Source organism: Pseudomonas sp. NPDC047961, assembly GCF_050272435.1.
GTDB lineage: Bacteria > Pseudomonadota > Gammaproteobacteria > Pseudomonadales > Pseudomonadaceae > Stutzerimonas.
Genome location: NZ_JBNNMD010000005.1, coordinates 114,773 through 170,687 on the forward strand (window position 1 = coordinate 114,773; position 55,915 = coordinate 170,687).

Sequence of the window (55,915 nt, forward strand, 5' to 3'; positions counted from 1 at the left end):
ACGCGCGCCCTTGGGCGAGACGGCGGCGATGTTGCCGCTGGACTCATGCTTGATCACGCTGTCGACCAGCGACTTGAAGCCGGCCTTGCCGCTTTCCCAAGCACTGTCCAGCGCATCGACGCCACGCTGCCAGGTGCCCCGCAGCGCATGCAAGCCGCCACCCTGCAAACCGCTGCCAGCGTGACCGGCCAGAGCTGTCGGCGCGGGCGCGCTGCCGGCTTCACCACTTAGCTGCTGCACCAGCATGTCGGCGATCCCAGTCTGACGCTTGCCGGCCAGGGTGTCGGCAAGCACTTCGTCATAGAAGTCGCGCATGGTATCCAGCTCGCGGCTGCGCATCGGGTTGCCGGCACCGAGCACGTCGCCGGCCTTGCGCATCTGCTTGAGGATCTGCTGCAGGAACATCGCCTCGAACTGTTCGGCGACGACTTCCAGCTGCTGGCGCCGGGCCGCGGTCGGGCCGTCCTGGCGGTTGCGCAGGGTGTTGAGGTGCTGGGGGAGGGATACGATGCTCATCCGACAAAAACCTATTCAATCTGCTGCGCGTCAGGCCTGCTTCATCAGAAGCAGGCGCTTGTTACATCACGATCAATTCAGCGTTCAGTGCGCCGGCACGTTCCAGCGACTGCAGGATGCTCATCACGTCGTCGGGTGTGGCGCCAAGACTGTTGATGGTGCTGATGATGCTTTCCAGGCTGGCGCCTTCGGGCCACTTGAACATGGCCTTGCGGTCCTGCTCGATGGCGACGTCCGACTGCGGCGTAACCACGGTTTCGCCGCCCGCGAATGCGTTTGGCTGGCTGACCTGGGGATTCTCGCTGATCGTCACGGTCAGGCTGCCGTGGGCCACCGCCGCGGCTTTGACCCGCACACCCTGACCGACCACGACAGTGCCGGTGCGGCTGTTGAAGACCACTTTCGGCCGGGTGCGGCCCTCTTCGACTTCCAGGCGTTCGAGCATGGCCATGAAGCTCATGCGCTGAGTGCTGGTAAGGGGCGCACGGATCGACACCTTGGTGGCGTTGAGCGCCGTGGCGGTGCCTTTGCCGAAATAGGCATCCACCGCGTCGACCACACGGGTGACGGTCTGGAAGCTCGGCTGGCGGACGTTAAGCATCACTTCCGGGCGTTCGGTGAAGTCGCTGGGAATCATTCGCTCGACCGTCGCACCGTTGGGGATCAGGCCGCTGTTGGAGGTGTTGATGGAAACCTTGGAGCCGTCTGCACCTTCAGCGTTGACGCCGCCAACGATCACCGCGCCCTGAGCCAGGGCATAGATCTCACCGTCGACGCCCTGCAGCGGGGTCATCAGCAGTTGGCCGCCGCGCAGGCTCTTGGCGTCGCCCAGCGAGGAGACGGTGACATCCACCGTCTGGCCGGCGCTGTAGGATGGCGGTACCGTCGCGGTGATGGTCACCGCGGCGACGTTCTTCAGCTTCGGGTCGACGTTCGGCGGCAGGTTCACGCCGAACTGCTTGATCATGTTCGTCACCGACTGGCTGGTGAATTTGACCTGATTCTTGTCGCCGGTACCGTCGAGGCCCACGACCAGGCCGTAGCCGATCAGCTGGTTGCCACGAATGCCCTCGACATCCACCAGGTCCATCAACGGCACAGCCTGAGCCGGCAGTTGCCACAGCGCGACGGCGGCGAGGAACAGCTTGAGTGGTCGCATGAGGCTAGTCATGTAAAGATCGGCTCGCTTAAAGGGGGAACAGCGGCGACGCGAAGAACCGCGTCAGCCAGCCGGCCGAATTGCTGTCATTGAGCACGCCGCGCCCGGCGTAGGAAATCTTGGCGTTGGCCACGCTTTGCGAGGACACCTGGTTGTAGCGGTTGATGTCGTCGATACGCACCAGACCAGTCAGGCGGATGTATTCGTCGCCCTGATTCAGCCGCAGGGCCTTTTCACCCTTGATCAGCAAGGTGCCGTTGGGCAGTACGCGGTGCACGCTGACGGCAATGGAGCCGCGCAGGGTGTTCTGCTGCGAGCTCTTGGCCGAGCCCTTGAACTCGCGTTCGCCGGAGGCTGAGGTTTCAACGTCCGGGTAGGTCTTGCCGAGAATGGTCGGCACGCCGATGCCTACGCTCGATTCCTTGCCGAAGCTGGTACCGGCGCTCTTGCTCGACTGGGTGGATTCGTCCAGCACCACGGTGAGGATGTCGCCGACCCGCACCGCGCGCCTGTCGCTGATCAGCGAACCGATGTAACCGGAGCGGAACAGGCCGCCACCGGTGGTCGGCGGCAGGCTGTAGTCCAGCTCCAGCGGTTCGTACTCGGTGGAGGGCTCTTCCGGCAGCATTTCGTTGAAGCTGGCGCAGCCGCCGAGCAAGGCCAGTGCGACGAGCAGAATGGGCGTACGCATCATGATTCTCAGACGGTCTGGTTGAGGAACTGCTGCATGCCGCTGGCGGCATCGAGGACCTTGGCGTTGGCCTCGTAGGCGCGCTGGATGGCGATCATCGCCACCATCGCCTCGACCACCTGCACGTTGGAGCCTTCCAGTACGCCCTGCTTGAGCTGGCCGAGGCCCTCTTCGCCCGGCACGCCTTCCACCGCTTCGCCGCTGGCGACGCTTTCGCGATAGAGGTTGCCGCCCAGCGCTTCCAGGCCACCCGGATTGGTGAAGTTGACCAGGGTGATCTGACCCAGCTCGGACGGCAGTGTGTCACCGGGCAGAACGGCCGTAACGATGCCATCGGCGCCCACGGTAAAGCCGGTGCTGCCCTGCGGCACTTCGATGGCAGGCGTCAGCGGCAAGCCTTGGGCATTGACCATCACGCCTTCGGCGTTGAGCTGGAACTGGCCGTTCTCGGTGTAGAGGATGTCGCCGTTGGGCGACTCGACCTGAAAGAACCCGCGGCCGACGATCGCCAGGTCCATCGGCTGGCCGGTGGTCTGGATGCTGCCCTCGGTGAAGACCTTCTGCGTGCCGGCGACGCGCACGCCGCTGCCCAGCTGGATGCCGGACGGCACGGTGTTGATCTCATCCGCCTGGGCGCCGGGCTGCTTCTCGATGCTGTAGAACAGATCCTCGAAGACCGCGCGGTCGGCCTTGAAGCCGTTGGTGTTGACGTTGGCCAGGTTGTTGGCGACGGTCGCCATGGCAGTGTCTTGTGCAGCCAGGCCGGTCTTGCTGACCCAAAGTGCGGAATTCATGCGTTATCTCCCGATCAGCTGCCGCGGATCATTCGGTTGCCGGCGTCGGAAAGGTCCTCGGCGGCTTTCATCATCTTTACCTGAGTCTCGAACAGGCGGTTGAGGCTCATGGTCGAGGCCAGCTCGTCGATCGCCGAGACGTTGCTCGACTCGAGGAAACCACTGGCCAGGCGCACGTCTTCGCTGGGCGCAGCGGGCTCGCCGTTGCGCGTGACCAGCAAGCCAGCTTCGTTCTTCATCAGGTCCGCAGCCGGTACGTCGACCAGGCGGATGCGGTCCACTTCGGCCATCATCCAGTCGCCCGGCGCCATGATCGACACGGTGCCGTCATTGCCAATCTCAACCCGCTCATGCTCGGGCAGCTCGATCGGCCCGCCCTCGCCCATGACCGCGCGGCCATTGAGAGTCAGGCGACCTTCGGCATCGATCTGCATGCTGCCCTGGCGCGTATAGGCCTCGCCTTCGCCTTCCTGCAGGACGATCAGGCCGGTGCCCTTGACGGCGAAATCCAACTCGCGGCCGGTGGCGACCATCGGGCCAGCAGCCAGGCTGACACCGTTGTTCTCGACCACCGCCATGTGCCGGCTGTCATAACCGTAGCCTTCCACGGCGACGGCCCGAGCGCGCTCGAGGTCGGCGCGAAAGCCCGGTGTGTTGACGTTGGCGAGATTGTTGGAGCGCACCTGCAGCGACATCATCGTGCGGCTCGCAGCGGTCATCGCCGTGTATCCCAAACGATCCATGGATCAGCCTCAGAGTGCGCTAAACAGAACCTGGGTCAGTTCCTTGTTGGTGGAAATGACCTGGGTATTGGCTTGGTAGTTACGCTGGCCTTCCATCAGGCCCACCAGCTGCTGGGTGAGGTCGACGTTGGAGCTTTCCAGCGCGCCGCTGGCCAGGTTGCCGTACTGGCCGACACCCGGCGCACCGAGCATGGCCGCGCCGGACGCCGCGGTTTCGGTCCAGGCGGTGCCGCTGATGTTCTTCAGGCCTTCAGCGTTGACGAAGTTGGCCAGCACGACCTGCCCCTGGAGTAAGCGCTCACCGTTGGAGTAGCTGGCGTAAACCTTGCCGTCCTTCTCGACGCTCATGCCGGTCTGTTCGCCCGCGGAATACCCGGTGGCGCGGTTGCTGGTGACGCTGAATTCGGAGCCGTACTGGCTGGTGCCGCTGTAGTCGAGCTGGATGTTCAGCGCATTTACGCCACCGGTCAGCGGGGCGTTTAGCGGCACCTTGTTAATAGGAGCTGCGAGGTTGCCCGCACCATCAAAAGTCAGGGCCTGCGGGCCGGCAACGGCTGCGCCGTCAACGTAGTAATGGGCGTTCCAGCTGTTGTCCGCCGTTTTGGCGAAGTACTGGGTCAGGGTGTGTTCCTTGCCCTGGGAGTCGTACAGCTTGGTGGTGTACGTGGAGTTGTAGCTGTCCGCCACCAGCGGATCGAACGCGACCGCCGGGACTTCCTGATTGGCGTCGAGGTTGGCGACGAAGCTCAGCGCGTCGGTGGCTTTAGCAGGCAGACCGCCGGCTTTCATTTGCAGATCACCGACCACGCCGGTCTGCAGATTGCCGGTGGCATCGGCCGGGTAGCCCTGCAGGCGCTGGCCGAGGCTGTTGGTCAGGTAGCTGTCCTTGTCTGTGCCGAACACGCCGGCGCGGGTGTAGGCCACGTCACCATTGCTGGCGCGAGTGACGAAGAAGCCGCCGCCAGATATCGCCAGGTCGAGGTTACGGTTGGTGGTGGTCAGGGCGCCGCCCTGGCTGATGCTCTGGCTGGTGCCGGTCACTTCAACGCCCATGGCCTGGCTTTCGGCATAGAGGCTGCCGAAGTTGGTCCGGGACGACTTGAAGCCGACGGTGCCGGAGTTGGCGATGTTGTTTCCGATGGTGTTGAGTTGTTCGTTGACGGCGGACAGGCCTGTCAGGGCGATGTTGAAGCTCATGGGCTGATCTCGATACTTAAAGGAAAAAGAAAACTGGCGAGCCCTGGGGCTCAGCCGCCGAGCAGCCCGGCATCGGCCTGGGCGAATTCGAGGATGTTGTAGAAAGGCACCGAACCGACGCCATTGACCTGAAGCACCGGACCTTCAGCGCTGACGCGCACGTTGGAGACCTGGCCGGCGACTTCCACCTGCGGGAATTCGCCGTTTTCCGATTCGATGCTGACGCTGTATTTGCCATCGCGAAGGCCGTGTTTGGCCGGATCGATGACGAAGGGCACCTTGCCAGCGGACTGCGCGCCCAGCTCGATGCGGGTCTGGGTGCCGTTGGAATCGGTCAGGAGGACTGCGGTGCGGGTCGAGGCATGGCTCAGATCGAAGCCACCGCTGATGGCCTGCCCACTGAGATCCAGCGACTCAACGGCGACGCTCACCTGCTGGCCGACCAGACCGGCAGCGGTGAGGGTCTGCAGGTTGTCGGTCAGCACCAGATTGTTCTGTGCGAGAGTCGCGAGGTTCTCCATGCTCTTGACCTGGGACATCGCCGAGAACTGATTGAGGAACTCGGTGCTGTCGACCGGCTTGGTCGGATCCTGGTACTTGATCTGCGCAACCATCAAGCTGATGAAGTTGTTCTCCATCTGCGTGGCATCGCTGATGTTCACCGCCTGCTTGGGCAGGTCGCTGGCAGCCGCGCCGGACAGGCCGCTGCCCTGCAGGTTATTGGTCACCGCCATCAGGATTCTCCCAGCCGCAGCAGGCTCTGCTGCATGCTTTTCACGCGGTTGAGCACCTCGACGCCGGTCTCGAAGCTGCGCGTGGCCGACATCATGTCGGTCATTTCTTCGATCTCGTTGATGTCCGGGTAATAGACGTAGCCATCGCCATCGGCCAGCGGATTGCCCGGCTCATAGCGACGCTTGGGCTCGGCGCCGGAGGTGACCACGTCGAGCACCTGCACATGAGCGCCACCAAGGCCGACGCCGCGGGTCAGCGAGTTGTTTTCGTACACGGCGGCGAACATCGGCTTGCGCGCCTGGTAGACGTCGGCGGCGTTGTTGGCCGCCGAGTCGGTGTTGGCCAGGTTGCTCGCTACGGTATTGAGCCGCACGGTTTGGGCGTTCATGGCCGAACCGGCGATGCGGTAGATGGAATCGAATGACATGGCTTAACGGCCCTCGATGGCTTGTTTCAAGCCACGAAATTTCATCGTGATGAAGGTCAGGCTGGTCTGGAAATCCATGGAGTTGCGCGAGAATTGCGCCTGCTCGGTCGACAGCTCGACGGTGTTGCCGTCCTGCGACGCCTGACTCGGCACGCGAAACAGCAGACGCGGATCGGTACCGGCCATGCTGGCGCGCGACGAAGTACTGCTGTCGAGCCGCTGCATTTCCTTGCTGAAATCGATGTCCCGCGCCTGGAAGCCCGGAGTGTCTTCGTTGGCCAGGTTTGCCGCGAGAATTTCGCTGCGCTGCATGCGCAGACCGAGGGCGCGCTCGTGAACGCCCAGCGCATCATCAATCCGTATACTCATTTGCCGATACCCTTTGCAGCCTGTGCAGGCTGAACCCAGCCCACCGCTTTGCTGTTGCTTTTTGCAGAAAGCGTGCCGAACCTACAAATACGGATAATCCATTGATTTTCATAGCAAAAAAAGAGAACAGAGCAGAGCGCAGCGAGCGTTTTTTTCCGCTTGGCGAGAAGCGGCCATGCGGAAGCGGAAAAGCGCCTTCCGCATGGTGGCTCGTCACCTTTCTCCTGATGGGTGTCATGCCCCAGGCGCAGGCGGACGCCACAACGCAGGTTCAGCAGGCCGTGGAAAATCACCTGCGGCTGATGCTCGAACAGCAGGCCACGCGTCAGGGCTGGCAAGGCATGCAACTGCGTTACGACATCAGCGTGCCGGCCAGCGCGGCCAATCTGCCGCGCTGCTCCGAAGCACTCCAGGTCCGAGCGACGGGCGAGGCGCCGTCGGCCATGGAGCGGCAGAACCTGCAGCTTCGCTGCGTTGACACCCCCGGCTGGTCGACGAACGCCACAGGCCAAGCCCACGTCTTCCTTCCGGCCGTCCACGCCGAAGGCATCATCGACCGCGGCCAGACCCTGACCGCCAACGACCTCAAGCTGCAACGCATCAACGTCGCCAAGGCCCGGCGCGGCTACTACAACCGCATCGAAGAGGTGGTCGGCCTGGCGGCCAAACGCCGCATCCGCGCCGGCCAGACCATCACCCCAGCACTGCTCGAACAAGCCATGGCGGTCAAACGCGGCCAGCCGGTGAAGATCGTCGCCAACAACGAGGGCATCGAAGCCTCCACCTCCGGCGAAGCCCTGGCCGACGGTCAGCCAGGCGACGTCATCCGCGTGCGCAACGTCGGTAGCGGCAAGGTCATCGACGCGAAGGTGCTGGAGGATGGGGTGGTGACGAGTACGTTTTGAGCGAAGCGATATCGCCTTCAATCAATAATTGGAATTCGCACCAGCCAGACCGTCTGGGCCCCCAGCTAGCACCTGCAGCAATGACAGGACCGTTACGAGCAATGACCGCCTTTAAGCCCCACCCTCAAGCGAAGTCATTGGCGGAGCCAGGCACAAACTGAGCTGCGTGCAGGTCCCCAATGGCACTATCGTATCCAAGGCGCATCATGATCGCCTCGGTCCGAGAGGCTCATAACTAGAGCGGATCATTCCCATATAGCCACTAGTCTATATGCGAGCGGAACTTGGCAAGCAACTCAGCAAGAACCTCAGTAGTTGGGCACCGGGAAAGTGCCGGAGCTATTAATCGAATTTTTTCAATTGGCAAGCCCCACCACTCAAGCCGTTGCAGCAACTCGATAATCTCCGGTGTGAATCTGAACTTCAGCTATCTGGCGGGGTTGCCACCAACAACCTCATATGGCCGAACATTTTTCGACATATGAGCATTTGCAGAAACGACCGCCCCATTGCCGATCTTGACTCCGGAAAGAATCGTTGAGCTGTGGCCAATCCACACATCATGGCCAATTTCGACATCACCGCGTGTCGCTGGATGCCGATTATGCCCTCGCCACCCAATACCTCAGTGAATATGTGACAAAATGGGTAAGTAGTAGCCCAATCCGCTCGATGGTTACCTCCCAAAAAAAGGTAGCTCCATGTGCGATTGAGCAAAAGATCCCTAAACGTAGTTTCGCCCTCCCCCCACTGCAAAATATTCGCACTGTCTATACCGTAAGTAAAACGACCAATTTCCACTTCGCTATTCCCAAGCGATCCGAAGGTTGTCTGGGTCAGATCTCTCAAGGAAAGTCTCTTCTGCAGGAGAGCTTTCATTAATCAATTATTATAAATAACAAACTAGGAATATGTACATGCTCCTAATCCGGTTAGCGGGGAACGGCTCTAACAACATATTGCAAAGCCATTGCATCAGTCATTGCGCTTTGAGGGTCGCAACCAGCCGCTTTTGCCATCTCACCGATAAGGGGGAGGAAGCTATCCCGGTGCGCCTCCTCAAAAGTTCTAGGCCAGCCGGCAATCACATCAAAGCCCGAGTGGGCAAAAAGCTCCATAATAGTCTGTCGAGTGAACCAACGAAGGTGCGTCTTATCCAGAAGTCCACTTTCCTCGTACCGAAAATCTCCAATAGCAAGCTTTGCTTGAATAGACCAATGCTGCGCGTTAGGAATGCAAGCCACGACGCAGCCATTTTCCGGAATGACACTGCGGATGTTACGCAGTACTTTCCAAGGATCTTTTAGATGCTCAAGCGTGTCTCCAAACACCCAACAATCACGCTCGCGATGCGTCTCATAGAACGCGCTATCCGCGTTGTCAATATCGATCGTTTCAGCAAAATCACAATAGCGTTTGGCCAGCTCTGTGTATTCAGGATCTATTTCTAGGCCAAAATACTTACAGAGCGGGTTGATTTTTTTAAATTCTCTTGCCATCGCACCAGAGCTACAGCCAACTTCAATTACCGAGCCGCACGTAGCTGGCATAACTGCAAGCAAGTCGGGGTTGTGATTCTCATGAACCGGAGTTTGTCGCATTAATCATCCTCAAGGTATTGAAACGTTAGGCTGTCGAACCGGGTCGAATTATCCCGGCAACCAAGCCTCACGCCACATCTGTAAATTGTTACCTTCCAGCATATACCCACTCAGGACTTTAGATCGGAGCTCGTCTGCGGTCTTAAACGTGCTATCGAGATCATTGATGTGCATACGAATGGCGTCGACCCAGTCCTTGTAACGATTCTTCACCTGGGTCACGGGGAGATCACCTTGATAACACCTCACGTCACTGCTTACTACCGCGAAACCGCAAGCACCATACTCAAGCAGACGCAAGTTACTCTTGCACTCGTTGAAGAGATTCTGCTCAACAGGCGCTAGCGCAAGATCCAGATTCATCTTCGCCAGGGCTGCCGGATATTGGTCGATGGAGACCCCGTGGTGAAATTCGTGCACATAGGGGCGTAGTTTCTCAGGGCACATACCAAAAAATACCCACTCCACTTCGTTCGCTAGCTCCCGCACCACATCACCGATCATCTCAAGATCGCCGGTATGGCTAGAACCACCCGCCCAACCGACTCTGGGCTTTGATGAACAGCGACGCTCGCTCTTCAGCCCATGCCACCAGGCAGGGTCGAGGCAGTTTTTCATGACACGTATATCCGGATGCAGATGCCCTAACGCTTCAGCCAACGGCTCGGTAGAGACGACGAATCGATCGACATAGGACAGACCACGACGCAGAAAGCGGTTCATCTCGTTCGGCGAGTAGTCTTTACGATGGATGCTTTTCAGCGGAACACCCGGTAGGTAGTCATCCAGTTCGTATACTTTGAACGCGCGCGAGAATTCCTTTATCCGCTGAATCGCTTCAATACGAGCCTCGCTCACCAGCCGCTGAACAAGTACAACGTCTGGCTGAAAGCGTTCCAGGCTGGGCGCGTCAAGCATTGCGAACGATAGTGCTCCGTCAACAATACCTTTTTCACGCAGCGCACCAAATGGCTGGATCATCCGGTAGTGGCCGCAGCCGAACGAATCTGCGGGGAAACCTAGCACCACAGGCAGGGGGCGCCAGCCTTCAAGAGGTCGCCAGCTTGTAACTGGCTCGGACAAATGGAACCCGTGGCCCCGGTCTAATGAAAAGCAAGGGTTATGCGCAGGGTCTCGAGCGAGCAACGGCAGCCAACGATGTAACATGGCGCTCTCTTCAGCACGGCTCGCGGGTTCAGGCATATCGGCGTCCATTAGCAACTGAACTCGAGGAGTCCATACGTTCAGGAAGCCTGCCTGCTGAAGCCGCAAGCAAAAATCGGTATCAGCCCAGCGGGCAATATTCGGCTCTTCATCGAAGCCACCCGTTTCCACGAACACAGCCCTGCGGACGAGCAGGCACTCTTCGCTGATAGCTGAGTGATTTTGATCAACTAACAGCCGGCTCATGTACCCAGCGGTATCTAGCGATTCTCCTTCCAAGGCATAACCTACCGCGCCACCCAAGCCGAGCAGGATGCCAGCGTTGCGCACTTTACCGTCAGCGCGTAGCAGTTTGCCCCCAACCACGCCGACCTCAGGTCGAAGACCGTGATTCAATAGTTGTTGCAACCAATCCCGATGCATCACACCCGCGCCTGCACCTAGAAAAAGCAGAAAGTCGCCTTGAGCCTGTTCAGCAGCTTGGTTTCGCATCTGTGCCTGCGAGGCTTCCGCGCCAAAACGCAGCACCCGAATGCGCGCTACGGCCATAGCTTCGACTCCGCGAAGCCAGTCGCTAAATTCTGCCAGCCCTGCTTCCTTAGCGACCAGCAAGACCTCATAGTGACGGTAGGAGGTCATTTCCAAAACCGTTTGCAGGCAGCGCTGAACGCGGGCCAGATGCTTGCCGGCCACGATAACGATACTTACCGTTGGCGTTTCATGGTGCCCGTAATCCACGTCATAGCGGCCTATAAAACGAGACGCTACCTGCGACCCGGGGTAACCGCGCGCCACCAGATGCCGCTTGATTACCTGCCGCTCCTGAGGGTTGTCTTGCAGCTGCGGATGATCGCAAATCAGAAGGGGCTCGCTGACATGTCCGACACAGCCCAAACCTTGCTGCGCTATCAACCGCAACTGAAAATCGAGCTCAAAAGCTTGTGGAAATAGCTCGTTGAATCCGCCAAACGCTTGCATTGCATCACGGCGGTACAACCAGTGGCGCGACATGCTGGCGGGGAAACTCAGCAGCAGGTCGAGGTTGAGATCCGGGCGCAACGCATGCCCCAATTCCTCATTGTCCAAGCGAATCATTTCATCGGCGTATATCGCCAGGCACGACTCTGGCGCGCCGAGCAGATCAAGCGCAACGATTAGTAGCCCGCTGACGGTGAATGTCGCACCGGCTTCGACGACCATAAACCAATCGGCTGAAGTATCACGAACCACCGCCTGTATATCGCCGACGGTATCCCAGCGGCTGGCTGTCGTATCGCCCCCTGGCCATGCGGGATTGCGCAATACCGTCACAACGAAATTACGGTACAGGCTATCCCGATCCAGGCTAGCCAGCGTTCGATCGACAGCGGTTTTGTCTGCGCCTCGGTCCAGCACTATTACTGCTATGGTTGAGCCGTTCCCGCTTTCAACTAATCGCTGTTCAATCAAGGCCTGCTGGGTAGCGGTTGGGCGCCGCGCTTCCAACCATAGACGGGGCGCACCACCGTTGAAGCTAGCGGCACTTTGCAGGGCAGCGATAAGGTTTATTGGCTTGTAGATACGAGCGTTGAGCCGCGTAATCGGGGCGACCTGAACCAACGCGTTATCACCAAAGGCGCGACACCATCCCAGCGTCTTGAGGACCTGCCCGAAGACTTGGTCGCTGACTCCCAGCGGGGTAGACCGACTGTGCTGACTCCTCATCGCAAGGTCCAGCGGCTCGCGATACCTCACCAGCGGCTTTGCCAGGAGCGCGAGATTCCCAGAGCGAAGCAGCTTTACATATAGAGCAAGATCGCCCCAGCCATGCATCTCCGCTCCATTCAAGACAGGCATTTCGTCGATGAGATCTAGCAGGTCTCGACGCCGGCACATGACTGCGCTCAGCTCACCGATGAAATTAATGGTGTATTCGGCGAGAAACGAAACCAGCTCCTTGCCATTGATGAGCACATCGTCGGAAAAAGGCGATACGGTTGCATAAGTATCGGGTAAGGGCGCCCCCTCTTGATCGATCCGTGTCCGCTTTGTGCTGGCAAGGACTATTTCTCCTGCATTCATCGCTGAGGCTAACGTTTCGATGCAGGCTGGCTCTAAAACATCATCGTCGTTGAGAAATTTAACGTATTCACCAGACGCCACGGCAACACAGCGTGCGAGCGCTTCGAATTCTCCAAGCTCCGTCTCGCTTGTTAGATGAGTGATTGGGAAATCCACTAAAGCTCGGAAAGCGGCAATAGCCTCCGAGACTGCACCCGTCTTATCGTCGTCTGCGACTATCAGTTCTAGAGGCCGGTAGCTTTGCATCGATAAGCTATTGAGCGTCTCTTCGAGGTGCTGGGCTTTCTGCGCGGGGATCACCACGCTGATAAGTGGGGCAAATGAGTTCAGATGCGTCACGGATACCTCTCAGGCATGTCTTCAAAGCGTCAATTCACTTTCTACACTCGAACTGACACCAGCATGCTTTTCGATAAGCAAGAAGTAGGCCATCGCCAAGAGAGGCCGGTAAGCGCCTGATTCTTAAGGCTCCTATGGGCTTAGCAGATCACCCCAAGGGAAAAGGGGGGCTGAGAAAAAACAGCACAGGGGAAATGCTTCTTCCGCGCCTCGTTAGATAACTAGGAGTACGCCCCTTTCGCTGAGGCGATGAACCTTCATGCGTTTTTTTTTAGATTCGTTTAATGCAATGCCACTAGCGGTCGCTTTATCCCTTCAGCAGGCAATCAAGCCAGCCTTTATGCCCACTTGCCCCGAAGGACTTCATCATGGCCTTGTCGATTCATACCAACTATTCCGCTCTGACCACCAATACCAGCCTAAACAAATTCAATAGCGCGCTTGCTACGAACCAGCAGCGTCTCGGAACGGGGCTGCGTATCAACTCCGCTGCTGATGACGCTGCGGGCTTGCAAATTGCCACTCGCATGAATGCTCAGTCGCGAGGCATGAGTGTGGCTATGCGCAACACCAGCGACGCTGTTTCTCTGTTGCAAACCGCCGAAGGCGCATTCAGCGAAATGACTGATATCGTTCAGCGCATGAAGGACCTAGCCACTCAGTCCGCGAACGATACCAACAGCACAGCTGACCGCACCGCCCTACAGGGCGAGTACGATGAGCTTGGCAAAGAGCTGAAGAACATAATGGCCAACACTACTTATGCTGGTGAAAAACTGTTCGACGCCGTAGCCACCGTTACGACCGGAAAATTCAGTAAGGATGTGCAGTTCCAGATTGGTGCGACCAGTGGCGAAACCATGGTATTGAGCGCGTCCGGCGCAGGCGCGGTTAGTGGCGTGGCGAATGCTCTAAGCGGTGCAGCCGCGACCTACTCAGGTGCCGTGTCGGGCGCTGAGATTTCCAGCACCAGCGGTGCGAATGCAATGATCAATACGCTGTCCACCGCGCTGGATACTATTGGAGGCGTACGTGCCAAATTCGGCGCCAACATCAACCGTCTGAGCCACGTCTCCAATAACTTGGCCAATATGAAGGACAACACCGACATGGCCAAAGGCCGGATCATGGACGCCGATTTCGCCGTCGAAAGCGCCAACATGAGCAAGAACTCCATGCTCATGCAGTCGGGCATCTCCATGCTCAAGCAAGCTGGCCAGATGCCAGGCATGGTCATGGGCCTGCTGGGCTAAGCCGCACGCAGTACCGCTGGTCGCTACGACCGGATCAAAAAAGCCCCGACTGGTTCGGGGCTTTTTGATTTTCCCAGCCCAGTGCCACGGAAGCTCCGACAAACGGCCGCTATTTTTAGCCAGACGTCCGCACACCAGATATGCCCGATTAATCCTAAATTTCAGCCGTAAAACGCTATATCTGCCCTTCCAACGGCACCTGTTCGGAGCGCTCGGCCCCTCGCCGCTCAGCGCTTTTAATGGTCTACCCGCTTGCCCTATCAAAAAAACGACGCCAATATGCCGGCGTCCCGTTTTGCCAAGGTCATCACACCGGTAAAACCATTAATCCGCAAAACCCGAACTCAGGCGCTCATGACCTCATCTCTGACCCCACCGGCCACCGATGCCCTCATCTGTCACCTGTTGAAAACCGGGCGCGACGGTTGCACGGCTCGCTTCGACCGCGCGCTCTTCCAGCTCGTGCTGACCCATGATGAACACGAAGAAACGCTCGATCTGGGTTTTTCCGGTAGCCGAGTGCTGGAGCGCCTGCTGCAGGTGCCAGGACAGGTGGTGTCCCGCGAGGAGCTGATGACCTATGCCTGGGAGGGTCGGGTAGTTGGCCAAGGCAGCCTCAATCAGCAGATCTACACGCTGCGCCAGGCCCTGTTCGATGCGGGCAACCAGATCATCCAGACGTTGCCGCGCCGCGGCTACCTGTTCAATCCGCAGTATTTGAAAGTCGACCAGGCGCAGCCCTCAATCAAAGCCGCGCCGTTGACGGTCATTGCTGAAAAGCATGGCGCGGTGGTGATGGACCTGCCGGCGCCGAGCGTTTTGCCAAAGACCGAGCAGCCTAAAGCCGCACGTCGTTACCGTTCGTGGCAAAGCATGGCACTCGCCGGCTCGGGAATGATGGTGCTGCTGGGCCTGGCGACCCTCGGCTTTCGCCTGGCCAGCAGCTCTGCGCCGTCGTTTACTCAAACGGTCGATGTCGGGGCGCTTGAGGTGCTGTATGTGGAGAAGAGCCAACACCTGCTCGATTCGCTGATTAAGGAAACAGGGCTGCTGGTCGATACGATGAGCAACATAAGTGCCGAGCCGGCGCGGTTGATCGTCAACATGTCCCCGGGCTTCTACGAGATCCGTTGCCTGCAAGGTGACGGCCGGGTCAATTGGCTCAAGGTACACAAGAGCCGCGTCCAGACCATTCCCAGCGACCATTTACAAGAGTGCCTGCAATGAATAGCCAGAACGAAACCGGCGCAGTCGGCAAACGCATGCTGCGGGTGATGGCACCTGCTGCGCTGCTGCTATGGGCGTTCGTGGCAATGGGCACCACTGGCACGGCTTCGTCGAGTCTCGACGGTCATTACAGTTCCAGCGGACATGTCTTGCTGAGCGACGGTACGACCCTCAAAGTCAGTCAGAGCCTGGTCTTCAACAAGGGCCGTTTCTACTCGATGACACGCAACGCGCCGGCCATCGTCGAGGCGTCCGGTCGCCTGGAAACAGATCTGCTCGGGCGGGCATCGCTGGTGGTGGAAGAAGGTCAGGTGCACGGCCTGGGGCCGAAAGACCAGATGGACGATGAGCTGGTATTCAACCTGTTCTACGGCTCCCACAAGGGCGCACGCATCACCCTCGAGCAGGTCGGCGCCTGCCTGTACGGCGTCGAAACCCGACAGGTCTATTGCGCAGACGACCACCCTAACCGCGGCTGAAATACATACCCGCCAGCGGCTGCGATGCGCCTGACAGAGCGTCTATCGGAATTGCGATAGGCGCTGCAATCCATCTCATGCAGTGAACACCAGCGCCTGAACCAGTAACGGCGCCCGCGTGATCCAGCACCGATACGGCCCATCGCCAGCAAGCTGGCTCCTACGAACGGCATATCTGCTAGATCCAAACCCGACATGTTGGTCCGAATGCCGGGCCTGCCGTCAGCCAATTCTGTAGGAGCGAGCTTGCTCGCGATCAAGGCACAGGGAGCTCCAAGGAGCCGGTCTCTGCAAAATGCCCAATCGTCAGCAAGCTGGCTTCTACAAACGGCCTATCTGCTAGATCCGCCCCGACATATTGTTCCGGATGTCGGGCCTGCCGTTGGCAGATTCTGTAGGAGCGAGCTCACTCGCGAGCAAGGCGCAGCGAACTCCAAGAGCCGGTTTCTGCAAATATCCCACCCCAGCAAGCTGGCTCCTACGAACGGCCTATCTGCTAGATCCAACCCGATATATTGTTCAGGATGTCGGCCCAGCCACCGGCCAATTCTGTAGGAGCGAGCTTGCTCGCGATCCAAGCTTTAGTGGCACGCTCCGTAGGCGCTCATTCGCGCCTACCGCCCCCGAGCTGGTTAATCCGCGGACGCTCCGCTATAGCTCGCCCCGCTTTCGGAAAAGCGCACCTTGCCGTAGCTGTCGCCGAACAATTCCTTGTACAGCGCCTCGGCCGAGGCGGTGAGCAACAGGATTTCTACCCGGCGGTTGGCGCCGCTCTGTGGGTCTTCGGGGTGCAGCGGCATGACGTCCGCCTGAGCCGTTACCTGCAGCACCGAGCCTTCGCCCAGGCCTGAGTCGACCAGTGCATTGCGGGCGCGCAAGGCGCGATCCCCGGAGAGGTTCCAGTTGTTGTAGCCATTCTTCTGCCGGTACGGCGTGGCGTCAGTGTGACCGCTGATGATCAGCTTGTTGTCGACCTTGGCCAGCACGCCGGCGAGCACGCCTAGCAGCTTCTGGAAATGCGGATTGAGCGTCGCGCTGCCACGCTGGAACATGAAGCGCTGCTGGTCGTCCTTGATCAGAATGCGCAGCCCCTGCGGGACTACGTCTACTTCCAGGTTGGCCAAAGCATCGACCTCGCTGGCAACCTCGCGCATCAGCTCGGCGAGTTTCTTCAGCTCTTCGGTCGAGCCGTAGTTATGGCTGCCGTCCTGATCGCCTTTCCCTTCCTTGCGGTCGGTGTCGTCAGCCTGCGGTGGGCGCACCGGCACGCCGTCGAGTTCCAGCGGCGAGGTGCTGGTGCCATCGAAGATTCCGGCTCCGCCATCAACTAGCGGGTTACTTTCCATCTCACCATAGGAGGGGTTGGTCTGATTCATCTGCGGCTGGATGATCCAGAGCACCATGAACAGCGCCATCATCGCCAGGGTGAAGTCGGCAAAGGCCACCTTCCAGGCACCACCATGTTCGTCGCCATGGCCCTTCTTGCTGCGGCGCTTGATGATGATCTCGTGCTCGCCGCCGCCCTTGCTCTTGTCCCGGCTCCTCATGCGGCGTCCCTTTCTTCCTCATACTGGGTCACCCATTTTTCCAGCTGACGGAAAGCGGGTTTCACGTCCTGCTCGATCAACTTGCGACCGGCGTCCACCGCCAGCAGCGTGGGCTTGCCGGCCACATGGGCGACCAGCGTGGTGCGCACGCATTCCAGCGCCGACAGCTCGGTCTTGATGCGCTGACTCATAGCGTTCGACAGTGGGTCCATCAGGCAGTAGCAGAAGAAGATGCCGAGGAAAGTACCCACCAGCGCTGCGGCCACGTGGGCACCGATTTCCGCGACGCTGCCGCCGATGCTGCCCATGGTGATGATGATGCCCATGATCGCCGCGAGAATGCCGAAGCCCGGCATGGCTTCGCCGATCTTGTGCAGCGAGCGCGCCGGCTGCAGGAGGGCGTGCTCCATGGCTTCGAGCTCTTGTTCGAGAAAGCCTTCCAGCTCGTGCGCGGTGATCTTGCCCATGGCCATCAGACGGAAATTGTCAGCGATGAAGGCCATCAGGTTCTTTTCTTGGAGGATCAGGGGATAGCGCACGAACAGGTCGCTCTGCTCCGGCTCTTCGATATGCGAGTCGAGAACCTTCAGACCACCCACGTCGACCATCTCCAGCAATTCATAGAGCAGCATCAGCAACTGACGCTGAAATTCCTCGCCACGGCGCTGGTAGGCAAAGACGCCCTTGATCTGATGCAGCATCTCGATCAGGACTTCCTTGGGGTTACCGACCACCAGACTGCCGAGCGCGGCGCCGAGGATGATGACCACCTCGGCTGGCTGCCAGAGCATGCGCATATCGCCATTGGCCATGGCGTAGCCGCCCAGCACGCAACCGATGATGATGAAGGCACCTAATACTTTCTGCATGACTACTGACTTCTCTCGGTTAAGGGGCTGCTGACGCTTCGGCGCGAGCCGCGTTGCTGCGCCAAATGACGCCAGGTAAGGCGCGGGACGCCGGTAATGGTTATTCCCTTGCCAAGTCCCGCAACGCCGCATGGCGTCATTTGCCGCGCAACCCGAAGGGCCGGGCCTGTTTTTGCGCGGTTCAGCGTTATTCGTCGTTCATTTGGAGTAACCAAACTTCTCTCCTCATGCCTTGCCGCGCGCAAAAACAGGCTCCCGCGCGGCCGCGATCGAAGCGTCAGAAGCCCCTAAAAACCGACAGGCCTTGCCGATCGCCTGCTTGCTTAGCTGACAAACCCGGGCATCGCTGACTTCCAGCACCAGGGCGATTTCCTTCAGGCTCAGTTCGTGCTGGTAATACAGTGTCAGCACCAGGCGTTCGCGCTCGTCCAGTCGCGCCAGCGCTTGCGCCAGCACGCGCTCCTTGATCAGGCGCTCCTCGAATAGCTCGGTGGTGTCAGGGAAGTGCTCGTGGCCGCTCTGCAACAGCTCATCGAGGCTTTCGATCGCTTCGGATGAGTCAGCACAGAGGAATTCCTGGTATTCCTTTTCATCGAGGCCGGTGTGGGCTTTGATCTCTTCATCGCTGGGTTCATGGCCCAGTTGACGTGACAGATCGCGGATCGCATCGCGGACTTTGTGGGCTTGCTGGCGGACCTGGCGCGGGCGCCAGTCCTGGCGGCGCAGCTCATCGAGAATGGCACCACGGATTCGCAGGGACGCGAACTTGCCGAAGCCTTCGTCCGGCTCGCCGTAGCGGCGTAGGCCTTCGAGCAGCCCCATCATGCCGATCTGTTCCATGTCCTCGCGGTCGAGCACCTGGTTGGCCTGCAGTGACAGCTGGCGAACGATGCGTTTGACCAGCGGCAGGTACTGCATCAGCCAGCGCTGTTCGACCGCCGGTGCGAACACCGAGGGGCCGGCCGGCGTAGCGCCGTAATAGTCGATGGGGCAAGTGGCACTCATGGCGCGGCCTTTACTGCACGATCAGCTTGTTGACCAGCACGTGCTTGAAGGGCACCGCTGCATTCTTGGCTGCAAAATCGGCGAACAGGGCTGTTTCCAGACGCTCCTGCAACTCACCGATCTTCAGTCCACGCAATTCATCGAAGGAACGGGACGACAGGTAGCCCACCACCGAGTTACGCACGATGGGTTCCACCTGCTCGAAGTTCTTTGGCTCGTCCGAGGCGTCCGCCTGCAGCGCCAGATCGAGCACGAAATAGTGCTCACGACCCTCGCCGCGCACGCTGACGATCACTTTATCGACAGGGAAAAATTCGTACTCGGAGGGCTCAACCGGCTCGGCCGCTGCGACCTGTTCCGAGCCAGTGCCTTCCAGGCCAGGCTTGAGCAGCCAGTAGCTGACGCCAACCCCACCGGCAACGGTCAGGACGTTGAGCAACAGCATCAGCAGGACAATACGGGACGTCGACATAACTCACTCACAAATGGCTAATTAGGTTGAAACGGGTCAAACCGTTACCAGGACGTCCCGGGCGCGGCCGCTTTCACGTTGCTGTTCCTGCTCCTGCGGCCGGGCCGCCAGAGGTGCCTCTTCCCCTGCAAGCACAGGCCGTTGACGCGGCTGACCCTGCTGGCCGCCGCTGTCGGCGCCGACCTGCACGTTGACCTGGACGAAGTGCTGGCCCACCAGTTCATGGCGCAGACGCTCGCTGGTCTGCTGCAGCAGGCGCGCCACGTCGGCGTTCGCGGCAGACAGGTGCACGTTGAGCCGGCCCGACTCGTGGCTGAGCAGGATTTCCATGCTGCCCAGTTCCGGCGGATCGAGGCGGATGGTGGCGCTCTGGATCTTCTGCTGGATTTGCAGATCTACGTTTTCGCGCAAGGCGTGGAGCATCTGCTCGCCCCACTTGGCCTCCGGTGCCTGCAACTTCAGCGCACGGTCGGCAGACTGCAGCGGCGCGCTTTGTCCGCGCTCGACCGTCGCGGTCAGCGGGTCGCCCGCTTCCAGTGGCTCAGCGACGTCCAGAAGCGAGTCCAGCGACGCGGCCGGCATGGCATCGGCCGGCGTGATTGCGGCGGCCAGGGATTGGCCGACGCTCATCTCGACGATGGGCTTGGGCATGGCCGTCGCCACCGGGTTCAGCTCGACGATGCGGCCCTGAACAGCCATCTTCACGATGTTCAGCGAATCGTCCTGCACGGCGTCGAGCGGGGCATTGGCAAGCTGGGCCTGCCCCGGCAATAGGCTGAGCAGGTCGTCGCTCGCCGATGTGGCGGTTTGCGACAGTGCCTGTGGCACAGGTGCGGCGGCAACTTGTGCCGCATCGCGCGCCTGAATTTCGGCCAGCTGCTGGTCGATCATCCCCAACAACCATTGCTCAGGGGTCAGCTCTTGGGGCGCTTCATTGCCCTGGCTGGAATTGCCGCCTGCCTGCATCACCTGGCCCTGCTCGGCTGCCAGCTCAGGCAGCGCACCTTGCAACAGGGCGGCGGAGAACTCAGAGAGCTGATCATCAGCTGTGGTCGACGCCCGCTGCATGCGCTCAGCAAAGCCTCGCAGGGCATCGGCTGCCATCGCTCGGCCGGCTGTGGCTTGCCCACCGTGGCTCGCGCGCGCGGCAACCGGCAATGCGGCTTCAGCACTTGCTGCGGCGGCACGCGGGGCGGAAATTGACTGGATGATCATCCCCTGTCTCCGGCTTGGAACATGTCTATGCGCTGATAGGCGGCACGCCCTTCGGCGTGTTCGAGGTGGTTCAACAACAACAGGCGCAGGCGCTCACATTCGTCGGCACAGGCTTGCAGGCCTTCACCGTGGAGCTGCTTGAGGCGGTTCTTGGCAGCGTGGGTCGGCTCGTCCAGCTCAAGCCGCCCGGCCAGTGTTTCGAGACACTGGCGGATCGCCGCGTCAACCGCGGCGACCGCCGTCCAGTCGCTGCTCTGCAACGCCTGCTGCAATTCGCCGTGCAGCGCCATCAGGCGCTCGCTGTCACTTACGGGCGGCACTGACGCCCTCCCAGCCCTCGCGGAGAATGCTGAGCAGGTTGATCACCTCGTCCAGCCCTTCCAGCGACAGCGACACGCTGACGTCCGAAAGCCGATAGATGCAGTACTCGTACAGACGCGCCAGTCCCTGAACCACCTCGCCACCGCCCTCTTCGTCGAGCGCACCGTTGAGGCCGTTGAGGATGTTCATGCACTTTTCCAGCGATACGCCCTTCTGCTGGTAACGCTTGTGTTCGATGTGGCCGCGGGCACGGGCCAGTTCGTCCAGCAGGCCGTCCATCAGCACCAGCACCAGTTCGTAAGGGGACGCCGAGGCTGCACGCGCCTCAAGGTCTACCGAGCGGTAGCTGTCATAATTGTCGTTAGGGTGATAGCTGTTCATGAGAACAATCCGTTAGCTTGCGGTGTGGTTGGCATCGAGAACATTCCGCTGGTCTGCTCCATGCTCTGCATGGTCTGCATCATGGTGGTGAACTGCCGCAGGTAGCGGCTGTAATGGGTGTCGTACTGCTGCTGGAGGTTCTCGAACTGCTCGTCGATACGGCGCAGGTTCATGTCCAGCGTGTCCATGCGGTTCTTCAGCAGCCCGTTGGTGCTGCTGGTGTACGCGGCGACGGTTTTGTCCATGCTGTCGAGCAGCTTGTCGGTGCCAGTGAACAGCTCCTCGAAGCCCGCTGGATCATTAGCGACCGCGGCTTCGAAACGCTTGGCGTCGATCGTCAGCTTGCCGTTACGGTCGGCACTGATGCCGAACTCGATCAGGCTCTTGCCACCGAAATCGGCACGCAGCAGGCCGTTCAGGCGGCTCTCGATGGAGCGCACGCTGGAATCGCCGGCCAGAGCGCCACGCTTGGCACTGTCACCGCCACTGGCGGTCAGCGAATCGAAGCTGGTCATCAGCGCATTGAAGGCGTCGATGAAGGTCTGCGCCTTGGCCTGGGTGCCGGCCTTGTCTTGCGCAATGTCGATCGTGAGTGCCTCTCCGGCCGCATGCGCCTTGGTGAACGTCATGCTGACGCCGTCAATGACGTTGGCAAACGTGTTGCTCGTGCTGGTCAGTTTGATGCCGGTCGCATCGCGCCCGAGATAAACCTCGGCATCTGCCGCACTGGACAGGCGTACTGGAGCGGTAACAGCAGCTTCGACGTCTGTATTGCCAGCAGCGCTCAGGCTGATGGCTTGATTGGCACCGGTTGTCGTGCTGGTCAGTACGAGATTGACGATGCCGTCGCTACGCACCAGGGTGGCTTGAACACCTGAATTATCAGCTGCACCGTTGATGGCGCTGGCAAGGCCGTCAAGCGTGGTAATGCCAGCCATGTCTACCCCGAACGAAGGAACGCCAACCTGTCCGATCGTGAGCGTGCCTCCGCCGGCCAGGCTGGCATCGGTAAGTCCCTGCAGCGCGACCTGGTCTTTGCTGGCGAGCCGTTTGACGAAGAAGTCATAGCTTCCCGATTGCGCTGTGGTTCCGACCGTGGCGGTGGCGTACCCCTCCTGGCTGAAGGTCGCGCTATTGGTCAGCATGCTCGTCGTAGTGCTGTTGAGCTTGGTGATGGCCGACTTGAAAGTCGTCATCGACGTGCGCAGCGAGCTCAACGCGTCGCGCTGAGCCTTGTAGCGCGATTCGTTGCGGTTAAGCCGATCCAACGAACCCTGAACTTCGTAGGTGGCCAACTGCGTCGACATCTGTTGTACGTAATCGGAATTTATAGCCATCACCATCCCCTCTTGAAACAGGTAGAGCAAGTTGGATGCCAGTTCTCGAATACCCGTATTACAGGCGTTTCAGAGCCGGCCATGCAGAAAAAAGGCTTCCGCAACGCGACAAGACGAGGAAACGGGGAAGCACCGTTTCCGCCTCGGCCGATGGCGGAACATCTGTCTATAAAGGCGACGTGAAAGGCGAGGGAGTTAAAGCGGCAACCGAAAAGGATTAATCCTTATCAGCGCGAGCGGTTTGACAATCGTGGGTCGCGCCCCAAAGCGCCATGCAGTGGATTGAGCTGTGGAAGGCTTGGGCTCGAGACGAGCCTTTTGACCTGATGGCGCTCGCAGACTTTGATCGCCAGCAAGCTGGCTCTTACGAAAGGCGATACGTGCAGGTTGGGTGCGTCACGACAGACAGCCGCCGCCGCGATAGCGCGCTCCTGTAGGAGCCAGCTTGCTGGCGATCGGCGGACTAGAGGAAACCTCGACCGCCACTGGACGTAAGACGGGTGCGCTTTTTCCATCCAACGTTTCGCTTTAAAACACGCTGCATGGTTTATCCCGCCATGAGGCCAGCGCGACGTGCTCTGCTCATGGGAAGGCGCAGGGAGTCGAACGTTACGCCTCAGTAGGCCTGGGGCGAGTAAAGCCGCGCGTCCTGCCCACCGGCAAGCAGTTGCTGAAGAATGTCGTGGTGCATGGCGAGCAGCTTGCCGTTGTGCTCGTTGAACTGCTGGCACTGCACGGCGAGGTCGCCAACCTGGCGCCAGTGTTGCTGAAGGGATTCGCCGCGCTCGCCCGTGCAGCTGGACAGCAGCCGGCGCATGCCCACGCCTGAAGTTTCCAGACGGAAAGCCGCCAGCACCTTGCTGCGACGCTGGGCACGCGCGGCAATGGCTTCGACGCGGACGGTGATCTGCAGGTTGATGCGGTCGATCTCCGGCACATCGCGTTCGAGCAGACGTCCGTAGAGCTCCTGCATCAGCTCGCGCAGGGCGAGGTAATCGCCGCAGTCCTGTTGCAGGTCCTCATCGACGACGGCCAGCAATTTGTCACGCTGGCTCACGCATCGTTTCCGCGATGGTAGCTGAGCATGCTGCTGGCCAGTTCACCCACGTCAGTGGAGATCTCGCCGCGCTGCAGGGCTTGCTTGATGGCCGCTACCCGATCCATATCAACCTCGGGCATGGCGCGCAGGGCATCCTGCATTTGCTCCAGCGGCAGGCTTGCGGCTGGACGTGCGGTTGCCTGGGCAGCAGGACGGGCGCTGGCCGGACGCGCCGCGGCGGTCTCGGTGGGCATTGTAATGGCGGGCTTGAACTGCCGGCTGATTTCCATGATTTCGTTCCAACTCGGTGGTTACTGCCTAACAAGCGACCGCTCGGGCGGATTACTTAAATCTTTTTTGCAATCGGACGGACGAGTGGCGCCGTTAGCGCCGTGCGGCGCCGGGTGTACCGTGATCGCCAGCAAGGACTTGGCGTCCCCCTGGCTCCTACAGCCGAAGCGACCTAGGCAATCTGGTTTCGCCACCAGGTCTGCGCCGCCAGACCGTCCTGAATCTTCTGTTCCTGCGCCATCAACAGTTGCTGCCACTGCTGCATCTTGGCCTCGATCACATGCTCGACCACCTTCTCGCTGCGCATGGCCTGCAGCAGCTCCTGCTGAATACGCACCAGGGCCTGCTCGGCCACGGCCAGTTCGCGCCGCTGCAGCTCGACCATCTTGTACAGCGTGGCTTTGTAGCGCTGCTGATTGTCGCGCTGCAGCGGCGTGCTCATCGGCACGGAGAACCCGCACAGGCGACTGAGACCGGTGATGTTGTTGCGATAGCGCTGGCAGAGGTTCTGCTGGTACTGAACCTGCCCCAGCATCTGCTTGACCCTGTTGCCACGCAGGCTGGCCAGGCGTGTAAGCGTTTCGATCTGCTGCTTCATGGCTTCCTGATGATGCTTTGCAGGATGGTGAGACTGGTTTCCAGCTCCGCCGCCTCGCCCACTTCTTGGCGCAGGAAGCGTTCGATGGTGGGTGCAAGCTGCACGGCGCGGTCGGTCTTGATGTCTGCGCCGGGGCTGTAGCCACCCAGCGGGATCAGCTCCTTGATCTTCTCGTAAGTGCTGTAGAACTCCTTGAGTTGCCGCGCCGCGCCCAGGTGCGGCGGCTGGCCGACCTGACTCATGCATCGGCTGACCGAAGCGCAGATGTCGATAGCCGGGTAATGCCCGGCGTCCGCCAGTCGACGCGACAACACGATGTGCCCGTCGAGAATTGCACGCGCGCAATCGACAATCGGGTCCTGCTGGTCGTCGCCCTCGGCGAGAACCGTGTACAAGGCGCTCAGGCTACCGTTGTCATTGGCACCATTGCCGGCGCTTTCGACCAACTCCGGCAGCATGCCGAACACAGACGGCGGATAGCCCTTGGTCGCTGGCGGCTCGCCGAGGGCCAGGGCGATTTCTCGCTGGGCCATGGCGTAGCGGGTCAGCGAATCGACCAGCAACAGCACATCGTTGCCTTGGTCGCGGAAATAAGCAGCGATGCTGTGGCACAGCTCGGTGGCCTTGAGGCGCATCAGCGGCGATTCGTTGGCCGGCGCCACCACTACCACGGCCTTCTTCAGGCCCTCTTCACCTAGCGAATGCAGCAGGAACTCCTGCACCTCGCGCCCGCGCTCACCGATCAGCCCGACTACCACGACGTCAGCCTTGGTCTGCCGAGTGATCATGCCCAACAGCACGCTCTTGCCCACGCCGGAACCGGCGAACAAGCCAACGCGCTGGCCCTTGCCGAGGGTGAGCATGGAATTGATCGCCCGCACGCCGACGTCCAGCGGTTCACTGACCGGCTTGCGCTTGAGCGGATTGACCGAAGGCAGCTCGGTGGGCAGCGGATCGCGCCCGCTGAGCTTGCCCCTTTCGTCCAGCGGCTCACCGAGGCCGTTAACCACACGCCCCAGCCAGGATTCGTCGATATGCAGCTTGGCATCATCCGGCGCCGGGAATACGCGCGATCCGGCCGTCAGTCCCACCGGTTTCTTGAAGGGCATCAGGTAGGTGATGTCGCGGTTGAAGCCCACCACCTGCGCTTCGAGCATGCTGCCGTCGCCCTGTTCGACGAAGCAGCGCTGGCCGGTCATGCGCTGGCAGCCGAGGCTTTCCAAGAGCATGCCGGAAACGCGCACCAGCCGGCCGCTGACCTTCGCCAGCTGCACCGTGTCCAGCGAGCGCAACGCCTCGTCGAGCCGGAAGCTCTCGCGCAGGGACATGTCAGGCTTCCGCCCTGATGTGCTCGCCCAGCGTATCCATGCATGAATCAAGGCGCTGCTGGCAGCCGATATCGGCTTCGGCCTGCGCCGTGATCACACGGCACTCGCCGAGCGCCAGCTTTTCATCCGGGATCAGACGCCAGGCCGCCGCACGCTCGGGTGCCAGCTCCTTGATCCGGGTGCATTCCTCGGGGTTGAGCAAGATGCGCACGTCTTCCTGATCACCCGGCATGGCCGCCAGGGCTTCCTCAGCCAGGGTCAGCAACTGCGTCGGATGCAGGGTCAGTTCACAGCGGATCACCTGCTTGGAAACCTTCTGCACCAGCTCCAGCAGTTGCTCGCGACGCGCCTGTTCGAATTCCTGCCGGAAGTGCTCGAAACGCTCGACCAGTTCATCCAGCGGCCGGGCCGCTTCGTCGAATGCGCGACGTCCCATGACCCGCCCTTCTTCACGACCGATCGCCTTGCCGTCCTCGACACCGCGCTCAAAACCTTCGCGATGTCCGGCTTCACGGCCCTGTTCCAGGCCCTGCTCGTAGCCCTTGTCGATGCCTTCCTGAAAGCCATCGGCAACGGCACGCTGCAGCGCCGCCGGATCACCGGCCACGCTGTCGGCCAGTTCAGAGGCGGTGCGCACGCGAGGCGGGAAGCGGAACGGCCGCCAGGAGCGGCCTTCACCCTTGATGATCTTGATGCTCATCGGCGCTTACTCGACGGTCTGTTCGCGGAACAACTGAACCTGCAGGTCGCCTTCGTTGGACATATCCCGGACCACGGCCATGATGTCCTTGCGCACCTGCTCCACCCGCGACAGCGGCACTGGGCCCTGGCGACGGTTGATCGACTCCATCTGCTGCGCCTGGCGCTTGGGCAGCGCACCCTGGATGGCATTCACCAGCGCCGGCTCGGCGCCCTTGAGCGCAACCACCCACTCTTCCAGCGGGATCACTTCGAGCAGCGTCTGCAGCACGTCCTGGTTCTGCCGGGACAGAATGAAGAAGTCGTACATTTCATCTTCGATCTTGCCGACCAGTTCTTCGTTGTGCGCGCGCAGCAGTTCGAACATCTGGTCTCGGTTGCCCTTGAACCGGTTCATGATGTCTGCGGCCTGCTTCACGCCACGCACCTGTGAACCCTGGTTCGTGAGCACTTGCAGACTGCGATCAATGAGCTGCTCCAGCTCGGCGATCACGTCGCTGTTGACCTCGCTCAGGTTGGCGATGCGGTACAACAGCTCGTCCTGACGCTCGGCCGGCATGCACTCGAGCACGTCGGTGGCCATCCCAGGCGGCAGGAAAGCGAGGAACACCGCCTGCATCTGCGCGTGCTCCTTGGCAATCAGCGCGGCGAACTGCTTGGGGTCCAGCCACTCCATCTTCGCCATCTTGGCGCGAATTTCTTCGCCATAGATGGAGTCGAGCAGCGAACGGGTGATGTCGCCACCCAACGCCTTGCCGAGCATGCCGGACAGGTAGGTGCGCGACGCACCCTTGATGCTGCTCTGCTCCTTGTAGTCATCGAAGAACCGGCTGATCACATCGGAGACCATCGGTTGCTTGACGTTGGACAGACGCGCCATCGCCTGGCTGATGCTGATGATTTCCTCGCGGGAGAAGTTGCGCAGGATGCCGGCCGAAATGTCATCGCCCATGCTCAGCATGAGGATGGCCGCCTGGTCCAGCGAACTCACCGAGCGCAACTGCACCGGGCGCGCCTTGATTTCCTTGCTCGAGCCGGTCGCCGACTCAGCTGGCTGGGTTGAGTTCTCTTTCATTGCGGCCTATCCAATGCTTGATGACTTCCGAAACGCGCTCCGGGTCGTTCTTGGCAAGCATCTGCAGATGCTCGATCTGTAGCTCCAGCCCCGAACCGGGCGCTGGCAGGCGAATTTCCGAGAGCGGATTGAGTTCGCCGAATACGTGTATGCCGTCGCCGCTGGGTCGCGGGCTGGCCAGTGCTGCGCGCGTTTCCGCCTCGATCGGCAGCGGACCCGGCATCCCCGCCAGGGTGCCTTCCAGGGCCACCGAATCGGTCTCAACTGGCGCGTTGCGCTGGGTCAGACTGCGCACGGCAGGGCGCACCACAATCAGCAACAGCAGCAGCGCGATCAGGCCGGCGACGCCCAGCTTGGCCAGAGCATGCACCTGGCTGTTTTCCCACCAGGGCACTTCATCAAGCGTGGTTTCCACACTGGCGAAGGGCAGCACGCTCAAGGTCAGCAGGTCGCCACGCGCCTGCTTGAAGCCAACCGCGCTGCGCACCATCGCCTCGAGTTCGGCGCGGGCCTCGTCGCTCCAGCCACCTTCTGGCGCGGCGGCGGCGTTGAGCACCACCGCGACGCTCTGCTGGCGCAGGGTGAAACCGGCATGCTTCACATGGATCACGCTCTGGTCGTAGTCCAGTTGACGGGTGGATTCCTCGCGCAGGGAGGTCGCACCCTTGGTTTCGCCCTTGACCGGCTTGGGCTCCTCGCCCTCCTTTGGCGGCGCAACAGGCCGGTTGGCCAGCGAGCCGGGCACACCGAGCGCCAGCTGATCGAGCGCGCTTTCGTTACTCAGCACTTCGCGACGCAGACGCGGGGTTTCGCCATAGGACTGCAGCGTCTCTTCCTTCTGGCTGAAATCGATATCGGCCGCGACGCTGATGCGGTAATTGCCGCTGCCCAGTACCGGCGCCAGCACTTCTTCGATATTGGCCACCGCCTTCTGCTGATAGTCCTCCACGGCGCCCCAGTTCTGCGCCGGGCCACCGCCGACATTCAAGCCGCGCGATAGCAGGGCGCCGTATTGATCGACCACGCCAACATCTTCGGGCTTGAGGTTGGGCACGCTGCCGGCAACCAGATTGATGATCGCACTGACCTGATCGGCGCCCAGCTTGTAGCCGGGCTCCAACTGCAGCATCACCGAGGCCTTGGTAGGCGCACGCTTGCTGACCACGAAGGAGCTGTTCTCCTCCTGCGCCAGGTGCACACGGGCATGCTGAATGCCTTTGAGCGACATCACGGTGCGCGCCAGCTCGCCTTCGAGGCTGCGCTTGAGACGCACGTCCTGGACGAATTGGCTGGTGCCCAACGGCTCTTCCTTGTCGAACAGCTCGTAGCCGGCCGGCAGGGCAACTTTCACGCCCTTGGCGGCAAGCAGCATGCGCGCCTGGGACAGCTGGTCCTCGCGCACCAGAATCTGGCCACTCTGCGGATGGATGCGGTATTGCACAGCCTCGGCATCGAGGACCTGCATCACCTCGGCGACCGGAAAGGCCTCACCGGCGCCATGCAGCGGACGGAACGAACCGTTATCGCGCCACAGGTAGAAGGCCACGGCGACTGCCAGCGCGGCGGCAATTACTGCCATGCCGGCGAGCGTTACCCGCGGGTCGAGTTGTAGGCCGCCGGCGGGCAGTTTGCTTTTGATTTTCTGCAGCACGTCTTAGCTCTCACGCCGGGTCAAAGCGGCGTTCTCATGACGTCGTCAAACGCCGTGGTCAGTTTGTTGCGCACCTGCAGCAACGCGGAAAACGACACGCTGGCCTTCTGGCTGTCGATCATGGCGCCCACCAGATCGTCGCTCTTGCCGCTGTCCACCGCGGCCATGGCAGCGCCAGCCTGATGTTGCTGCGCATCGACCGAACGCATCGCCGCCATGAACATCCCGCCCGCATCGGGCGCCGCCTGGTCTGCCGGTTTGATGGTCGTGCCACTGGCGACATCCTGAAGCTGCTGCATCCGGCCCAGCAGATCCTGCTGCACCTGAGTGATTGAACTCATCGCTGGCTCTCCCTTGTAAAACTCAGAAATTCAGCTCTATGCCCTGCTCGCGCATGGCATTGAGGCGGTAGCGCAAGGCGCGCGACGTCATGCCGAGGCTGGCCGCCGCCTTGGTCTTGTGCCCATCGAACTTGCGGATGGTGTCGATCACGTGCTGGTACTCGGCCCACTTGCCGCTAGCGCGCAGGGCGGCTTTGCCGGACTCGACCGCGGGCAGCGGCAGCCGCTCGCTGCGCACTTCGGCTTGAGGCGGTGCGGCCAGCCCGAGATCCTGCGGCTGGATGAACAGGCCATTACGCAACACCAGAGCGCGTTGCACGGTGTTTTCCAGCTCGCGGGCGTTGCCCGGCCAGTCGTGCTGCAGCAGCGCGCGGCAAGCATCGCTGGTGAACAATTCTTCGTCGGCTTCCTGCGGCGCGTACTTGGCCACGAAGCGGCGAGCCAGCGGCAGCACGTCTTCCTTGCGCTCACGCAGCGGGCTGATGTGCAGCGGCAGCACGTCGAGACGGAACATCAGGTCGGCACGGAAACGCCCTTGCGCCACTTCCGCCTGCAGATCGCGGTTGGTCGCGGCGATGATGCGCACGTTGAGCTCGATTTCCTTGCGCCCGCCGAGGCGCTCCACGCGCTGTTCCTGCAGAACGCGAAGCAGCTTCGCTTGCAGCCCCAGGGGCAATTCACCGATTTCATCGAGCAGCAGCGTGCCGCCGTTGGCCAGTTCGAATTTGCCTGGCTGCGCCGTCACTGCGCCGGTAAAGGCGCCCTTTTCATGGCCGAATAGAATCGATTCGAGCATCTGTTCAGGGATAGCGGCGCAGTTCACCGCGATGAAAGGCGCATCGGCGCTGGCCGAGAAACGATGGATGTAACGCGCCATTAGCTCCTTGCCAGTGCCGGTTTCACCGGTGATCAGGATCGGCGCTCGGGTCAGCGATACACGCTGCGCCATGGCGAGTAGGCGGCGGCCAGCCTGGGAACAGGAGACGAAACTTTCCTGCGCGGCGTCAGCGAATTCCTGGCGGCGCAACAACGCGCTTAATTGACTTTCGCTGAACGGCGACAACAAGTAGTCGACACAACCCAGCTCAAGTAAAGCGGCCGCCTTTTCCTGATCGGCATACTGCACGACCGGAATAACACTGACCGAGCGCCCACGGCGAATAAGTGAATCGATCTGCGTATATAAGGCCGGCTGCTGAATCCCGCTGATCACAACGAAAACCAGTGACGTTCCTTTCAAGGCTGCACTATCCAGATCATTTAGATCGGCATGTAGAAAGACCGCGCAACCTTCCTTGCGCAAACCTGCTTCAAGGAACTCGCAACCCGCTTGGACGGGGTTACCGACAATAAGGATTTTCTTGCGCGCCGGCGCTGGAGCGAATAGCTCTTCGCGGGAGTAGTTCATTGCATGACTGACACTGTTCAATGTGACCACCTTGGCGCCGTCAGGCTTTTGCTTGAACACAACGCCGGATTCGCTGAAAAAATTATTTAAGTATTCCGGAACTTCTGTCGCCCTGCCTGTCCAACTCGCCGAACGAGACAGATAACTGCAGCCGACCACTCCGAAACAATTGCGCGCACGCTAACAAGCCCGCCCGGAACCGCCCAATCAGTTCCGCTAAAATTAAATCAATTGCTCATAGCTGATCTCAAAAAAGATCAATTGATATCTATTGATTTAATCCCTCCTCGCGCCCAAGCCTAGACTGGCGGCACGCTAGAGCCGTGCCCTTGTCCTCAGGCATCGCACACCCGCCCTGGCCAAACACTCTTCTGCTTATTCCCGCGCGACAGGCCCTAGCCCGCCGTGCAAGAACCAGGAAATACCGTTCACAACATGTCTGGCAATTCAAAAGTCCACCATGGCGTGCCCGCCCAAAGCCTGACTGTTTTGAAACCGCAGAAGCTTGGCCGGCATCACCACAAGATTCCTCAGTTCATCAAGGAAACCACCAACAAGAATCCACGCTTGATGGGCGACTACTTCTTGCGCAATTACCGAATCAGCCTTGAGCTGAGCAAGGTGGATGTGCAAGAGCCGGCAAACAAAGCGCCGGAGTGCATTTATCGATCGCCGATGGGAAAAGTTGGTTTCTCAATTGATCGGGCACTGCTTACCGAGGCACTCGAGTGCTATTACGGCGGCACCATAGTGCCCAGTCAGGAAGCACCGCCGATCAGCACCTCCGAACAACGGATGCGTGATCGACTGGGACTTGATCTGACTTATATCTTTGCGCGTTCAATATTATCCGGCGATACGTTTGGCGAACTTGAGCGCTACGAAAACGATTACGAAGAAACAACTTGGGAATATGTTGCTGAGTTCGAATACATCAGCCATTTGACCAATAGCCGTTCATCGATCTTCATTCATCTGGACACCGATCTGGTCGATGAACTGACCAGTCGCCTGGCCGGCCCGTTACCTGCTCGGCTGACAGGCAACCCGGTTGATCACATCAAACACCTGCCGGTACGGCTGGATTGCGTGGTCGCCTCGGTACAGATGCCACTGTCGCAAGTGCTTGCCCTGCAGCTCAACGACATTCTCATGGTGCGCCCCCTGGATCGTTACGAGGTGCGCATCAACCAGCAGAAGCTCTTCCGGGGGACTGTCTTCGAAGAAGACGGCGCCTTGTTCCTCACTTCACTTGAAAGCGTGAAATCCCAATGACCGGTCAACTGTCCGACAACGAATTCGAGAACCTCATCAACGAGGGCGACCTGAGCCTCGACGGCACCGATGAGCCGGCCGCTGCACCAGCCCCACAGCCCCAGGCGCCGCGTCAGGACCTGAGCTTCTTCGGCAAGATTCCGGTCAACGTCACGCTGGAAGTGGCGTCGGCTGAAATATCACTGAAAGAGCTGATGGAGTGCGACACCAGCAGCGTCATCGTCCTCGACAAGGTGGCCGGCGAGCCGCTGGACGTGAAGGTCAACGGCACCCTGTTCGCCAAGGCCGAGGTGGTGGTGATGAATGGCAGCTACGGCTTGCGCATCGTCGAACTGTCTGGCGTCGGTCTGGATGCGCTGACGCAATGAACCTGCGTCGCGGGCTGTCGCTGCTGTGCCTGTTGCTGATCAGCCTGTTCCCGCTGGCAGCCCAGGCGGCCGGCGGCGAAATCACTCTGTTCAACCTGAACGATACGGAGAACGGCCAGGAATTCAGCATCAAGCTGCAGATCCTGATCATCATGACGCTGCTGGGCTTCCTGCCGGCGATGCTGATGATGATGACCTGCTTCACTCGCTTCATCATCGTACTGGCCATCCTGCGCCAAGCCATCGGCCTGCAGCAGAGCCCACCGAACCAGGTGCTAATCGGTATCGCGCTGATCGTCACCCTGCTGGTGATGCGCCCGGTCTGGCAGGAAATCCACAGCGCCGCCTTCGAGCCCTTCCAGAACGACGAGATCAGCCTGGAGCAGGCGCTGGACGTGTCCAAAACCAGCCTCTCGGCGTTCATGCTGGCGCAGACCAACAAAACCTCGCTGGAAACCATGGTCTCGCTGGCCGGCGAGGAAGTGCCGGAGAATCTCGATGACCTGGACTTCTCCCTGCTGTTGCCAGCGTTCGTGCTCAGCGAGCTGAAGACGGCCTTTCAGCTCGGCTTCATGATCTTCGTGCCGTTTCTGGTGATCGACCTGGTGGTCGCCAGCGTGCTGATGGCGATGGGCATGATGATGCTCTCACCGATGATGATCTCGTTGCCGTTCAAGTTGATGGTGTTTGTGTTGGTGGATGGGTGGGCGTTGTTGATGGGTACGCTGACCACCAGTATTCAGCCGTTTTAGGTGATGGGGATGAATGCTGGTTTCGCACGCTTGAGGCCACTCATTGGTCGCTTTGGAAGCGGAGATGGAAGCTTCGTGGTTCCTGCTCGCGATCAGAAGCTGGCGGCACGTACCTCTTTTTACAACGCTGCGCTTTCCTCGGCTGGCAGTACAGGTTTCGCCCTGCACGGCGAGTCACTTTTTCCAAACGCCGAAAAAGTAACCAAAAACGCTTGCCCCTACATTCGGGTCTCGCTGCGCTCGACTTCCCTCATTCCATCCGCGCTCCGGGGGCCGGCGTACAAGGGCCATCCCTGGCCCTTTACGCCTCTCGCGGCATCCATGCCGCTCGCTCCCCTCCGCGCGGATTCCATTCGGCCTCCTGAAAGGGGCGTTCGGCATCGTCTGATGGTTCGTTCGCGGAAAAACCAGAAAAGCGTCTCGACCCAACAACGCTGTGTTTACGTCCCGAGCAGAAACGAAAATCTCGTAGGGTGGAAAACTGCGGAGCATTTTCCACCGCAATCGTCGCCGCGATGGATATCGAACCTTGCCCGCGAAAACCGGTGGGTAAGCTTCGCGTTACCCACCCTACATAAGGACTCTGCAAACGCGTCATTGCACGGCCCATCAGACACCACCGAATCGCCCCTTTCAGAAGGCCGAGCGCAGGTGGCGTGGAAGGGGTTGAGCGGCATGGATGCCGCGAGAGCGGCGTTGGGCCATGGATGGCCCGTCGCCGCGAGCCCCTGGAACGTCACCGGAGCGAGGGAACCCTGGCGCAGCCGGGGCCGGATGCAGGGGCAAGCGTTTTTGCTTACTTTTTTCGCGTTTGAAAAAAGTGAGTCGCCCAGCAGGGCGAAACCAATGCCTCAGCCAACCCGGCCAACAGGGACCACTCAACGAACCCAAAGCCAAAAAGCTTCACTAGGAAAGACTCGGTGTCGCTCCCCGCTCCTACAAAAAGCGTCGGGACCACTGCAGACGGCTCAACCCGTAGCACCGGCCAGGGAAAGCGCGGCGCGATCTAGCAGCATACGGGCGGCCAACACCGGATCGCGAGCAAGCTCGCTCCTACATGGGCTTACTGCCGCGCTAACCGGCACAACCACCCTCACCTCCCAGGTGCTCCCATGCTAACCCCAGACACCGCCGTCAATATCATCTCCAACGCCATCCACGTCATCGTACTGGTGGTCTGCGTGCTGGTGGTGCCGAGCCTGCTCGGCGGCCTGCTGGTGAGCATTTTCCAGGCGGCCACGCAGATCAACGAACAGATGCTCAGCTTCCTGCCACGCCTGCTGATCACCCTCGGCATGCTGGTGTTCGCCGGGCACTGGATCCTGCGCACCTTCAGCGACCTGTTCATCGAAACCTTCACCCAAGCCGGGCGGCTGGTCGGTTAGCCGTGGGCAACGAACCCATCATGCAGGCCGGTCAGTACCTGCAGTCGCTGCTGGGTTACTGGTGGCCGTTCTGCCGGATCATGGCGGTGTTCAGCCTGGCGCCGATGTTCAGCCACAAGTCGCTGAGCATCCGCGCGCGGGTGCTGCTGGCGATCGCGCTGACGGTGGTGCTCACCGCCGCCCTGCCGCCCACAGCGCCCATCGACCCGCTGTCCATGAAGGGCATTCTCACCGCGCTGGAGCAGATCGCCATGGGCCTGCTGCTGGGCGTGGCGCTGATGCTGGTGTTCACGGTATTCACCCTGATCGGCGACATCGTCTCGACCCAGCTGGGGCTGTCCATGGCGGTGTTCAACGACCCCATGAACGGTGTGTCGTCGGCCTCGATCGTTTATCAGCTGTATTTCATCCTGCTGGCGCTGCTGTTCTTCGCCACTGACGGCCACCTGGTGATCGTCACCATCATCTATCAGAGCTTCATCTTCTGGCCGATCGGCAGCGGCATCCATTTCGACGGCCTGCAGACCATCGCGATGTCGCTGAGCTGGGTCATTTCCGCCGCCCTGCTGATCGCGCTACCCATCGTCTTCTGCATGACGCTGGTGCAGTTCTGCTTTGGCCTGCTCAACCGAATCTCGCCAGCGATGAACCTGTTCTCTCTGGGCTTTCCCATGGCGATCATCGCCGGACTGATCCTGATTTTCCTGACCCTGCCAAACCTGTCGGAAGCCTACCTGCACCTGACCCGCGAGCTGCTGGGCAACATCGGCGAGATCTTGCGGAGCGGCCGCGATGTCTGAGCAGAACAGCAGCCAGGAAAAAACCGAAGAGGCCTCCGAGCAGAAACTCAAGAAGAGTCGCGACGATGGCCAGGTCACCCGCTCCAAGGACGTCGCCACCACCGTCTCGCTGCTGGCCACGCTGCTGGTGCTCAAATTCAGCTTGGGCTTTTTTTTCGACGGCCTGCAGCAGGCGTTCAGTTACTCGTACATCGACTTTCACAAGAGTGAAATCACCGTCGATGATCTGCAGCTGATCCTCACCCACAACCTGCTGGTATTCATCAGCGTGTTGCTGCCATTGCTGGTCACGCCGATCTTGGTCATCGCCTTTGCCCTGGTGCCGGGCGGCTGGGTGTTCGCCTCGAAGAACTTCGCGCCCAAGTTCAGCAAGCTCAACCCGATTACCGGCCTGGGCCGGATGGTGGGCGCGCAGAACTGGACCGAGCTGCTCAAGTCGCTGCTGAAGATCACCACCCTGCTGGGCATCGCCGTCGGCCAGCTGTATTACGCCGCGCCCAAGCTGATCGCCTTGCAGCGCAGCGACATCACCAATGCCATCAGCAGCGCGTTCTCGCTGACCTTCGATCTGGCGATTTCGCTGCTGCTGGTATTCGTGCTGTTCTCGTTCATCGACATCCCGCTGCAGCGCTTCTTCTTTCTGAAAAAGATGCGTATGACCAAGCAGGAGCGCAAGGAAGAGCACAAGAACCAGGAAGGCCGGCCCGAGGTAAAGGCGCGGATCAAGCAGCTGCAGCGCCAGCTGGCCCAACGGCAGATCAGCCGAGTGATCAAGGACGCCGACGTGGTGATCGTCAACCCAACGCATTACGCCGTGGCGCTCAAGTACGACCCGAAGAAGGCCGAAACACCTTTCGTCATCGCCCGTGGTGTCGATGAAACGGCGTTGTACATCCGCAAGCTGGCCCAGGCTAACAACCTGGAAGTGGTCGAGCTGCCACCGCTGGCACGGGCGATCTACTTCAGTACCCAGGTCAACCAGCAGATCCCGGCGCCGCTCTACACTGCGGTGGCCCATGTGCTGACCTACATCCTCCAGCTCAAGGCCTGGAAGCAGGGTCGCCGGGCCAAGCCCAAGCTGGCGAGTGACATCCATATTCCCGAAGAACTGTTCAACCGAGCCCGATCATGAATTTGATTCAGAAACTGACGCCGACCTTCAGCAGCGGACGGATTGGGATCCCGCTGATCATCCTGTCGATCCTGGCGATGATCATCCTGCCGCTGCCGCCGCAGCTGCTGGACGTGCTGTTCACCTTCAACATCGCCATGTCGATTCTGGTGTTGCTGGTCAGCGTATCGTCGAAGAGCCCGCTGGATTTCTCGCTGTTCCCGACGGTGATCCTGATCACCACGCTGATGCGCCTGACGCTCAACGTCGCCTCGACGCGGGTGGTGCTGCTCGAAGGTCATACCGGCACGGGCGCTGCGGGAAAGGTCATCGAAGCCTTCGGTGAAGTGGTCATCGGCGGCAACTTCATCGTCGGCCTAGTGGTGTTCATCATCCTGATGATCATCAACTTCATCGTCATCACCAAGGGCGGCGAGCGGATCTCGGAAGTGACTGCGCGCTTCACCCTGGACGCCCTGCCGGGCAAGCAGATGGCCATCGACGCCGACCTCAACGCGGGCCTGCTTAGCAACGAAGAAGCCAAGGCGCGCCGCCAGGAAGTGGCCAAGGAAGCCGACTTCTACGGCGCGATGGACGGCGCCTCGAAGTTCGTCCGCGGTGACGCCATCGCCGGCATCCTGATCCTGCTGATCAACCTGTTCGGCGGCTTCGCCATCGGTGTTTTCGTTCATGAATTGGCGGCGGGCGAAGCCTTCAAGCAGTACGCCCTGCTGACCATCGGTGATGGCCTGGTCGCGCAGATCCCGGCGCTGCTATTGTCCACGGCGGCGGCGATCATCGTCACCCGCATTAACGAATCCAGCGACATCACCAGCCAGGTTCAGCGCCAGCTGCTGGCCAACCCGGCGTCCCTGTACACGGTGGCCGGCATCCTGTTCGTGCTCGGTCTGGTGCCGGGCATGCCGCACCTGGCGTTCATCGGCTTTGCCGCGCTGATCGGCTTTATCGCCTGGCGGGTGTCGCTGCACGAGCCGCCTGTCGCTGGGGCCGATCTCAAGGAGATCCAGGCCATCGGTCAGGCGATGGACAAGGAAAAGGCCCAATCGCTGGCCTGGGAAGACATTCCGCTGGTCGAGCGCTTGTCCATCTCACTGGGCTACAAACTGGTCGGGCTGGTCAACGAAGCCTCCGGCGCGCCCTTGCCAGCGCGGGTGCGTGGCGTGCGCCAGACCCTCTCGGAGCATCTGGGCTTCCTGCTGCCCGAAGTGCAGATCCGCGACAGCTTGCGGTTGAAGGCTTCCCAATACGACATCTACATCAATGGCGAAAAGATCGACGGCGCCGAACTGCATGCCGACCGCCTGATGGCGATTCCGTCCCCCGAGCTGTACGGCGAGATCGACGGCATCCTCGGCACCGACCCGGCGTATCGCATGCAGGTGGTGTGGATTCAGCCGTCGGACAAATCCCGCGCGTTGAACCTTGGTTATCAGGTCATCGACTGCGCCAGCGTGGTCGCTACGCACCTGAACAAGGTGGTCCGTGAACACTTGCCGGACCTGTTCAAGCACGACGACGTCGAGCACCTGATGCAGCGCCTGACCCTGCAGGCACCGAAGCTTGCCGAGAGCCTGAAGAACGCGCTGAGCTACACCCAGCAAATGCGCGTCTATCGCCAATTGCTGCTGGAAGAGGTGCCGCTGCGCGACATCGAAACCATCGCCAGCACCCTGCTCGAATGCAGCGAAACCACCAAGGACCCGGTGCTGCTGGCCGCCGACGTGCGCTACGCCCTGCGCCGCAGCATCGTCTCGATGATCGCGGGTGATCGTCGCGAACTGGCGGTGTTCGTGCTGGAAAATGCGCTGGAAAACACGCTGCTCAATGCGCTGGCGATTGCCCAGCAAGCGGGCCAGGTGAGCCTGGACAACATTCCGGTGGAGCCGAGCCTGCTCAACCAGCTGCAGAACAGCATGCCGGTGGTGAAGGAAAAGCTGCGCAAGGATGGCCATCCGCCGATCCTCACCGTGATGCCGCAGCTGCGCCCGTTGCTCTCGCGCTACGCTCGGGTGTTCAGCCCGGGCCTGCACGTGCTGTCGCAGAACGAGATCCCGGATCGGGTCGGCGTGAATATTCTCGGCACGCTGGGTTAACAGCCGTAGCCTTTGGCCCGCCGTGAGACGGCCAAGGGCGCCCGGTTTCGTGCCGCCTGTCAGCGCCCTGCCCGAACGACCAAGGATCGCCAGCAAGCTGGCTCCTACGCGTGCGGAAAGGCGCTCCCGCTCACTGTCCGTGCGGGTTTCTCGTGATGCCGCAGTTGCGTCCGTTGCTGTCGCGCTACGCACGGGTGTTCAGCCCGGGTCTGCACGTGCTGTCGCAGAACGAGATTCCGGATCGGGTAGGCGTGAATATTCTTGGGACGCTGGGTTAACCAGCCGCAGCCCTTGGCCCGCCGTGAGACGGCCAAGGGCGCCCAGTTTCGTGCTGCCTGTCAGCGCCCTGCCCGAACGACCAAGGATCGCCAGCAAGCTGGCTCCTACAAGTGCGGAACGGCGCTCCCGCTCACTGTCCGTGCGGGTTTCTCGTGATGCCGCAGCTGCGTCCGCTGCTGTCGCGCTACGCACGGGTGTTCAGCCCGGGCCTGCACGTGCTGTCGCAGAACGAAATTCCGGATCGGGTCGGCGTGAACATTCTCGGCACGCTGGGTTAGCCAGTCGCAGTCCTTGGCCCGCCGTGAGACGGCCAAGGGCGCCCAGTTTCGTGCTGCCTGTCAGCGCCCTGCCCGAACGACCAAGGATCGCCAGCAAGCTGGCTCCTACGCGTGCGGGGAGGCGATCCCGCTCACTGTCCGTGCGGGCTGCTTATGTAGGAGCGACCTTGGTCGCGATCAAGGATCCGTCGTGGCTACCTCTCGCAAGCAGCGCTTGCTGATATAGCGCCTACTGGGCAAACACGGCCCGCTTGGATTGCTTACAGGTTCTCGGCCAGGAACACCAAGCTCCGCCCATGGGCCAGCGCCGCAGCGTTCTGGTTGTACATGGGCCGTGCCCAGCAGTTGAAACCGTGGTCGACGCCCGGGTAGGTCTCGATCTGCGCCTGACCGACCTGGACCATCTTTTCCTGCACGGCGGCCACCGCGTCGGAGTCGATGTGGTCGTCTTCTTCGGCGAAGTGGAACAGCGTCGGGCAGGTAATCCGCTCGGCCTGGTCCAGCCGTTTCTCGATGCTGCCGGGGTAGTAGCAGACTGCTGCATCGACGCCCGCATTGGCCGCGCTCAGAAACGACAGCACGCCGCCCATGCAATAGCCCACCGACGCCACGCGGCCGTTGCAGTCATCGCGCCCGCGCAGCAGCTCGACGCTGCGCCGTAGGTCGTCGATCGCCAGATCGAAATCCAGCGCCTGCATCAGCGAGAAGGCCTGCTCCCAGTCCCCCTCGCCATAACCGAGCTGGACGCCCGGCTCGCTGCGCCAGAACAGATCCGGGGCCACTACGACGTAGCCATCCGACGCGTACTGGTCGGCGACCGACTGGATGTGTTCGTTCACACCGAAGATTTCCTGAATCAACACGATGCCGGGGCCATGGCCGGCGGGCGGCAGTGCCAGGTAGCCCTTGAAGGTCTTGCCGTCTTGCGCGGGAATGTCGATCCACTGTGAAGTCATGCCTGTCTCCGTTGGGTTGCGAGTTGCCGGACAATTTCAGGCGCACCTAAGAGCACCGGTCGAACAGGTGCGACAGGTGCAGACGGGGCGAGTTCGCGCCGGCTCACTCGTCATAAGCGGGTCGGGCCTGAAGCAGCAGCCAGCCTCCGGCGCCGGCCCGGTCCGGCCGCACGCTTGGCCATGCTCGGATTGGTAGTGGCATCACCGGTCTTTTTTTGGAACAGCAGACGCAGCTGAAACAGGGTCGGCTCGCACCGGCGAGTGGGCAAGATGTCGAGGGTGGGACAGAGAGGGGTATCGACACTGTCTGGGCAGTTATGCAGTTGCTGCTGTGCAGCTCCGTCAAGTCCGCCCGTCATGACACAGACGCGACGAGGAACAATCCTTCGCACGTCTCGGGTCACAGGTTCTGACGCGCCCGCCCGGCTCCATTACCATGGCGGGCTTGCTCTGCCCTCACCAACACGGAGACGACCGATGCTTCAGGCGCCCGCGCCAGACGCTCATGCCCTTAGCGGCGAGCCGAACAACCCGCGTCTTTACCGAAAGATCGCCTGGCGGCTTATTCCGTTTCTGTGCTTCTGCTACCTGGCCGCCTACCTGGACCGCATCAATGTCGGCTTCGCCAAGTTGCAGATGGCCGAGCAACTGCATCTCAGCGAAGCGGCCTTCGGCCTGGGTGCGGGCCTGTTCTTCGTCGGCTATATCCTCTTCGAAGTGCCCAGCAACCTGATCCTCAAGCGTGTTGGCGCGCGGGTCTGGATTGCGCGGATCATGATCACCTGGGGCGTGTTGTCGGCCTGCACCATGCTGGTCACCACGCCGGCGCAGTTCTACGTGGTGCGCCTGCTGCTGGGCGTCGCCGAAGCGGGCTTTCTACCGGGCGTGCTCTATTACCTGACATTGTGGTTCCCGACCTATCGCCGAGGACGGATCATCGCGCTATTCATGATCGGCCTGCCGCTGTCGAGCGTGATCGGCGCGCCTTTGTCCGGCTGGATTCTCGGTGCATTCGATCAGGTGCAGGGCCTGCGTGGCTGGCAATGGCTGTTCCTGCTCGAAGGCATTCCCAGCGTGCTGCTCGGCCTGATGGCGCTGCGCGTACTGCCCGACAGCCCGAAACGCGCTGACTGGCTGGATATCAACGAACAGGGCCAGGTGCTGCGCGACCTGACCCTTGATGAGGCGCAGAGCCCGGCCAGTGGCGAGACTTTTCGCCAGGGCTTCTTCAACCTCAAGGTGTGGATGCTCGGCGGCATCGATTTCGCAATCTTGCTGAGCGCCTATGCGCTGGGCTTCTGGATGCCGACCTTCATCCGCAACGCCGGCGTCAGTGATGTGTCGGAGATCGGCCTGCTAACCGCCGTGCCCAGCATCGCCGCGGTGCTCGGCATGCTTGTGCTGGGCGCCAGCTCCGACCGCTTCCGCGAGCGCCGCTGGCACATCATCCTGCCGTTCTGGATTGGCGCTGTCGCCATGGCAACCAGCACCGCGTTCACCGACAACGTGATCATGACGGTGCTGCTGTTCTCCATCGCCCAGGCAGCAATCATCGGGGCGGTTCCGGTGTTTTTCAGCCTGCCGGCGACCTTTCTCACCGGCACCGCGGCTGCAACCGGCTTCGCCCTGGCCTGCTCCTTGGCGAACATCGCCGGGCTGGTCAGCAATACGCTGATTGGCGTCACGCTCGACCTCACTGGGGAAAGCGGTGCGGCGTTGTGGTTCTTCGCGGCGTGTCTGGTGCTCGGCTCGCTGCTGGTGATCGCGCTGCCGGCCAAGGTGGTGAATCGCTAATCGCGCCGCTTGGGCATCAATTCGCCAATCAACCGGGTGTATTCCTCACTCGGGCGATCCAGGGAGAAGCCCATTTCGAAACTGTCGCGGCGGGAATCTTTGCGCACCCACTGGCAGAGCACCACGATCTGCACTTCCCGGGTTCGATCACCCACGGTCGGCACGTGCAGGCACATCTCATAGCAGCCGTTCACGCCCAATGGCTGCTTGGCGACCAAGCGCAACCCGCCTTTCGACAGGTCAGCCACGTAACCCATAGGGTCGCCGCTGAGACGATTGGTGACCTGGATACGGCTGAGATGGCGGAAGGTGAGTCGGCTGTGTTGGCGCATGGCGAGGCTCTGGCAGTCCTTTATTCCGCTGCGAAACGGCTGGGATCGTCCTCCCAGGCATAACGGTGGCGGCGTGCTTAAAGGCTGCAAGCGACCGAAACACAACGGAAATTAAGGGATCAGCCAATTATTTTTACAGCTAGCGGAGCGGGGCCAATGCTCCGCTCCGCAACCCTGGCTAGCGCTCGGGTCGATCCTGCTTGTTGCGCTTCAACGCATCTTCATCGCTGACCTCATCGGCCATGCCCGGCGGGACGTTGTAGGCGCCGCCTGGGACGTCGTCACGATCACCGCCAGCGGCTTCGCCATTGGTGGTCCTGCCCGCCTGGTCGATGCGCTCATCGTTGCGATCGTTGATCGTTTCCAGGTTTTCCTTGCCGCGTTCGGATTGATTCATGGGGACCTCCGTCTGGTTGCTCATTCGGACACCGCTCGGCATCTCTATAGGTTAGGAAGACGCGCGATCGCAGAAGTTGCATGCAAATCTGCCGAGATGGCCGGCCATTCGGCAGGCGCGCTGAACTAATCCGGCATAGCGACGGCCAAAAAATCATCTGGGGGTTTCCCCACTGCCACCGTGTGAATCTATGCAACTGACTCGAAGCCTGCCCGTCGATACCACGCCTGTGACCTGTGAAGTGGCAGCGCCTTCCAGGGCGCTTTACTTCGCCCTGCTCGACGCCCCCGATGACGCAGCCGTGCGCAATCGCGCCGCTGACTACCTCAATGCACAGCTGGACGAAGCCTCAGCGCTGCCCTGCGACCTGCCGCACGACCCAGCCGGGCTCGGGGATTGGCTGGACGCACACACGGCAAAGGTCGGCGGGCAGTATCAGGCCTACCTTGACGAACGCCGCGCCGGCGGGCCACGCCGCTACTTCACCAGCAAGGCTCATGCGCTGCATTTTCTGCGCGGTGTAGCGCCGACCAAACTGGTCGATGGCGCCTGGCTCTATGGCCTGCTGCAGCGCTGGGACGATGCGCGCTTCACTTCGCTGATCCAGACCTATCTCGAGGAGCTGGGCGAAGGTCAGCCGGAAAAGAACCACGTGGTGCTTTACCGCAAGCTGCTCGCCAGCCAAGGCTGTGACGACTGGCAGACGCTGGATGACGACAACTTCGTCCAAGGCGCCATCCAGCTCGCATTGGCCGAGCACGCCGAGCAGTTCCTGCCTGAGGTGATCGGTTTCAACCTCGGCTACGAACAACTCCCGCTGCACCTCTTGATCAGCTCCTACGAGCTCACCGAGCTGGGCATCGACCCCTATTACTTCACCTTGCACGTGACGGTCGACAACGCCGACAACGGCCATGCGAAGAAGGCCATTCAAGGCTTGCTTGCGGCCTGGCCGCAGGTGGGCGACAGCGAAGAATTCTATCGACGAGTCATGAACGGCTATCGCCTGAATGACCTGGGTGCGAGCACGCTTTCGGTGATTTGCGGTTTTGAACCCGAGCAGGAAGTGATGCGCGTGCTGGAGAAAAAGGCCGGCGTCGGCCAGTTCGTGCATTCGGACTACTGCCGCTTCGATGGGCGTACCGTGAACCAATGGCTGGCCGAGCCGGAACAGATCCCGCAATTCATCGAGACGCTGCAGCGCCGCAGCTGGATCAAGCGTCACGAAGACCCACAGCACAGCCGATTCTGGCAGCTGATTACCGGCGAACAGGCCCCGATGTTCGGCGTTTTCAGCGCCCACGAGCAGCAATTGATTCACGACTGGATCGCTGGCGACTGGCTGGCCGAGCAGACACCCACCCGTGGCAAGCCGCACCCGTCGCTTGCACAACGCCAGGTGCCGTTCAGCAGCCGTCGACGGACATCTACCGAGCGGCCGGCAAAGCCGGCGCTGGTGCAGCAGGGCCAGCACGTCAGCGACTTCGATCAGGAAGCCTTGCTGCTCGAACAGCAACTGACACAGCTGCCCACACGTGACGCACGCATGCGCCACCTGCTGCCGCTATTGGCACCGACGCGCCATCACAGCGCGGCCGGGCTGCTGGCCACCCGCATCTTCACCGGATTGTTCAATTGAGGCGCATTCGCCAGGGAATCTGACATGACCACGGAAACTGCACAGGACCGCGCGCTGCTGCACCTGGCCCAGGCGCTGCGCGAGCGCGGCTATCACTTCATCACCCCCACGCCGCTGACGCACGAGCGGGTCAACGCGCGGGTGGAAAACCAGCTGGCTAAAGATCTGGAAGGTGTCTTCGGCTGGAGCCGGCCGTTCCAGCATGAGCTGCTGCCGCCGGCAATTTTCAGCCTGATGGATCAAGCCGGCGTGCTTGCCCCCAGCGACTCACGCTGGCGTAGCCGGGTGCGGATGTCGAGCCTCGACGGCCAATTGTTCGTACACTCGGCCTACCCCACCGACGCGGCAGACGCCGTGTTTTTCGGCCCGGACACCTACCGGTTCGCCAATGCAATCCTGGCCCACCTGAACAACCACAAAGGTCAGATCGGGCGTGCCGTGGACATCGGATGTGGCTCCGGTGCAGGGGCCATCCTGACGGCACTGGCACGGCCACAGGCAGAGGTGCTGGCGGTGGACATCAACCCGGCCGCGCTGCGCATGACCCGCATCAACGCGGCCCTGGCCGAAGCCGACAACCTGAAGGCCCACCACAGCGATCTGCTTAATGACATAGACGGTCAGTTCGACCTGATCCTGGCCAACCCGCCCTATCTGGTCGATCCGGACGAGCGTGCCTATCGCCACGGCGGTGGACCCTTGGGGGCCGGGCTTTCCCTGGCGATTTTCGACAGCGCACTGGCGCGTCTCGCCCCGTGCGGCACCTTGCTGCTCTATACCGGCGTAGCGATGAAGGGCAATCAGGACCCGTTCCGCCGCGAAATCGAGCAGCGTCTCGAAGGTCACGGGCTGGAATGGCGATATCGAGAAGTCGATCCCGATGTCTTCGGTGAAGAGCTGCTCGACGGCGCCTATACCGAATGCGACCGAATTGCGGCGGTGGTGCTGGAAGTCACCCGCTCAGCGGGCTGAACGTTACCGCGTGCAAAAACGCTTCGCGGTTTTCCACCCTACGACCGGCCCAGACGTAGGGTGGATAACGCCGCAGGCTTATCCACGGGCACCAGGACCTTTATATGGGCAGCAGCACCAGGCAGACCGACAATGTGATCAGCGAGCCGAGCGTCGACAGCAACACCACACGCGACACTCGCGACGCCTCGCGTCCATAGAACTCTGCGAGCATGTAAGGCCCGGTGCCGGTGGGTAGTGCGCTGAGCAAGAGCGCCGAATACGCCCACAGGGGAGGCAGCTCGAACACCTGAAAGGCCAGATACCAGGTGATCAGCGGCTGGACTACCAGCTTCAGCGTGACCAGCGGCCAGACGCCACTCACCGTGCCACCCGGCTGCGGTTGCGCCAGGAACAACCCCAGCGAAACCAGCGCGCAGGGTGCCGCCGCCGCGCCCAGCAACTTTAGCAGCGTCGCCACCGGCACCGGCAAATCCAACCCGCTCGCCGCCCATAAGCCGCCCAGCAGGGGCGCAACCACCAGCGGATTACGCAGCAGTGCGACACTGACCTTTCGCAACGTCTGGTTGAAGCCCTGCCCGGCGTGCAACCCGGTCTCCACGCACGCCAGCGCAATGGCGAACAGCACACAGACGACGATGATCGACGCCACCATGGCTGGCTGCAGCGCTTCGTCGCCCAGTACCAACATGCACAGCGGAATGCCGATGTAGCCGGTATTGGCATAGGACGCACCGAGCGCATCGAGACTGGCGTCGGCCAGCGGCTGCTTTTGCAACAGTCGATAGCCAAGCGTGAAGCCGAACACTCCGAGGCAGCCCACCGAGAACGCCGTGATGAAGCCTGGCTGCCAAAGCTGCTCCCAGGTGGAATTGGCGACGACACTGAACAGCAGCGCTGGCAACCCCAGCCAGACCACGAATCGGTTCAGCTCGGAGGCGCCCGTCGGGCCCATGCGCCCGGTACGGCGACAGATGAAACCCAGCAGGATCAGAGCGAAGACTGGGAGGACGATGTTAACGACGGCGGACATGGACTCTCATTGTGTGGTGGCCGCCAGAGGGTGGTAGAAGGGGGCCGGCTGCCGACCTTAGCAAAAAAATGGCTCATCGCATGCCTGGAGGCGGATCGTCACTCGACTGGCAAACGGGTTTGGCTGGGCGTTTCGCTTTTCACAGCGATGGACCAGTGGGTTGGGAGCTTGGTGGTGGACGGTTTTGCTTCGCTTGTTAGCGCACGGCCTGGCAGACAACCCCGGCCGCCCCTTTCATGAGGCCTGAACGCAGGCCGCACGCAGGGGTTGAGAAGCATGGATGCGGCGAGAGCCGCTAGTGGTTCGGGGCGCGCAGCCGTGGACGGCCCTTCGCGGCGGGCGCTGGAACGTCACTGGAGAGGGGGAACCCCGGCGCAGCCGGGGTCAGCGTATTTGGTTACTTTTCAGGGCCGACCCTCCGGCGACTGAAAAAAAATGAGTCGCCCAGCAGGGCGAAACCAAGCCCTCACTCAGCCCGCTAATCGCCGTGAAAGCGAAACGCCTAACCCATACACCCAACCTCGCAAAATCGGCTACCGCCGAGCACACTCCTTCTAATGCAACAAAGTCGACACCGGATACCCGTTCGGCTCGGCACGCCCTGCGGCAAACTCCGCTTCGACTCGGCCACGCATGGCATCCGCACCCTGCGGGAAGCCACTGCGGTCGCTGTAATCCCATTCCGTCACCAACTGGCCTTCGCTCGCCAGCCCCTTTGCACAGGAGATGTCCAGCGCAGTGATGCCGGCCACAGCGCCCGCTGCGATGGCAGCGTTGGCCTGCTCGGTGCCCTTCTCGATGCTCAAGCCCAGGCCGATAAGGTCCAGCGCATCGCCGCCGATGCGGCCGTAGATCCAGGGCTTGGGATCGTCACTCAGCAATAGCCCGACGCCAGTGACAATTTCCCGCGCGCCACAGGCGCGAATCAGTCCTTCGTTGCCGGGCACGCCGAGAAAGCGCGCCAGTTTGCCGGGCATCAGCACCTCGGCCAGACCCAGCCCGATGCTGAACCAGCCGAGGCCACGGGCCAGCGTACGGGCGGAGTGGTTGGTATGGGTGACACGATGTGGAACGCTCATGAATCAGTCCCTCCTCGGGGCTTGGAGATGCAGCCGACCACGTCCCGCTAGCGAGACGCGAGGCCCGGCCCTCAGGGTTTGAGAACGACCTTGATGCAGCCGTCATGCTTGTCGCGGAAGGTCTTGTACATCTCCGGACCCTGCTCGAGGCTGACGCTGTGGGTAATCACGAAGCTGGGGTCGATCTGCCCTTCCTGAATCCGCTTGAGCAGATCATCGGTCCAGCGGTTGACGTGGGTCTGGCCCATGCGGAAGGTGAGGCCCTTGTTCATCGCTGCGCCGAATGGAATCTTGTCGATCAGCCCACCATAGACGCCGGGAATCGAGATGATGCCAGCCGGACGGCAGACATAGATCATCTCGCGCAGCACGTGAGGACGGTCGGTTTCCATCATCAGCGCCTGCTTCGCGCGGTCGTACATGGAGTCGATGGAGCGCGCCGCATGGGCCTCCATGCCCACCGAGTCGATGCACTTTTCCGGGCCCTTGCCGCGGGTCAGTTCCTTGAGGCGTTCGAGCACGCTTTCTTCATCGAAGTTGATGGTGATGGCGCCACCGGCACGCGCCATGGACAGCCGCTCGGGCACGTTGTCGATGCAGATGACCTGCTCGGCACCCATCATGATCGCGCTGCGTATGGCGAACTGGCCGACCGGACCTGCACCCCAGACGGCCACGGTATCGGTGGGCTGGATATCGCATTGCGCCGCGGCCTGCCAGCCCGTGGGCAGGATGTCGCCGAGGAACAGAACCTGTTCGTCGGTCATGCCATCCGGCACCACGACGGGGCCGACGTCGGCATAGGGCACACGGACGAATTCGGCCTGGCCGCCGGCATAGCCACCGGTGAGGTGTGTGTAGCCATAGAGGCCGGCGGTGGTGTGGCCAAAGACCTTGTCGGCCACGTCCTTGTTGCGGTTGGTGCGTTCGCAAACGGAGAAATTGCCGCGCCGGCACTGATCGCACTCGCCGCAAATGATGGTGAAGGGCACCACTACACGGTCGCCGACCTTGAGCTTCTTGTTCGCCGAGCCGACCTCCATCACTTCGCCCATGAACTCATGGCCCATGATGTCGCCGTGCTGCATGCCGGGCATGAAGCCGTCGTACAGGTGCAGGTCGGAGCCGCAGATGGCACAGGACGACACTTTGATGATGGCGTCGCGGGGGTCTTCTATCGACGGATCGGGTACATGGTTGTCGCAGCGAATGTCGTGCTTGCCGTGCCAGCGAAGGGCTCTCATTGGAAAAATCTCCTGCTTCGGTGTTCGAAAACGCCGCCGTGGTTGGTTCTTCCTGATGTCTTCGCCGCGCTGCGGCAGCTGCTCCTGACCCGACTGCTGCCATGCGGCAGGGTGTACGGCGTGCGTGCTATCAGATTTTTAGTAAGCAGCGTGCCGGCAGAGTTGCCTGGTTCCGGCGCAATGAAGCGTAATCACCGACGAACAGTGATCGTTTGCGCCGAATTGAAACGTTATATCAACTATTCACAGCGCGTTCGTGTCATTTCTGTGGCGATCATCGCGGACCGGGCACAGCGCTTTTCGTAGGAGCGAGCTTGCTCGCGATCAGAGGCTGGCGTGGCCTCGGTGCAACAGCAGAACACGGATCGCCAGCAAGGACTGGGCGTCCCCTGGCTCCTACAGGAGTCGCGGCGATCAACGCGGGCCTCGTTGCCGCTCAGCCTTTGCCGGGGCGGATGGAGGCGTAACCGTTGCGATAGCTGGGGTATTGCGGCACCCAACCAAGCGCCCGCGCTCGGGCGTTGCTGCACCGTTTGCTGCCAGCACGGCGGGTCATGGTCTGCTCGGCCCATTGGGTCACGCCGAGTCGCTCGCGCAACCAGTCCACCACTTCGTGCAACGGCGCAGGGTCATCGTCGACACCCAGGTAGCAATCTTCCAGAGCGCCACCGTTCAGATCGATCTGCAGCAGGCAGGCCAACAGGGCCGCAGCATCATCGCGATGGATGCGGTTGCTGTACTGCGGCGGATCGCGTTCGACCCGCAAACCCGAGCGCACCTGGTTCTGCATCCATGGCCGCACCGGGTCATACAACCCCGCCATGCGCACCCGCGTCGCTGGAAAGCCGCACTCAAGCGCCAGCTGTTCGGCCTCGAGCATTACCTGCCCGGTGTAGCCAGTAGGCTCGGTGGCGGAGGTTTCATCAATCCACTCGCCGCCGTTCTGCGCGTAGACACCAGTGCTGGAAACAAAGAAAACGCGTTGCGGGCGTTGCCCCCGCTGCTCAAGCCAGCCAAGCGCATTGCGCAGGCCCTCAACGTAGGCCTGCCGATAACCGGGCTCGTCGTGCTGGCTGGCCGAGGCGGCATACACCAGGTAGTCCAGCTTGCCATTAGGCCAGCCACGCGGCACCTCGCTCGAGGCAAGGTCGCCACGCACCGGAAGGATAGGTACCGGCAGGCTCGCCGCCTGACGTCGCAGGCCGTACACCGTCCAACCTGCGCGGCTCAGCTGCAGGCCGAGGCGAATACCGACATCGCCGCAGCCGGCGATCATTACAGAGGGTCGAGTTGCCATGGCGGTTGCTCCATAACCGATGCGGACCACAGATTCGGCCCGCCTTTGTTGAGTGTACTGCTGTCAGCAGGATTTCCGCTGATCCCTTAATAAGGGAACGGCTGCTGGCCAGTTGGTTCTGCGCAACGCAAAAACCCATGTTTGTCGGCGCGAAGGCCACACGTCTATGTTCAAACTGATCGGTAATCAGCTGAGACGTGGCCACATGAAACCCGCTGAGGGGACGCGTTAGCAGCGGCTATGAATAGGTTCATGGGCTTTTTTTTGCAGCGGATCGAGGCAAGGATACTTTCTGGCCGTGTCGCTTCTTCAGCGGGAAGCCTCTAAACTGCCACCATGTCACACGGATCAGCGCCATGACCTATTTGCTCCTGTTGTTTCTCGGCCTAGCCACCCCGCTTGCGGCGGCTGCAGGCGAGTTCGACCCGCTGCTGGAACCTGGCGCCGCAGGCTCGATAGAACAACCCGGGCGCGACACGCGTGGCGTCCTGCGGGCTCGCCATCAGGCGGTGCTGGCCAGCGAGCAGGCCGGCCGGATCACTGCCATGCCTTTCGCCGAAGGCGAATCGTTCGCCAAGGATGATGTGCTGGTGCGCTTCGACTGCAGCGGCTACCAGGCCCAGCGGGACGCAGCAGCCGCCGCCGTGCGGGCGGCCAGCGAAGAGCTGAACAACAAGCAGCAACTGGCCGCACTCAATTCGGTGGGTCGCTTCGAAGTGGCCCTGGCCGAGGCCCGCCATGCCCAGGCGCGCGCCGAGGCGCAGGTTTATCAGGTTCAGACCCAACGCTGCGTGGTCAAGGCGCCGTTTGCCGCCCAGGTGGTTGCCCGCCGCGTCCAGCCGCATGAAAGCGTGGCCAGTGGCGCGCCGCTCCTGGAAATCGTCGACAACCGCTCGCTGGAAATCCATTTGCTGGTGCCCTCGCGTTGGCTCGGCCAGCTGCAGCCGGGGCAGCCGTTCAGCTTCATTCCCGACGAAACCGGCAAGCCGCTGGCCGCAACGGTCAAGCGCCTTGGCGCGCGCATCGACGAAGGTAGCCAGACGTTGTTGCTGATCGGCACGCTACCCGCCGACGCACAAGGGCTGCTCGCCGGGATGAGCGGCACCGCCCGCTTCGCGGACCAGCCATGAACGCACCGGCTGGCGGCCTGATCGAGCAGGTCCTCGCCCAATTCCTGGCGTTGGAAACGCAGGCGCGGCAGGCGGCAACCGCCGAGATCCTGGCCTTTAACCTGGTCAACGACAGCCAGCCGCTGTTCGGCTACCGCCACGCCGCGCTGCTGATCGCCGGCAAGGTGCGCGCGCTGACCGGCATCAGCGTGGTCGAGGCCAACGCGCCCTTCGTCGCATTCGTCGAGCGGGCCACCGCTCAGCTGCGCGCGCAGGGCCTGCATGCCGAACCCGGCAGCGTACCGCCGGATGGGCTCGACGAACCGACCCGCACCGACTGGGCCACGCTGTCTGCCGCTCACGCCTTCTGGCTACCCTTGAAGGACCGCAAGGGCGAAGCGTTCGGCGGCCTCTGGCTGGCGCGCGAGCAGCCATGGACGGCGACCGATCACGCCCTGCTCGGCCAACTCGGCGACTGCTACAGCCACGCCTGGCTGGCCCTCGCACCGCACAAGGCCTGGCGCCTGCGCTGGCCACGACGCAAGGTGCTGCTGGTGGCCACCGCGCTGGCGGGGCTGCTGCTGGTTCCGGTACGCCAGTCGGTACTGGCGCCGGCCGAAGTGGTACCGCTCGGCAGCCAGGTAATTGCTGCGCCGCTGGACGGGGTCATAGCCGAGTTCGCCGTCAAGCCCAACCAGCCGGTCCGCAAGGACGACCTACTGGTGCGCTTCGACGCCACCAGCCTCCGCGCCCAGGCCGACGTGGCCGAGCGCTCGCTGGCCGTGGCCGAAGCCGAACACAAGGCCAGCGCGCAACGCGCCTTTGCCGATGCAGAGTCCGGTTCGCGGCTGGACCTGCTCGCCGCGCGCGTCGAACAGAAGCGCGCCGAGCGTGACTATGCCCGCGCACTGCTGGCCCGCACCGACGTTCGCAGCGAGCGAGACGGCATTGCAGTGTTTGCCGACGCCGAACGCTGGACCGGGCGACCCGTGCAGACTGGCGAGCGCCTAATGGACATCGCCGACCCACAGCAGGCCGAACTGCGCATTGAGCTGCCAGTGGGCGATGCCATCGATCTGCAGGCCAGCAGCGAAGTCGCGCTGTTCCTCGACAGCGACCCCCTCGACCGTCACGTCGCGCGGCTCCAGCGCCAGGCCTACGAAGCACAACCCAACGCCGCCGGCCAACTGGCGTACCGCCTCGATGCGAGCTTTGCCGATCGCCCGCCGCGCATCGGTCTGCGCGGCACCGCCAAACTCTACGGCGACCGCGTACCGCTGGCGCTCTATCTGCTGCGCCGGCCGGTGGCTGCGCTGCGCCAGGGCATCGGTTTCTGATGTTCGCCGCGCCAGACGCACCGGGAACGACCACGCTACCCCGGCTTCGCCCGGATCTGCAGCTGTCACCGGCCAGCGCCGGGCTCGATGGCGCCCCACAGTGGACGCTCGCCGATCCGTTGCGCGGGCGCTATTTCAAGCTCGGCGAGGCCATGATGCGCTTGCTGCGGCACTGGTCGCAGGGGGACGCCGCGCGGGTGCTGGCCGCTGCCAATGCCCAACCGGGCGCGCCGCTCGGAGCGCCTGAGCTGGAGGAACTGATCCGCTTCCTGCGCGGGCACGACCTGGTGGTCGGCGACCACGCACAGCGCGCCAGTTACACCCAGAAAGCGGCCGCCCAGCGCCAGAGCCCGTGGAAACGCCTGCTTCACCACTACCTATTTTTTCGCATTCCGCTCTGGCGCCCCGACCCTTTCCTCAATCGAACCTGGCCTTGGTTGCAACGCCACGGCACGGTGCTATTGCGCGCAGGTCTGCCCATCACGTTGCTGCTCGGCCTGTTTCTCGCGGGGCGGGACTGGGAGCGCTTCGTCGGGACCTTCCCGCACCTGTTCAGCCTCGGCGGTGCCTTGGCATTCGGCATCGCGCTGGTGTTCGCCAAGCTCTGCCACGAATTCGGCCACGCCTATATGGCCAAGCGTGCCGGTTGCCGCGTACCGAGCATGGGCGTGGCATTCATGGTGCTGTTCCCGCTGTTCTATACTGATGTCAGCGATGCCTGGCGGGTCAATGATCGACGCTCGCGGCTGCTGATCGGCGCCGGGGGCGTAATGGCCGAACTGGTGCTGGCCTGCATCGCGTTGCTGGCCTGGTCGCTACTTCCCGAAGGGCCGTGGCGCACCGCGGCCTTCATGCTGGCCAGTGCCACTTGGATAACCACGCTGGTGGTCAATCTCAATCCCTTCCTGCGCTTCGATGGCTATTTTCTGCTGACCGATTTGTGGGGCGTCGACAACCTCCAGAGCCGTGCCTTCGCCCTGTGCCGCTGGCATCTGCGCGAGGCCCTGTTCGGTTACGGCAAACCGCCGCCCGAGCCTTGGTCGGCAGACAGGCAGCGCCGTCTGCTGTTGTGGGGCTACAGTGCCTGGCTGTGGCGCGCGGTGCTGTTCTTCGGCATTGCGCTGGCGGTGTATCACCTGTTCTTCAAACTACTGGGTATCGCGCTGATGCTGGTGGAGCTGGCCTGGTTCATCGTGCTGCCGGTGCTGCGCGAAATGACCCAGTGGTGGGCACAGCGTGGCAGCGCACGACTCGGCCGCGTGCTGCTGACCGGCGGAGGTCTGCTCGCCATAATCGGCCTACTCGTACTGCCCTGGCGTGGCACGGTCGAAATACCTGCCGTGCTGGAGTCCTCCCGTGCCAGCGCCCTGCACGCGCCGGTGCCGGCATATCTGAAGCAACTGCACGTCCGCGATGGGCAACGGGTCGAAGCAGGCGACCTGCTGCTGGAGCTGGAGTCGCCGGACCTCGAGGCCCGCCAGCGTATTGTCCGTCAGGAGATTCGCATCCTGCAGTTACAGCTGCGCCGCCTGGCGGCACGCAGTGAAACCGCCGCCGACGCAGGCATTTTGGAACAGCAGCTGGCCGAAGCGCTGAGCGAGTATCGCGGCTTGGCAGCTCAGCGAGATCGGCTGCAGTTGAGGGCGGCGCACGCCGGCACCGTGCGCGATCTACCCGCCGATCTGTACGAAGGTCGCTGGCTGCCGCCACAACTGCCGCTGGCTCGGGTCGTCGAGCCTGGAGTTCGCTTGCGCGGCTACCTGCCGGAGAACGCGCTCTGGCGCGTAGAGGCCAGCGCCGAGGGCCGCTTCATTGCCGATGATCCGGCACGTAGGGCAATCCCGGTGGTCCTGGAAGAGGTCAGCCCCACTGGCGTGCCGGCCATCGATATACAGGCGCTGGCCTCCGATCAGACCGGCCCGATCGCCGTGCGACTCACCGCCGAGGGGCGCGCAGAACCGGTCAGCGGTCAGTACGCGGTACGCCTGAGACCCCGCGAAACGGCACGTACTCCAGACCAGCCCGTCCGCGGTATCGTGGTGCTTGCGGGCCGAGGCGAATCCCTGCTGGGGGCAGCCTGGCGCCGTCTGGCCGCGCTAGGCGTACGCGAGAGCGGTTTCTAGTGGCATATACCAACAGCTACGCGGCACCGCATCCGAAGGACAAGTACTGCAAGTACGGTCAGTGTCCTTCGCAAACCCGAACCGGCAGGGCGGTCATCCGCTATTTGGCGCCAGGCTACTCTCCTAGAGTTCGAAAACAGCGCTTTTACAATCTGCGTGGCGCACACTGGCGCCAAGTCGGCTGCGCGGCCTGCCTCGCTGCTCACTGTGCGAGTGAATTAGCCGACCCAGCTGGGTCGTTTGCTCCGTCGGCCAGGAATCTAACTTGGGATTTCGCGATGTGGCACTAATGAAGGCAATCTGCCATGATCAACCTTGAAAGCCGCGGGCCGCGGCTCTTTTCGTCTATTGGCACGGAACGCGGGCGATGTCAGGTTTCGGCGACTTCCCTTCCCTTCTTCGACGCCATCCTCATCCACGAGGACAGTGCTGCGCGCGACGGAATCATTCCCAAATCACTCGCCGCCGGCGATAGCAGTGGAGAAACGTGATGGCCTGGTGGACGCGTCGCGAGAATCAACCTCAGCAATCAACTTCGTCGGCCAGCCGACCGCACACCAGCCTGATTCTGCCGTTGGAGCCGCGAATGATGTTCGACGGCGCGGTGGCGGCGACCGGGGCCGAGGCGTTTTCGGAAACGCAATCGCCCCTGCCCACGAACGCCACAGAGCCGACGACAGCCAATGAAATGGAGCAGAGCGCTGAAGCACTCGATGGGGGGGTTGCCAACAGCGAGCAGGAGCGAGCAGAGATCGTCTTCATCGACACCGGGGTAGCCGGCTGGGAAGCGCTGCGCGACGGAGTGCGCGAAGGCGTTGAGGTCATGTTGCTGGACGCCACTGAAGATGGCTTAACTCAGATGGTTGGAGCGTTAAAGGGCCGGTCGGGCATCGATGCGATTCATGTGTTGAGCCATGGCGCGGAGCGTCAACTTCGTCTCGGCACCTTGGTCCTAGACGATGTGACAGTGGCCGCCCGAGCAAGCGATTTGGCGGCGCTCGGAG

58 protein-coding genes (2 of these 58 cut by a window edge) are annotated in these 55,915 nt (G+C 61.6%); 21 read left to right on the forward strand and 37 right to left on the reverse strand.

Annotation, left to right across the window (positions count from 1 at the left end; translation table 11 throughout):
• The 10 genes from ACQKIK_RS17020 to ACQKIK_RS17065 form a co-directional block, all read right to left on the reverse strand.
• Positions 1–516, reverse strand: the 5' portion of a protein-coding gene (locus ACQKIK_RS17020; RefSeq protein WP_046163498.1) for a lytic transglycosylase domain-containing protein. 510 nt of this gene lie to the left of the window's left edge; the window shows 516 of its 1,026 coding nt (coding positions 1–516); its start codon is at positions 514–516; its stop codon lies off the left edge, out of view.
• 61 nt (positions 517–577) lie between these two features.
• Complete coding sequence (locus ACQKIK_RS17025) at positions 578–1,687, reverse strand: flagellar basal body P-ring protein FlgI (RefSeq protein ID WP_371263617.1); 1,110 nt, start codon at positions 1,685–1,687, stop codon at positions 578–580.
• Between the two features lie 16 nt (positions 1,688–1,703).
• Complete coding sequence (gene flgH / locus ACQKIK_RS17030; RefSeq protein WP_499136817.1) at positions 1,704–2,369, reverse strand: flagellar basal body L-ring protein FlgH; 666 nt, start codon at positions 2,367–2,369, stop codon at positions 1,704–1,706.
• A 5-nt stretch (positions 2,370–2,374) separates the two neighbouring features.
• A complete protein-coding gene (flgG, locus tag ACQKIK_RS17035) occupies positions 2,375–3,160 on the reverse strand; it encodes a flagellar basal-body rod protein FlgG (RefSeq protein ID WP_019340569.1) in 786 nt (261 codons plus the stop codon).
• A gap of 14 nt (positions 3,161–3,174) precedes the next feature.
• Positions 3,175–3,903: a flagellar basal-body rod protein FlgF gene (gene flgF / locus ACQKIK_RS17040; protein ID WP_499136819.1), complete on the reverse strand. Its 729-nt coding sequence runs from the start codon at positions 3,901–3,903 to the stop codon at positions 3,175–3,177.
• A 9-nt stretch (positions 3,904–3,912) separates the two neighbouring features.
• Positions 3,913–5,100, reverse strand: coding sequence for a flagellar hook protein FlgE (flgE, locus tag ACQKIK_RS17045; protein WP_499136820.1), 1,188 nt, complete (start codon positions 5,098–5,100; stop codon positions 3,913–3,915).
• A gap of 50 nt (positions 5,101–5,150) precedes the next feature.
• Positions 5,151–5,834: a flagellar hook capping FlgD N-terminal domain-containing protein gene (locus tag ACQKIK_RS17050; RefSeq protein ID WP_499136821.1), complete on the reverse strand. Its 684-nt coding sequence runs from the start codon at positions 5,832–5,834 to the stop codon at positions 5,151–5,153.
• Positions 5,834–6,262, reverse strand: a complete 429-nt coding sequence (gene flgC, locus ACQKIK_RS17055; RefSeq protein WP_021209033.1) for a flagellar basal body rod protein FlgC — start codon at positions 6,260–6,262, stop codon at positions 5,834–5,836. Before flgC ends, ACQKIK_RS17050 begins: the two co-directional genes overlap by 1 nt.
• Positions 6,263–6,265: 3 nt before the next feature.
• Positions 6,266–6,631, reverse strand: a complete 366-nt coding sequence (gene flgB / locus ACQKIK_RS17060) for a flagellar basal body rod protein FlgB (protein WP_499136822.1) — start codon at positions 6,629–6,631, stop codon at positions 6,266–6,268.
• On the reverse strand, positions 6,615–6,848 hold the full coding sequence (locus ACQKIK_RS17065) for a hypothetical protein (protein WP_499136824.1): 234 nt from the start codon (positions 6,846–6,848) through the stop codon (positions 6,615–6,617). Before ACQKIK_RS17065 ends, flgB begins: the two co-directional genes overlap by 17 nt.
• A gap of 19 nt (positions 6,849–6,867) precedes the next feature.
• Here ACQKIK_RS17065 and flgA point away from each other — a divergent pair, with 19 nt between their 5' ends.
• Entirely contained in the window at positions 6,868–7,536 is a 669-nt protein-coding gene (gene flgA, locus ACQKIK_RS17070) for a flagellar basal body P-ring formation chaperone FlgA (RefSeq protein WP_499136825.1), read from the forward strand.
• A 427-nt stretch (positions 7,537–7,963) separates the two neighbouring features.
• On the opposite strand, the gene ACQKIK_RS17075 is transcribed toward flgA, so the two are convergent.
• From ACQKIK_RS17075 to ACQKIK_RS17085, 3 genes are all read right to left on the reverse strand, one after another.
• Positions 7,964–8,158 (reverse strand): DapH/DapD/GlmU-related protein, encoded by a 195-nt coding sequence (locus ACQKIK_RS17075; RefSeq protein ID WP_463309137.1) that lies wholly within the window; start codon positions 8,156–8,158, stop codon positions 7,964–7,966.
• Positions 8,159–8,468: 310 nt separating this feature from the next.
• Positions 8,469–9,137, reverse strand: coding sequence for a class I SAM-dependent methyltransferase (locus tag ACQKIK_RS17080; RefSeq protein WP_499136826.1), 669 nt, complete (start codon positions 9,135–9,137; stop codon positions 8,469–8,471).
• Positions 9,138–9,185: 48 nt separating this feature from the next.
• Positions 9,186–12,701, reverse strand: a complete 3,516-nt coding sequence (locus ACQKIK_RS17085; RefSeq protein WP_499136827.1) for a glycosyltransferase — start codon at positions 12,699–12,701, stop codon at positions 9,186–9,188.
• A 368-nt stretch (positions 12,702–13,069) separates the two neighbouring features.
• Here ACQKIK_RS17085 and lafA point away from each other — a divergent pair, with 368 nt between their 5' ends.
• From lafA to ACQKIK_RS17100, 3 genes are all read left to right on the forward strand, one after another.
• Positions 13,070–13,954 carry a lateral flagellin LafA gene (lafA, locus tag ACQKIK_RS17090; RefSeq protein WP_499136828.1) on the forward strand — a complete coding sequence of 295 codons (885 nt, stop codon included), beginning with the start codon at positions 13,070–13,072 and terminating at the stop codon, positions 13,952–13,954.
• A gap of 354 nt (positions 13,955–14,308) precedes the next feature.
• Complete coding sequence (locus ACQKIK_RS17095; protein WP_127838144.1) at positions 14,309–15,181, forward strand: transcriptional regulator; 873 nt, start codon at positions 14,309–14,311, stop codon at positions 15,179–15,181.
• A complete protein-coding gene (locus tag ACQKIK_RS17100; RefSeq protein WP_127838143.1) occupies positions 15,178–15,660 on the forward strand; it encodes a hypothetical protein in 483 nt (160 codons plus the stop codon). Before ACQKIK_RS17095 ends, ACQKIK_RS17100 begins: the two co-directional genes overlap by 4 nt.
• A 632-nt stretch (positions 15,661–16,292) precedes the next feature.
• On the opposite strand, the gene ACQKIK_RS17105 is transcribed toward ACQKIK_RS17100, so the two are convergent.
• From ACQKIK_RS17105 to ACQKIK_RS17185, 17 genes are all read right to left on the reverse strand, one after another.
• Complete coding sequence (locus tag ACQKIK_RS17105; RefSeq protein WP_463309122.1) at positions 16,293–17,207, reverse strand: OmpA family protein; 915 nt, start codon at positions 17,205–17,207, stop codon at positions 16,293–16,295.
• Positions 17,204–18,076: a flagellar motor stator protein MotA gene (motA, locus tag ACQKIK_RS17110; protein WP_046163488.1), complete on the reverse strand. Its 873-nt coding sequence runs from the start codon at positions 18,074–18,076 to the stop codon at positions 17,204–17,206. Before motA ends, ACQKIK_RS17105 begins: the two co-directional genes overlap by 4 nt.
• A gap of 225 nt (positions 18,077–18,301) precedes the next feature.
• Positions 18,302–19,081, reverse strand: a complete 780-nt coding sequence (locus ACQKIK_RS17115) for a FliA/WhiG family RNA polymerase sigma factor (protein WP_127838142.1) — start codon at positions 19,079–19,081, stop codon at positions 18,302–18,304.
• Positions 19,082–19,091: 10 nt separating this feature from the next.
• Positions 19,092–19,553, reverse strand: a complete 462-nt coding sequence (locus ACQKIK_RS17120) for a flagellar basal body-associated FliL family protein (RefSeq protein ID WP_127838141.1) — start codon at positions 19,551–19,553, stop codon at positions 19,092–19,094.
• A 36-nt stretch (positions 19,554–19,589) separates the two neighbouring features.
• On the reverse strand, positions 19,590–20,768 hold the full coding sequence (locus ACQKIK_RS17125; protein ID WP_463309125.1) for a flagellar hook-length control protein FliK: 1,179 nt from the start codon (positions 20,766–20,768) through the stop codon (positions 19,590–19,592).
• Positions 20,765–21,088, reverse strand: coding sequence for a hypothetical protein (locus ACQKIK_RS17130; RefSeq protein WP_127838139.1), 324 nt, complete (start codon positions 21,086–21,088; stop codon positions 20,765–20,767). The genes ACQKIK_RS17125 and ACQKIK_RS17130 overlap by 4 nt, the downstream gene beginning before the upstream one ends.
• Positions 21,072–21,470, reverse strand: coding sequence for a flagellar export chaperone FliS (gene fliS / locus ACQKIK_RS17135; protein ID WP_499136830.1), 399 nt, complete (start codon positions 21,468–21,470; stop codon positions 21,072–21,074). Before fliS ends, ACQKIK_RS17130 begins: the two co-directional genes overlap by 17 nt.
• A complete protein-coding gene (gene fliD, locus ACQKIK_RS17140; protein WP_499136831.1) occupies positions 21,467–22,807 on the reverse strand; it encodes a flagellar filament capping protein FliD in 1,341 nt (446 codons plus the stop codon). The genes fliS and fliD overlap by 4 nt, the downstream gene beginning before the upstream one ends.
• 616 nt (positions 22,808–23,423) lie before the next feature.
• The gene (gene flgN, locus ACQKIK_RS17145) at positions 23,424–23,864 is read right to left on the reverse strand and encodes a flagellar export chaperone FlgN (protein WP_499136832.1); all 441 of its coding nucleotides are present in this window, start codon (positions 23,862–23,864) and stop codon (positions 23,424–23,426) included.
• The gene (gene flgM, locus ACQKIK_RS17150; protein WP_127838136.1) at positions 23,861–24,136 is read right to left on the reverse strand and encodes a flagellar biosynthesis anti-sigma factor FlgM; all 276 of its coding nucleotides are present in this window, start codon (positions 24,134–24,136) and stop codon (positions 23,861–23,863) included. Before flgM ends, flgN begins: the two co-directional genes overlap by 4 nt.
• Before the next feature lie 173 nt (positions 24,137–24,309).
• A complete protein-coding gene (locus ACQKIK_RS17155) occupies positions 24,310–24,735 on the reverse strand; it encodes a flagellar FliJ family protein (protein WP_499136833.1) in 426 nt (141 codons plus the stop codon).
• Positions 24,732–26,063 (reverse strand): flagellar protein export ATPase FliI, encoded by a 1,332-nt coding sequence (gene fliI / locus ACQKIK_RS17160; RefSeq protein WP_499136834.1) that lies wholly within the window; start codon positions 26,061–26,063, stop codon positions 24,732–24,734. The genes ACQKIK_RS17155 and fliI overlap by 4 nt, the downstream gene beginning before the upstream one ends.
• 1 nt (position 26,064) lies before the next feature.
• Complete coding sequence (fliH, locus tag ACQKIK_RS17165; RefSeq protein WP_102837153.1) at positions 26,065–26,763, reverse strand: flagellar assembly protein FliH; 699 nt, start codon at positions 26,761–26,763, stop codon at positions 26,065–26,067.
• Between the two features lie 6 nt (positions 26,764–26,769).
• A complete protein-coding gene (locus tag ACQKIK_RS17170) occupies positions 26,770–27,837 on the reverse strand; it encodes a FliG C-terminal domain-containing protein (RefSeq protein ID WP_102837154.1) in 1,068 nt (355 codons plus the stop codon).
• Positions 27,809–29,488, reverse strand: coding sequence for a flagellar basal-body MS-ring/collar protein FliF (gene fliF / locus ACQKIK_RS17175; RefSeq protein WP_499136837.1), 1,680 nt, complete (start codon positions 29,486–29,488; stop codon positions 27,809–27,811). The genes ACQKIK_RS17170 and fliF overlap by 29 nt, the downstream gene beginning before the upstream one ends.
• Positions 29,489–29,508: 20 nt before the next feature.
• A complete protein-coding gene (fliE, locus tag ACQKIK_RS17180) occupies positions 29,509–29,829 on the reverse strand; it encodes a flagellar hook-basal body complex protein FliE (protein ID WP_102837156.1) in 321 nt (106 codons plus the stop codon).
• Between the two features lie 22 nt (positions 29,830–29,851).
• Positions 29,852–31,237: a sigma 54-interacting transcriptional regulator gene (locus ACQKIK_RS17185; RefSeq protein ID WP_499137030.1), complete on the reverse strand. Its 1,386-nt coding sequence runs from the start codon at positions 31,235–31,237 to the stop codon at positions 29,852–29,854.
• Positions 31,238–31,672: 435 nt separating this feature from the next.
• Between ACQKIK_RS17185 and ACQKIK_RS17190 the strand changes: the two genes are divergently transcribed.
• The 9 genes from ACQKIK_RS17190 (at position 31,673) to ACQKIK_RS17230 (ending at position 39,599) form a co-directional block, all read left to right on the forward strand.
• Complete coding sequence (locus tag ACQKIK_RS17190; RefSeq protein WP_102837157.1) at positions 31,673–32,512, forward strand: FliM/FliN family flagellar motor C-terminal domain-containing protein; 840 nt, start codon at positions 31,673–31,675, stop codon at positions 32,510–32,512.
• Entirely contained in the window at positions 32,509–32,880 is a 372-nt protein-coding gene (fliN, locus tag ACQKIK_RS17195) for a flagellar motor switch protein FliN (protein ID WP_046163473.1), read from the forward strand. Before ACQKIK_RS17190 ends, fliN begins: the two co-directional genes overlap by 4 nt.
• Complete coding sequence (gene fliP / locus ACQKIK_RS17200) at positions 32,877–33,632, forward strand: flagellar type III secretion system pore protein FliP (RefSeq protein ID WP_499136839.1); 756 nt, start codon at positions 32,877–32,879, stop codon at positions 33,630–33,632. The genes fliN and fliP overlap by 4 nt, the downstream gene beginning before the upstream one ends.
• Before the next feature lie 1,112 nt (positions 33,633–34,744).
• A complete protein-coding gene (locus ACQKIK_RS17205) occupies positions 34,745–35,017 on the forward strand; it encodes a flagellar biosynthetic protein FliQ (protein ID WP_045422699.1) in 273 nt (90 codons plus the stop codon).
• Positions 35,018–35,037: 20 nt separating this feature from the next.
• Positions 35,038–35,817, forward strand: coding sequence for a flagellar biosynthetic protein FliR (gene fliR, locus ACQKIK_RS17210; RefSeq protein WP_499137031.1), 780 nt, complete (start codon positions 35,038–35,040; stop codon positions 35,815–35,817).
• Positions 35,810–36,949 carry a flagellar biosynthesis protein FlhB gene (gene flhB, locus ACQKIK_RS17215; RefSeq protein ID WP_499136841.1) on the forward strand — a complete coding sequence of 380 codons (1,140 nt, stop codon included), beginning with the start codon at positions 35,810–35,812 and terminating at the stop codon, positions 36,947–36,949. The genes fliR and flhB overlap by 8 nt, the downstream gene beginning before the upstream one ends.
• Entirely contained in the window at positions 36,946–39,042 is a 2,097-nt protein-coding gene (locus ACQKIK_RS17220) for a flagellar biosynthesis protein FlhA (protein WP_499136842.1), read from the forward strand. Before flhB ends, ACQKIK_RS17220 begins: the two co-directional genes overlap by 4 nt.
• A gap of 155 nt (positions 39,043–39,197) precedes the next feature.
• Positions 39,198–39,320 carry a hypothetical protein gene (locus tag ACQKIK_RS17225; RefSeq protein WP_257737104.1) on the forward strand — a complete coding sequence of 41 codons (123 nt, stop codon included), beginning with the start codon at positions 39,198–39,200 and terminating at the stop codon, positions 39,318–39,320.
• A 156-nt stretch (positions 39,321–39,476) separates the two neighbouring features.
• On the forward strand, positions 39,477–39,599 hold the full coding sequence (locus tag ACQKIK_RS17230; RefSeq protein ID WP_257737104.1) for a hypothetical protein: 123 nt from the start codon (positions 39,477–39,479) through the stop codon (positions 39,597–39,599).
• 260 nt (positions 39,600–39,859) lie between these two features.
• Here ACQKIK_RS17230 and ACQKIK_RS17235 read toward each other — a convergent pair whose 3' ends face one another.
• Positions 39,860–40,555: a dienelactone hydrolase family protein gene (locus ACQKIK_RS17235; protein ID WP_499136843.1), complete on the reverse strand. Its 696-nt coding sequence runs from the start codon at positions 40,553–40,555 to the stop codon at positions 39,860–39,862.
• Between the two features lie 477 nt (positions 40,556–41,032).
• Here ACQKIK_RS17235 and ACQKIK_RS17240 point away from each other — a divergent pair, with 477 nt between their 5' ends.
• The gene (locus ACQKIK_RS17240) at positions 41,033–42,349 is read left to right on the forward strand and encodes an MFS transporter (RefSeq protein ID WP_499136844.1); all 1,317 of its coding nucleotides are present in this window, start codon (positions 41,033–41,035) and stop codon (positions 42,347–42,349) included.
• Here ACQKIK_RS17240 and ACQKIK_RS17245 read toward each other — a convergent pair.
• Entirely contained in the window at positions 42,346–42,681 is a 336-nt protein-coding gene (locus ACQKIK_RS17245) for a PilZ domain-containing protein (RefSeq protein WP_046163465.1), read from the reverse strand. The genes ACQKIK_RS17240 and ACQKIK_RS17245 overlap by 4 nt on opposite strands.
• Before the next feature lie 178 nt (positions 42,682–42,859).
• Complete coding sequence (locus tag ACQKIK_RS17250; RefSeq protein ID WP_499136845.1) at positions 42,860–43,078, reverse strand: hypothetical protein; 219 nt, start codon at positions 43,076–43,078, stop codon at positions 42,860–42,862.
• 190 nt (positions 43,079–43,268) lie between these two features.
• On the opposite strand from ACQKIK_RS17250, the gene ACQKIK_RS17255 reads away from it, so the two are divergent.
• Complete coding sequence (locus ACQKIK_RS17255; protein ID WP_499136846.1) at positions 43,269–44,717, forward strand: iron-containing redox enzyme family protein; 1,449 nt, start codon at positions 43,269–43,271, stop codon at positions 44,715–44,717.
• A 24-nt stretch (positions 44,718–44,741) separates the two neighbouring features.
• Complete coding sequence (locus tag ACQKIK_RS17260) at positions 44,742–45,689, forward strand: methyltransferase (protein WP_499136847.1); 948 nt, start codon at positions 44,742–44,744, stop codon at positions 45,687–45,689.
• Between the two features lie 100 nt (positions 45,690–45,789).
• Here ACQKIK_RS17260 and ACQKIK_RS17265 read toward each other — a convergent pair whose 3' ends face one another.
• The 4 genes from ACQKIK_RS17265 to ACQKIK_RS17280 form a co-directional block, all read right to left on the reverse strand.
• Entirely contained in the window at positions 45,790–46,722 is a 933-nt protein-coding gene (locus tag ACQKIK_RS17265) for an AEC family transporter (protein ID WP_499136848.1), read from the reverse strand.
• A 554-nt stretch (positions 46,723–47,276) separates the two neighbouring features.
• A complete protein-coding gene (locus ACQKIK_RS17270; RefSeq protein ID WP_499136849.1) occupies positions 47,277–47,801 on the reverse strand; it encodes a transcriptional regulator in 525 nt (174 codons plus the stop codon).
• 71 nt (positions 47,802–47,872) lie between these two features.
• The gene (locus ACQKIK_RS17275; RefSeq protein WP_499136850.1) at positions 47,873–49,045 is read right to left on the reverse strand and encodes a zinc-dependent alcohol dehydrogenase; all 1,173 of its coding nucleotides are present in this window, start codon (positions 49,043–49,045) and stop codon (positions 47,873–47,875) included.
• A gap of 436 nt (positions 49,046–49,481) precedes the next feature.
• Entirely contained in the window at positions 49,482–50,342 is an 861-nt protein-coding gene (locus ACQKIK_RS17280) for a Rossmann-fold NAD(P)-binding domain-containing protein (protein WP_499136851.1), read from the reverse strand.
• 356 nt (positions 50,343–50,698) lie between these two features.
• Between ACQKIK_RS17280 and ACQKIK_RS17285 the strand changes: the two genes are divergently transcribed.
• The 5 genes from ACQKIK_RS17285 to ACQKIK_RS17305 form a co-directional block, all read left to right on the forward strand.
• Positions 50,699–51,472: an efflux RND transporter periplasmic adaptor subunit gene (locus ACQKIK_RS17285; RefSeq protein WP_499136852.1), complete on the forward strand. Its 774-nt coding sequence runs from the start codon at positions 50,699–50,701 to the stop codon at positions 51,470–51,472.
• Complete coding sequence (locus ACQKIK_RS17290) at positions 51,469–52,788, forward strand: efflux RND transporter periplasmic adaptor subunit (RefSeq protein ID WP_499136854.1); 1,320 nt, start codon at positions 51,469–51,471, stop codon at positions 52,786–52,788. Before ACQKIK_RS17285 ends, ACQKIK_RS17290 begins: the two co-directional genes overlap by 4 nt.
• Entirely contained in the window at positions 52,788–54,911 is a 2,124-nt protein-coding gene (locus ACQKIK_RS17295) for a site-2 protease family protein (protein WP_499136855.1), read from the forward strand. Before ACQKIK_RS17290 ends, ACQKIK_RS17295 begins: the two co-directional genes overlap by 1 nt.
• A gap of 305 nt (positions 54,912–55,216) precedes the next feature.
• Positions 55,217–55,402, forward strand: coding sequence for a hypothetical protein (locus tag ACQKIK_RS17300; RefSeq protein ID WP_417797270.1), 186 nt, complete (start codon positions 55,217–55,219; stop codon positions 55,400–55,402).
• On the forward strand, positions 55,402–55,915 hold the beginning of the coding sequence (locus ACQKIK_RS17305; RefSeq protein WP_499136856.1) for a DUF4347 domain-containing protein. The gene runs 5,912 nt beyond the window's last position; only the first 514 of its 6,426 coding nucleotides appear in the window; the start codon lies at positions 55,402–55,404; the stop codon falls past the right edge of the window. Before ACQKIK_RS17300 ends, ACQKIK_RS17305 begins: the two co-directional genes overlap by 1 nt.

Coding starts and splice junctions, on each gene's coding strand:
- flgC (WP_021209033.1), bottom strand. CDS start 6,262: ATGTCATTCGATTCCATCTACCGCATCGCCGGTTCGGCCATGAACGCC.
- ACQKIK_RS17260 (WP_499136847.1), top strand. CDS start 44,742: ATGACCACGGAAACTGCACAGGACCGCGCGCTGCTGCACCTGGCCCAG.
- ACQKIK_RS17245 (WP_046163465.1), bottom strand. CDS start 42,681: ATGCGCCAACACAGCCGACTCACCTTCCGCCATCTCAGCCGTATCCAG.
- ACQKIK_RS17220 (WP_499136842.1), top strand. CDS start 36,946: ATGAATTTGATTCAGAAACTGACGCCGACCTTCAGCAGCGGACGGATT.
- ACQKIK_RS17285 (WP_499136852.1), top strand. CDS start 50,699: ATGACCTATTTGCTCCTGTTGTTTCTCGGCCTAGCCACCCCGCTTGCG.
- ACQKIK_RS17275 (WP_499136850.1), bottom strand. CDS start 49,045: ATGAGAGCCCTTCGCTGGCACGGCAAGCACGACATTCGCTGCGACAAC.
- ACQKIK_RS17265 (WP_499136848.1), bottom strand. CDS start 46,722: ATGTCCGCCGTCGTTAACATCGTCCTCCCAGTCTTCGCTCTGATCCTG.
- ACQKIK_RS17115 (WP_127838142.1), bottom strand. CDS start 19,081: ATGAGTGCCACTTGCCCCATCGACTATTACGGCGCTACGCCGGCCGGC.
- fliR (WP_499137031.1), top strand. CDS start 35,038: ATGCAGGCCGGTCAGTACCTGCAGTCGCTGCTGGGTTACTGGTGGCCG.
- flgF (WP_499136819.1), bottom strand. CDS start 3,903: ATGGATCGTTTGGGATACACGGCGATGACCGCTGCGAGCCGCACGATG.
- ACQKIK_RS17100 (WP_127838143.1), top strand. CDS start 15,178: ATGAATAGCCAGAACGAAACCGGCGCAGTCGGCAAACGCATGCTGCGG.
- ACQKIK_RS17050 (WP_499136821.1), bottom strand. CDS start 5,834: ATGGCGGTGACCAATAACCTGCAGGGCAGCGGCCTGTCCGGCGCGGCT.
- ACQKIK_RS17170 (WP_102837154.1), bottom strand. CDS start 27,837: ATGAAAGAGAACTCAACCCAGCCAGCTGAGTCGGCGACCGGCTCGAGC.
- ACQKIK_RS17080 (WP_499136826.1), bottom strand. CDS start 9,137: ATGCGACAAACTCCGGTTCATGAGAATCACAACCCCGACTTGCTTGCA.
- flgH (WP_499136817.1), bottom strand. CDS start 2,369: ATGATGCGTACGCCCATTCTGCTCGTCGCACTGGCCTTGCTCGGCGGC.
- ACQKIK_RS17105 (WP_463309122.1), bottom strand. CDS start 17,207: ATGAGGAGCCGGGACAAGAGCAAGGGCGGCGGCGAGCACGAGATCATC.
- flgG (WP_019340569.1), bottom strand. CDS start 3,160: ATGAATTCCGCACTTTGGGTCAGCAAGACCGGCCTGGCTGCACAAGAC.
- flgE (WP_499136820.1), bottom strand. CDS start 5,100: ATGAGCTTCAACATCGCCCTGACAGGCCTGTCCGCCGTCAACGAACAA.
- fliS (WP_499136830.1), bottom strand. CDS start 21,470: ATGAACAGCTATCACCCTAACGACAATTATGACAGCTACCGCTCGGTA.
- ACQKIK_RS17025 (WP_371263617.1), bottom strand. CDS start 1,687: ATGACTAGCCTCATGCGACCACTCAAGCTGTTCCTCGCCGCCGTCGCG.
- ACQKIK_RS17190 (WP_102837157.1), top strand. CDS start 31,673: ATGTCTGGCAATTCAAAAGTCCACCATGGCGTGCCCGCCCAAAGCCTG.
- ACQKIK_RS17295 (WP_499136855.1), top strand. CDS start 52,788: ATGTTCGCCGCGCCAGACGCACCGGGAACGACCACGCTACCCCGGCTT.
- ACQKIK_RS17095 (WP_127838144.1), top strand. CDS start 14,309: ATGACCTCATCTCTGACCCCACCGGCCACCGATGCCCTCATCTGTCAC.
- ACQKIK_RS17235 (WP_499136843.1), bottom strand. CDS start 40,555: ATGACTTCACAGTGGATCGACATTCCCGCGCAAGACGGCAAGACCTTC.
- ACQKIK_RS17280 (WP_499136851.1), bottom strand. CDS start 50,342: ATGGCAACTCGACCCTCTGTAATGATCGCCGGCTGCGGCGATGTCGGT.
- ACQKIK_RS17255 (WP_499136846.1), top strand. CDS start 43,269: ATGCAACTGACTCGAAGCCTGCCCGTCGATACCACGCCTGTGACCTGT.
- flgB (WP_499136822.1), bottom strand. CDS start 6,631: ATGAGTATACGGATTGATGATGCGCTGGGCGTTCACGAGCGCGCCCTC.
- ACQKIK_RS17300 (WP_417797270.1), top strand. CDS start 55,217: ATGATCAACCTTGAAAGCCGCGGGCCGCGGCTCTTTTCGTCTATTGGC.
- fliP (WP_499136839.1), top strand. CDS start 32,877: ATGAACCTGCGTCGCGGGCTGTCGCTGCTGTGCCTGTTGCTGATCAGC.
- flgA (WP_499136825.1), top strand. CDS start 6,868: ATGCCCCAGGCGCAGGCGGACGCCACAACGCAGGTTCAGCAGGCCGTG.
- ACQKIK_RS17225 (WP_257737104.1), top strand. CDS start 39,198: ATGCCGCAGTTGCGTCCGTTGCTGTCGCGCTACGCACGGGTGTTCAGC.
- fliD (WP_499136831.1), bottom strand. CDS start 22,807: ATGGCTATAAATTCCGATTACGTACAACAGATGTCGACGCAGTTGGCC.
- ACQKIK_RS17205 (WP_045422699.1), top strand. CDS start 34,745: ATGCTAACCCCAGACACCGCCGTCAATATCATCTCCAACGCCATCCAC.
- flhB (WP_499136841.1), top strand. CDS start 35,810: ATGTCTGAGCAGAACAGCAGCCAGGAAAAAACCGAAGAGGCCTCCGAG.
- ACQKIK_RS17270 (WP_499136849.1), bottom strand. CDS start 47,801: ATGAGCGTTCCACATCGTGTCACCCATACCAACCACTCCGCCCGTACG.
- ACQKIK_RS17290 (WP_499136854.1), top strand. CDS start 51,469: ATGAACGCACCGGCTGGCGGCCTGATCGAGCAGGTCCTCGCCCAATTC.
- ACQKIK_RS17155 (WP_499136833.1), bottom strand. CDS start 24,735: ATGAAGCAGCAGATCGAAACGCTTACACGCCTGGCCAGCCTGCGTGGC.
- ACQKIK_RS17120 (WP_127838141.1), bottom strand. CDS start 19,553: ATGTCGACGTCCCGTATTGTCCTGCTGATGCTGTTGCTCAACGTCCTG.
- lafA (WP_499136828.1), top strand. CDS start 13,070: ATGGCCTTGTCGATTCATACCAACTATTCCGCTCTGACCACCAATACC.
- fliI (WP_499136834.1), bottom strand. CDS start 26,063: ATGTCCCTGCGCGAGAGCTTCCGGCTCGACGAGGCGTTGCGCTCGCTG.
- ACQKIK_RS17125 (WP_463309125.1), bottom strand. CDS start 20,768: ATGATCATCCAGTCAATTTCCGCCCCGCGTGCCGCCGCAGCAAGTGCT.
- motA (WP_046163488.1), bottom strand. CDS start 18,076: ATGCAGAAAGTATTAGGTGCCTTCATCATCATCGGTTGCGTGCTGGGC.
- fliN (WP_046163473.1), top strand. CDS start 32,509: ATGACCGGTCAACTGTCCGACAACGAATTCGAGAACCTCATCAACGAG.
- ACQKIK_RS17230 (WP_257737104.1), top strand. CDS start 39,477: ATGCCGCAGCTGCGTCCGCTGCTGTCGCGCTACGCACGGGTGTTCAGC.
- ACQKIK_RS17185 (WP_499137030.1), bottom strand. CDS start 31,237: ATGAACTACTCCCGCGAAGAGCTATTCGCTCCAGCGCCGGCGCGCAAG.
- ACQKIK_RS17250 (WP_499136845.1), bottom strand. CDS start 43,078: ATGAATCAATCCGAACGCGGCAAGGAAAACCTGGAAACGATCAACGAT.
- flgM (WP_127838136.1), bottom strand. CDS start 24,136: ATGGAAATCAGCCGGCAGTTCAAGCCCGCCATTACAATGCCCACCGAG.
- fliE (WP_102837156.1), bottom strand. CDS start 29,829: ATGAGTTCAATCACTCAGGTGCAGCAGGATCTGCTGGGCCGGATGCAG.
- fliH (WP_102837153.1), bottom strand. CDS start 26,763: ATGAGCATCAAGATCATCAAGGGTGAAGGCCGCTCCTGGCGGCCGTTC.
- ACQKIK_RS17240 (WP_499136844.1), top strand. CDS start 41,033: ATGCTTCAGGCGCCCGCGCCAGACGCTCATGCCCTTAGCGGCGAGCCG.